The organism is Rubneribacter sp. (assembly GCF_965361815.1).
In genome coordinates this window covers 1-40,952 of sequence record NZ_CBDTNW010000088.1, presented here as the reverse complement: position 1 = coordinate 40,952, position 40,952 = coordinate 1, and the positions used below count along the sequence as shown (strand labels likewise).

Below are 40,952 nucleotides of genomic sequence, written 5' to 3'. Positions count from 1 at the left end.
TGCGGCGCGTGAACGTGGACTTCCCCGAGTGGATGATCGACGAGCTGGACCGCGAGGCCAAGCGCGTGGGCATCAACCGCCAGGCGGCCATCAAGACCTGGATCGCCGAGCGCATCGACCGCACGCGCGCCTCCCGCTCGGCGTAGGCGCGCACGAAACGGGTCTGGCGCCGCAGCGCGCCCGCTGCGGCTTCGTCGCAAGCCCGTCCGCAGAATTCTATGATTTCACCTGTTGGACACGAAAGCGGCCGATTGCGATGGTAGACTGGGCGCATTCTTCGACCGCACGGAAAGGAGCCACGGTGGCACTACCCGCAGCCGACTTGAGCAAGCAGCCTGACAACCGCACGACCATGGAGCTGGGGGCCGTGCTCCCCCTGACGGCCGAAGTGCGTGACGACCATCTGTTCGTGGGCGGCGTCGATATGGTGGAGCTGGCCCGCGAGCAGGGCACGGCGCTCTACGTCATGGACGAGTCCGACATGCGCACGCGCATGGAAACCTATCTGCGCGCCTTCCGCAGCTGCCATGAGAACTCTGACGTCGTCTACGCCAGCAAGGCGTTCCTCAACAAGGAGGCCGCGCGCATCGTGGACGCGGAGGGGTTGTGCCTGGACGTGTCGGGCGGCGGCGAGCTGGCGTGCGCGCTGGCGGCAGGATTTCCCGCCGAGCGCATTTTCATGCACGGCAACAACAAGACGCCGCAGGAGCTGCGCGAGGCCATAGGCGCGGGCGTGGGCCGCATCATCATCGACAGCCGCATCGAGCTGGGCCGCATCTCCCAGATTGCCGGCGAGCTGGGTGTCGAGCAGGCCATCTACATGCGCATCACGCCGGGCGTGGAGGCCGACACGCACCAGTACATCCGCACGGGCTGTGAGGACTCGAAGTTCGGTTTCACCATGCGTGACGACTTCGCGTACCGCTGCGTGCAAGATGTGCTGGCCGCGCCGAACGTGCGCCTGGCGGGCCTGCACTGCCACATCGGCTCGCAGATATTCGCGCTCCATTCGTATCCGGAGGCCGTCGAGGTGATGGTGGACCTTATGGCGCGCATCAGGCAGGGCTACGGCATAGAGCTGGGCGAGCTGGACATGGGCGGCGGCCTGGGCGTGGCGTACACGGCTGACGACAACCCCGCCTCCATAGACGAGTTCGCCGAAACCATCACGGCGGCGGTGCGCGCGGCGTGCGAGCGCCACGATATGCCCGCGCCGCGTTTGCTCGTGGAGCCGGGCCGCAGCCTGGTGGCGAGCGCGGGCGTGACGCTCTACACCGTGGGCATCATCAAGACGCTGCCGAACATCCGCAAGTACGTGGCGGTGGACGGCGGCATGTCCGACAACATCCGCACGGCGCTCTACCATGCCGATTACGAGCCGGTGGTTGCCAACAAGGCGGCGCAGCCGCGCACGGAGATCGTCACCATCGCGGGCAAGCACTGCGAAAGCGGCGACGCCGTGGTCATCGACATGCCCATGCAGCGGCCCGAGATCGGCGACATCGTGGCCGTGTTCGGCACGGGCGCGTACAATTACACCATGTCGAGCAACTACAACGGCCAACCGCGCCCGGCCGTCGTGTTCGTGAAAGACGGGCAGGCGCGCGTGACCACGCGGCGGGAAACGTACGACGACCTCATGGCGCGCGACGTGTAGGGCAGGCGCAGAATGCCGCGATAAAACGAACGAGGCCCGCGATGCGAGCAGGTGGGGGATCCTTGTCGCGCTTTCCCTTGGATGATAAAATTTGGATAAAATTTTATCAGACCAGGAGGCAGCGATGAATATAAGACCGGTTTCGGACTTGCGCAATCATTACAGCGACATCGAAGCATCCGTCAAAAGCGATGGCCCTGTGTTCTTGACGAAAAACGGTTATGGCTCCTTGGTGGTCATGAGCATTGAGCAGTTTGAGCACATTAACGGCACGGTTGATCGGGCGCTCGACGAGGCGGACAGGCAAGCGGCCACCACGACCTTGCGCTATACGCATGACGAGGTGTTTGGCTCGATACGGAAAGGGCTGCGGAGTGGGCGAGTTCAAGAAGCGCTATAGTCTTCGCTACCTGCCTCTTTTCTGGAGCGATCTCAACGCGGCCGTCACGTATGCTGCCGAAGATCTGGGCAATCCTGACGCTGCGGAACGTTTGCTCGATCAAGTTGAGGCAAGAATACTCGACCACTTGACGATGCCCTGTGCTGCGGCGGTGTATAAAGGGACCAAGGAGTGTTCTGTTCCGTACCACTGGTTTGAAGTTGGAAGCTACATGGTCTTTTATGTGGTGATCGACGATGTTGTTGAGGTGAGGCGGTTTCTTTACGGGGCGCGTGATTTAACGCGAATGCTGCCGTAGCCAGCAACCTGCCGCCGCGTTGCCGACGACGGGGAAGGAAAGCGAACATGACGGCGAAGCTCGGCTCGGTGGACGCCAGCATGGGCCGCGCTACGCGGGGGCCGTCAGAGGCTGCGCCTAACGAAGCGAGCGCACTTGCGTCCCCTGAAACGCCTCGGTATAGTGTCCGCATGGGAACTTCGCCCGACACCGCACGCGCCGACAGATCCTCGCCGGCCGCATTTACTTTGGCCGCAGTGTGCGGAGGCGCCCTGCTCTCATGGCTTGCCGTGCATACGAGCTCTTCCGCTCTGCTCTTCCTCTCCGACAGCCCTCCCCTCGCGTTCAACGACGCCGTGGTCGCCATCTCGTTGCTGACAGCCGCCGGCAGGATGGTCTCGGCGCTTTTCCACCGGCGCCTCGACGGCCTGCTTGCGAAACGAAGCGCGCTTGTGGCAACCGCGCTGATTGCGGCGACAGGGTCCCCCATCGCCGCGCTCTCCGGGTTCGCCTCCTCGTATCCGCAGGTGGTCGCGGTGTTCTTTCTGGGGATGGCGGTGTCCATGCTCTTCGGCGCCGTGGTGCTCATGTCGGCGTGGATCGGCCTGCTCTCCCGTCTGGACGAGGGCTCGGTCATGCTCGCCGTGTCGCTTGCCGGGTCCCTCTCGCCCATGTGCTTTTTCATGCTCATGCTGCTGCCACGGGCGGCGGTCCTCATCGCGGAGACCCTGCTGCCCCTGCTGGCGCTCGCCTGTCTGCTGATAGCCCGGGCGGGCCCATCGTCCAAGGCCGATGCACGGACCGTTCTGGAAAAACCGGAGATGTCCCGTCCCGCCCCGCGAAGGCGGACGGCCCTTTGGGTTGCGCTGCCTGTGGGCGTGCTCTACTTCGGCCTGGTGGGACAGGTGGTGCGGGCGACGGCGTGGGCGGGCGGTGCGGAGGCGTACCCGGGCACGTTCTCCGTTTACCACGAGGTGGGCCTGCTGCTGGCGGCGGTGGCCCTGTGCCTGTACGCCGCCTTTCTCCGCCAGACGGGCCGCCGACATCGGACGAGCATCCGCGACGTCGTCCCGTTCATGCTCATGGCGGCGGGGATGATGCTGCCCGCCCTTGTGGGACCGTCGCTCATGGTGCTGACGGACCTCGTCGTTGGCGTGGGCTTGGGCGCTCTGGAGATGCAGCTGTTCTTCTACGCGGCGCTTCTTGTACGCGAGCGGGGTTGGTCTCCGTTCTCCTCCCTCTGTTACGCCTACGTGCCGCTCGAGCTGGCGGCGGGCATAGGGGCGGCGGTCCTGCCGATAGGCAGCGGGCTTGTCGACCAGGGCGTCGTCAGCTGGGAGCAGATCTCCATCGTCTCCATCTTCGCGTTCTTCGTCGTCATCTTGGCCACGTTCCTGCCCTTCCTCCTCAACCAGGACAAGCTGTTCTGCGCGGCGGATGCCGCAGCTGGCCGGCGCGGACCCCTCGCAACCGCAGCGCGCACGGAGGCGTCGCTTGACCGCGCGTTCGAGCCTTACGGGCTGACGGCCCGCGAGCGCGAGGTCGCGGTGTTGCTGCTGAGGGGCAGGAGCCTTCCCTACATCCAAGAGGAGCTTCGCATCTCAAGCGGAACTGCCAAAACGCACTGCATGCACATCTACCAGAAGTGCGAGGTGCACAGCAAGCAGGAGCTCCTCGACCTGTTCGAACTCCCGGCTGACGAGGGATAGCGGCTCGCCCTTCTGAGCGGGGCGAAACGTCTTCCCAGGTCAGCTGCTCAACCATACGAATCGCCCGATCGCGGCGGCGCAAGATAAGCCGTTTCTTTCGATGCGCGGAGCCGTCGGCGCCGGTACCGTTTCCCTTGTCGTGCACAGACAAACGAAGGGAAGGGATGATCATGAGGACAACGTTGACGAGAAGATCTTTTTTGGCGGGCGCCGGTGTGGCGGGCGCCACCTTGGCGAGTGTGGCGCTCGCGGGATGCGCGGGCGGCGCGCCGAAAGCGGCCGAAGAAGGACAGGGCGCAGACGCCGCGCCCGCGTCCGACGCAGCCCCCGCCCCCATAGCGGACGCCGACATCGACGAGACGCGCGATGCGGAGGTCTGTATCGTGGGAGCCGGCGTGGCGGGAGTCGTTGCGGCCCTGTCCTGCGCCGAGGAGGGCCTGCAAGTGACGGTCATGCAGAAGAAGAGCGCCATCAGCACGCAGGGCACCGGCGCCTCCTGCGTCGGCAGTCGTCGGCAGAAGGAGCTGGGGCTGGAAACCGGCTCCTTCGAGGATCTCATGCGCCTCAAAGCCGCCGAGGAGGGCGGCCTGGTGAACTACGATTTGTTCAAGCTGTGGTACGACCGCTCCGGCGAGGCTTTGGACTGGGTGTGCGACCACGCTTCCGAAAACGGCGTGGACGCCGTGTTCGACCAGATAGCCAACTGGGAGGAGGCCGACGACTGGGTGAAGACCACCCAGATCTCCTCCATGTTCAGCGGAGAGGACGGGGTGGGAGCTTCCGCCCTGATAGAGGCGCTCTACCCCCTGACGCTGGACGCCGGCGTCCAGTACGTGTTCGACACCACGGCCCAGCAGCTGGTGCGCGGCGACGACGGGCGCGTCATTGCGGTGATAGGCCAGAAAAAAGACGGCGGCTACGTGAGGATCAACGCCTCGAAGGCCGTTATCATCTGCTCGGGCGGCTACGAGAACAACCCCGAGATGCGCCAGAAATACCTGCCGCACGCCATGCGGTTCGACAACATCTCGGACAACGACGGCGAGGGCATCCAGATGGGCCTGTGGGCGGGAGCCGCCGTCGACCCGGCGCCCCACGCCAGCAACATCCACTACAACGTGTCCGAAACCGACGCCTACGGATCAGCCATCCCCTGGTTGCGCGTGGGCGTGGAGGGCACCCGCCTTGGCAACGAGGACATCGCGTACGGGTTCCTGCCGTTTTTGGATCTGAAGTCGAAGGAGGCGTACTGCTTCCAGGTGTTCGACTCCGATTTCGACGCCTATTACGAGAAGATGCTCGTGAACGGCTGCGGCATCTTCCGCTCCTTTCCGCCTGCAGAGGCGGTGGGGGCCGCCACGCAGCTTGAAACCTCCGAGGACACGAGCGCTTGGAGCCCGTTGAAGAAGATCTACGAGAGCTGCGTGGAGCAGGGCACGGCCGTGAAGGCCGACACTTTGGAGGAGCTTGCCCAGAAGGCCGGCATAGATGCCGCCGGGTTGCAGGCCACCGTCAAGCGCTATAACGAGCTGTACGATTCCGGTGCGGACAGCGACTACGGCAAGAAGTTCTCCCGCATGCACGCCGTGCGCACGCCCCCGTTCTACGCCATTCGGCGGCAGGCGTACGTCTTGGGGACGCTCGGCGGGCTGGTCATCAACGAGAACATGCAGGTGATGGACACGCAAGGCGAGGTCATCCCTGGTCTGTTCGCCGCCGGCAACGCCTCGGGCGGACGGTTCTTCGGCACTCCCGTGCAGGGAATGGCCGTGCCGGCCTCCACCATCTCGCGCGCCCTCACGTGGGGCTACCTTGCGGGCAAGTACATCGCCGAGAACGAATAGCGCAACCGGGCGCCGTCTGCGTCCCGATGGCGGGGGCAGGCGGCGCGACGGCACCCCGGTGCGGCGGCTGCGGACGCACTGCGACAAGGCGCCGCAAGATGCGGCAGCGCCCGGAAAAAGGGCCGTCGTTTCATCTCGGCCTGAAGGCAGAAAGGAGGGCGGCCACGTGGTCGCCCTCCTTTTGATCGTGCAACTTCTGTTTACAGCACGCTGATGGCGTAGAACGCGTAGCGCGCAACGGCAACGGCCACCACGGCTAGGGCGAGCGCGGCCCATGAGGCGGTCGCCGTTTTGAGCTTGCCCTTCCATGCCAGGAAGTCAACCGCCGCTGCGGCAGCAGCCAGCACGGCGCCCGCGTAGAACGCGAAGGCATCGTGCCCTGCGGCGCCGAAATTGACGCCGGCGACGACAAGCGAGACGACGAGCAGTCCGTCGATCGCCATCGAGGCGCCGGCGTAGGGGGCTTCGGTTCGCCTTGCAGCGTGGAAAGCGGCGTACAGCGCGAAGCCCATGGCGAGGTCGCCGATGATGAAGAGCGGGAACGTGGAGAGGTCGGCCCACGCCGCGTTCGTCTTGCTGGTGAAGTAGGCGTTGGCCATCACGAACATCAGCCCGGCCGACGCCAGCGCCGCGCCCACCCGCAACACGAGCAGCGAAGTCTTGCGGACGAACGCGACGACGATGTCTGCCGCCAGGAAAACGCACAGCGCGATGGACCAGTACGCCTCCTGCGCGATCATGGCCGAAGGGTTCGACAGAGCCAGCCAGAACAGCTCGGGCCTTTGCAGGTGCCCGAGGACGCCGAGCAGCCCCGCGCCCAAAAGCGCCAGGCACACGAGGGGGAACAACCATGCGCGCTTTGCGTGGCCCTTGTGTCCGAACACTGCGGCGGCCACGCTCGCGCCTGCGGCGAGACCGCCGAGCGTCGTGAACACGAAAAGGGGGAATTCGGTGATCATGTCGGTATTCCTTGTTTCTCGGCCGCAGGGGCGAAACGCGCCCGCCCCTGCGGCATTCGGTTACAGGCTTGCGGGTCCGAACGACAATCGGTGTCGCTCCAATCCGTTTACGGGTGCAAACGATGATCGCCGCCCGCTCACAGATCCCGCGCCACCTCCACGGGGTCGTCCTGCCATGCGGCGATCTTCGGCGACAGGATGTAGACGGTGGAGGGCTTGAGGTTCGACGGATCGGGAAGGTAGTGCGCGTTGTCGCCCGCCGCCGCAACGGCCTTGGCCGCGTCCGATTCGGGGTCGTCCAAATCTCCGAAGAAGCGCGCGCCGGTGCAGCAGTCGGCCACGCAGACGGGCTTCCAGCCGGGCTCGTCGTGGTACTGGTAGCACAGCGAGCATTTCGTGACCGTGCCGCTGTCGGGGTTGAGCGTGCGCACGTTGTACGGGCAGCCCTGCATGCAGGCGCGGCAGCCGATGCACGTCTCCTCGTTGATGAGCACGATGCCCGTCTCCTCGTCGCGGTACGACGCGCCCGTGGGGCAGGCCTCTATGCAGCCGGGGTTTTCGCACTGCTGGCAGGCGATGGGCAGCCAGTACTGTTCGATATCGGGGAACGTGCCGGTGGGGCCCACCACGTTCACGCGGGTGTTGCGCACGCCGAGCGGCAGGTTGTTCTCGTATTTGCACGCGGTGATGCACGTGTCGCATCCGGTGCAGCGGTCAAGGTCGACGACGATGGCGTATCTCATCAGATCACATCCTTCGTGACGGGTTCCGATTGCAAGGTGGGCATGAACGGCTGGAACTCCCTGGCCTCGGTCCAGATGTTCGCGGGCTTTTCGCCCTTTTCTATCTTCACGGTGAATCCGCGGTTGGTGTAGGTGCCGATGGCGGGGTTGAACGGAGCGTCGCTCTTCGTGAGCACGTTGACGTTGCATTCGCGCCAGCCGGCGGTCTGGCTCGGTTGGGACTCGTCGAAGCATTCAGGGTTCCAGAAGCGCTCCATCCACACGCAGCGCGGGTTCACGCCTTCGGTGAGGTAGGCCCGCGCCGAGATGCTGCCGCGGCGGCTGGACACCTTCACCCAGTCCATGTGCGCGATGCCGTGCTCGGCGGCCGTTGCCGGGTTGATGCGGATCTCCGCAGTGGGGAACAGCTCACGGGCGAACGCCGAATGGCGCATCGTGCCATGATGGAAGTACGGCACGCGCCCGGAGGTGAGGACAAGCGGGAACTCCTCGTCAGAAAGGGGGCTTTCGGCCGGCTCCACGTAGGTGCAGATGGGGCTGTAGTCCTCGCAGGGATCCTGCGGCTCGGGGTAGGCGTACGGGTAGCCGGTTCGCGCCAGCTTGAGGTACAGCGAGGCGTAGGGCTCAAGCTTGCGCGACTCCGTGCCGAAGCCTGCGGGCAGCCCGTCATCGACGATCATCTCGTGTTGGTTGTACACGTAGTACTTGTCCTCGGGCGTGACCTTGGGAACGTAGGTGTCGATGTTGGCCTGCAGATCGTCCCAGCTTTCCGCGCCGAAGGTCTTGGCGCAGCTTGCTTTGACGGCCTCTTCGGTGGCTTCGCCGACATACGCGTTGGGGACGCCGGGCAGCGTGCCGCCCCACTTCTCCTTGCACCGCTCCAGGATCTGCGCAGTGGGAATGGAGTGAGACACCGTCTCGCCGATGTGGGTGCACTCGTTTTGCAGGAACACCATGTTGAGGTGCTTGTGGTCGGTCAGCGGCTCCTCGAGCCATTCGCGCGTGGGGAACACGAGGTCGGCCGCTTCCACATGAAACGAGGTGAGCATGGGGTATTGGCAGATGCAGTAGTCGATCTCGGAAATGGCGTCGTACCACGACGAGGCGTTGGCCAGCATGGCCAGCTTGTTGCCCGACACGTCGAACCACAGGCGCGGCTTGTAGGGCTCGCCGGTGGTGATGGCCTGCAGCACCGAGGGGATGTGCACCATGAACCAGGTGTGCAGGCCCTTGTGGGCGGTGGTGCCCAGGCCGTCTTTGTACATCTGGTTGACCATCTTCTGGATTTCGGGCATCTCCTGCGCGGCCTTCTCCATGCGCGCCTGGTTCGCGGCGTCCGACAGGCCCGGGATGGCGCAGCAGCCGTACTTGGTCATCGTCTGAGGGGCGTTTTGCGTCACGCGCGACGTGGGGATGCTCGCCGGACCTTTCTTGGTGAGTGACGCGCCGGGCTTGTTGATGTAACCCATGATGATGTCGAGGCCGATGGCGCCGATGGACGCTTCGGAGGACTGCGGGTGCTGGTCGGTGGCCACGCCGTGGTTGATGCCGCCGGTGGTGCCGTCGTCGTCGGCATGGGTGTACAGGCGGATAGCCGCCTCAATCTTGTCGGCCTCAAGCCAGCAGATCTCAGCCGTGTGCTCGAGCGTCCAAGGGTCGGCCTCGTCGGCGTATATCTTGCCTGCGGTGCGGTAGGTTTTGCCGTTCACCTCTCCCTCCCAGAACACCTCGGGATCGACCACGGCGTTTTCGGGAGCCGAGTACTCGAAAGGCGCCAGCGCGTTGGTCTTGAGGTCGAAGCAGACGTAGGCGGGCGTGTCGTCGGGGGTTGACTGCACGAAGTCGGGGAACAGCTCGTTGGCAAGCACCGGAAGTTTCGTGTCCGGATCGATGAGGAAGGGCAGGTTCGTCCAGTACTTCGTAAACTGTTCGTTGTACAGCTTGTTCTCGAAGATGTAGCGGAACCAGCACAGCATGAGCGCGGTGTCGGTGCCGGGACGGATGGGCAGCCACACGTCGGCCTTGGTGGCGTCGGGGCTGAAGTTCGGGTCGATGACGACGGTCTTCACGCCGTTCGCGCGCAGCTCGGCCATGCCGCGGCCGGATTGCGCCGTTTGCGAGACGGACGGCTGCGCGCCCCAGATCACGATCACCTCGGAGGCGTTGTCGTTGACCTTGAAGAACTCGGTGGACATGCTGTCGGCCACCGATTGCGACTGGTTGTCGCCCACCATGAACACGGTGGCGCAGATGCGCGGCATCAGGCACTGGGCCGCGCCCGGCTCGAAGATGTTGGGGGAACCCAGCGACACGCAGGTGGTTTTGATCTGGTTGGACGAGTAGGATCCGCCGCCGCCCGTGCTGCCGAAGAACGCGTAGGGACCGTATTTGTCGATGGTGTCGACGATATGGGTGGCCGCTTCCTCGATAGCCTCGTCCCAGGAGATGATCTCCCACTTGTTCTCGCCCCGCTCGCCCGCGCGACGCATGGGGTGCAGGATGCGCCGCGGGCTGTACATGGTCTGCAGCTGGTTGAGGCACTTGGGGCAGATGGAGCCACGCGTCTCGCCGCCGTCGGGATCCCCCATGAGCTTGACCACCACGCCGTTTTTCATGTAGGCGAGCACCGGGCAGTGGCCCAGGCAGCCGTGGCAGCAGGTTTTCTTCACCTCGTCGTACTCCACCTTCTTGTACTGCCCGCTGCCTGCTTCGCCCGTTGCCGGGCTTGGGGACGTCTCCGTCATGCAGCCGCTCATGCTCGCGCCGACGGCCGCAGCCGCGCCTGCGAGCAGCGCGCCCTGGACGAACGTGCGGCGTGTCAGGTTCGCTCTCGTCATAGCTCTCCTCCTTTTGATGCCGTAGGTAAAACGTGCAAGTGCAGTATGGCAACCGCGGCAGGAGGGCGAAACGCCCAAACTGAACCGAAGTTGGGGAATCGAATCCGGCGACCAACCCAATTTGCGTTGGTTCGGGATGGGTCGGCTGCGGAAAGCACGTAGCGTGCGTCTGGCCAACGAAGCCGAAAGATCGCAGAATGCCGGACGAGAGGCAAGCTTGTGCGGGCCTTGCGGGCAAGGACGTTCGGCGTGCGAGCGCAAGCGCAGATAGGAGGAGCCATGGACACGATACAGGACGAGGCGTTCGGAGCCGCGGTCGGCGAAGGCGCGCTCGAAAGTCTGGAGAAAACGGTCAACCGGCATCCGCTCAACCGGGAGATCCTCATCAAGACGCTCCGGTACTGCTACGAGGAGCGCGCCCTGCGCGATGTGGAGGAGAAAATCCAAACCTATCCTGAGTTCGCCCAGTGCACGCAAAACCCCTACCGGCTCGTGCGGTTTCTCGTCGATGCGGGCGGTTTGGACGAGGTGGAGCGGGCCGAGGACGGATCGGTCGTGCGTCCCGAGGACAAAGAAGGACTCACGGAGGACGAGGTGGACGATCTTGTGTGCGAGCTGGGCTATGTGACCACGGAGGCGGGCCGCACTTTCGCAGAGGCGAACTTGCCTGAGGCGCGCCTGCGCGCGCTTTTGGGGTTCGCTTTGGAGCGCAGGGGCGTCTACCTTGAGGTTCTTGAGTTCATCGCGCAGGCTCCGCGTTCGTATGCGGAGGTCAAGGAGCTTTTGGCGGGGCATCCTGTGCTCGAAGTGACCATTGACGGCATGCGGCAGACCATGCAGCCGAGCGTGTTCGTGGACAAGCTGGAGCGCGCCGGGGCGCTCGTGTGGGATCAGGGATGGAATCTGTCGGACGACGGACTTCGGTTTTTGAAGGAGCTGAGGGCCGCCGAGGAAGGAGGGGCGAGATGACGGACGAGCGCGAGGAGGCACGGGAGGCCGGCTGCGTCGATGAGCAGATTGCGGCTGCGTTGGAAGGACGACGGTCGTTTTACGATCTTTTGGCGGCGCTGTACTTCAGGCCGCTTTCGGCCGAGCAGGTAAAGCGATGCGCGGAATTCGACTGGGCGCGGTATGCCGAGGTGAACGAACGGTTCGCCGCCGGCGCCAACGATGTGCGGCGCTATTTGCGCAAGCGCAACACGGGCACGCGGCAGGAGTTGGCGGTCGATTTCACCGGGTCGTTCGGCGGCATGTCGGCGTGGGAGGGCCGGTGCGCCGTTCCCTATGAGTCGGTGTTCACCTCCGAGGATGGCCTTATGTACCAAGAGTCGTACCATGAGGTGCACACGCTGTTCAGGGAGTCGGGCGTGGCGCGGGCCGAAGGCTACGACTATCCTGACGACCATCTGTCGTTTATGTTCGAGTATCTGGGCGTGCTGTCCGGCCGCATGGAGGCCGGCGTGCGAGACGGTGCATGGGAGGAAGTGCTGAACTGGGCCGAAACGTCTGCCCGGTTCGTGGACGAGCATATCCTGACGTGGTTCGCCGACTTCGAGGAGGTGGCCTTGCAGCTTGTGAAGACAAGGTTCTACCGGGGGATCCTCGGCATCACCGAGGGGTTCTTGCGGTTTGATCGCGAGCTGCTCAACGACGTGGCCGACGTGGCGCGTTTGCGCGCGACCGAGCGTGCGGAGGTGGCGTGACATGGCCTTCCTCGCAACGCTCGCCTGCGGCTTCGTAGCGGTGATCGCGCTGCAAAAGCCCATCGCCAAGGCACCGCTTGCGTTCTACGCGCTGTCCGTGGCGGTGGTCGTGGCGTGCGTGGCCTCAACGATGCTTCCCATGCCCCGGTTCGTGTGGCAGGCTTTGTTTGTGCTGGAGCAGAAGTGCGTTTTGCCGCTTGCTCTGTTTGCCATCGTGATGTTCGCGGGGTGCTTCTCGAAGGAGTCGTTCGTGTCCCGCCGCATCAGGCCCATCCGCTCGGAATTGTCCATCATCGCATGGATCCTGTCGCTTGCGCATGTGGTGGTGTACGTGCAGGGATACGTGCCGCGCATCCTTGGCGGGGGCGTTCTGGCGGGCAACGTGGCGGTGTCGTTCGGCGTTGCCGTGGCGCTGCTCGCGCTTCTGCTTGTGCTGGGCGTGACGTCGTTTCAGGTGGTGAAGAAGCGCATGTCCACCGCGCTGTGGTCGAAGGTGCAGAAAGGCGCGTACGTGTTCTTCGGGCTGGCGTTCGCGCACGTGTCGCTCATGCTGGCGCCGTCGGCTGTGCAGGGCGGGCGGGCCGCTCAGGTGAGCATCGCGGTGTACGTGGCGGTGTTCGCGCTGTACGCGTGCTTGCGTGTGGCGCGCGCCCTCCGCGATCGCGGTGATCGGGAGAAAGCGGCCTGAGGCGTGCTCGCGTGTTCGAAAAACCTTGCGGTGGGGTTGCCGCCTTGGGGCGGGCTTGTCGCATGGCGGGAGCGCGGGGTGCGGCGTCCTGGGGCGGATGCGGCGTTTGGGGAAGTTGGCGCTATGGTATAGTCGGCCTTCGTCGGGGCGCGAGATCCGCTCGGACCCCTCGGTGCTGGCTGGATTCGATGAAGGGGGATCGCATGGGGAGGGGCACGTTCGAAGCCAAAGTGCTGGAGGCGCTGCCGATAGCGCCGTTTCTGGCGTTCGGCCTCATCGTGGCATGGTCTCAGATCCCTGGCAGCGGTAGCGTGCAGCTGCCGCGGGTGTGCGAGAGCGCTGCGGGCGTGTCGTTGGAGTCTTCGATCGAGGCGCTTGCCAACGGCATCGCCCTCATCGTGGCGGGGCTGGCCGCCCGGAAGCTCGGACGGCCCGTTTTGGAGCCGCGTCTGGTGTTCGCGGCGGGTGTCGTGGCTGCCGTCGGCTGCGCCGCTTTGCTGGTCGTCGAGCCGCTTGGGCTGCCCACCGCGCCGTCGTATGCGCTGACGGCGTTGGCGCATTGCGTGTGCGGGGCGTCCACCGCCGTCATCTTCCTCAAAGCAGGCGAGCTGTACGGCGGCCTGTCGGGTCGGGCCGCCATAACGAAGCTCGCATGGTCGCACGTCATGGCGGGTTTCGTCTTTTTCTTGGTGGTGGGGATGGGCGTGTGGGCGATTCCCGGCACGGAAAACACGCTGATCGGCGCCGTTGCGTATGTGGGGCTGCCGTTGGCGGCGGCCGCATGCGCGAACATGACCCCCTTGGAAACCAGCGATGCGCCGTACGTGGAAAGCGACAAGGGCGTTCCCTCGGTGTTCTGGAAGCTGATCGCCGTCATTTTCGTTTTGTGCTCCGTGATGATAGCGGTGAGCACCGCCACCTCGTCGCTGTATCCCAACGACGTGGTGGCCGAGGGGTCGCATGTAAGCAACTTCGTGCGTATCGCTTTGGCGTTTCTGCTGATATGGAGCGCCCTTTCTCTCGGCGCGGAGGACTTCGCGCTCGGGCGCGCCTACGTGGCCATCATGCTGTTCTCCATCGCGCTGGTCACCATGTCGCCGGTGATGGTGGAGGTGTCATCGGCGTGGGGATACCTCTCCAACGTGGTGATGCTGCTGTTTCGCATGCTGCATTGGGTCATCCTCAGCCTCATCGTGTGCCAGAAGCACCTCTCGCCGGTGCTCGTGTTCGGCTTGGGATGCGGCACGCAGACGCTTGGCAGGGCCATCGGCGGGTTCGCGGGGTACGCGCTAGCCGACGGCTTCGGCGATCCGTCGTTCCGCTTCGTCGTGTGCATCGCGCTCACGCTGGCCATCGTGTTCTGCGCGTTTCTCGTGTTCTCCGAGAAGGCGCTCGACGAGCTGTTCGCTCCTTCGAGCGCCTCCGAGATCACGCTCGTCGACCTGTTCGGCCCCGTGACGCATCCTGTGGTCGATCTGGAGGCCGAAGCCCCCGTCGCCAAGCGACGGTTTGCGGAATGCGTTGACAAGCTGTCTGAAAGGCACGGCCTGTCAAAGCGGGAGAAAGAGGTGTTCCGCTATTTGGCGATGGGCTACAACCCCAACATGATCGCGGAGAAGCTTCACATATCGTGGAACACCGTGCGGGGCCACTCGCGCAATGTGTACGCGAAGCTCGGCGTGCACACGAGGCAGGATCTTATGGAGCTGGTGGAAAGCGCGAAGGGCGCTGCCGAGTGATCGCAGGAGTCTCCCTGCGGCGGGCTGGGTTTTGCGCGCAGGGCGGGGCCTTCGAATCGGCGCCGCTGAGCGGTAGAGGTTCGCCGCTTTCTTTCCGTTGAGGGTCGCAGGGCGGGCGCGCTGCTCTACACTGGTGCGGACAGGAAGCGGCCGCCGCGCTGCCGGCGACGGGGAAGGGAAGCGAACATGACGGTAAAACTCGGTTTGGTGGGCACCGGCACGGTGGGCGGCGGGTGCATCGAGATCCTCAAGAAGCATCGTGAGGATTTTAAGCGCCACTACGGCGTTGACCTGGAGCTTGTGCGCGTGTGCTCGCGCAATCCCGAGCAGGCCCTCGCGCATGGCGTGGAGGACGTCTTCACGCAGGATTATCGCGACATCTTAGACGATCCGAGCATCGACATCGTCATCGAGCTCATCGGCGGCACCACCGTGGCGCGCGATGTGGTGGTGGGCGCGCTGCGCGCGGGCAAGAACGTGGTCACGGCCAACAAGGCGCTCATGGCCACGTACGGCGAAGAGGTCATGTCTGCTGCCGACGAGGCTGGCAAGGAGATTGCCTTCGAGGCTAGCGTGGGCGGCGGCATCCCCATCATCGACCCGATGAAGCACTCGCTCATCTCCAACGAGGTGTCCTCGGTGATGGGCATTGTGAACGGCACCACCAACTACATGCTCACCCGCATGGTGGAGGACGGCTTAAGCTACGACGACGCCCTGCGCGAGGCGCAGGAGAAGGGCTTCGCCGAGGCCGATCCCACCGCCGACGTGGACGGCTTCGACGCCGCCGCCAAGATCGCCATCCTCGCGTCCATCGCGTTCAATTCGCGCGTGACCTTAGACGACGTGCATACCGAAGGCATCCGCAACGTCACCACGATGGACTTGGACGCCGCGCGCGACATGGGCTACTGCGTGAAGCTGCTGGCGTTGGCGCATCGCACGGACGCGGGCATCGACGTGCGCGTGCACCCCACCATGCTGCCGCTGTCGCACCAGCTGGCCACGGTGAACGGCGTGTACAACGCCATCTACGTGACGGGCGACGCCGTGGGCGAGACCATGTTCTTCGGCGAGGGCGCGGGGTCGGGGCCGGCTGCGAGCGCCGTCATGGGCGATGTGCTGGAGGTGGCGCGCCACGTGACGCTGGGCGTGGGACCGCTTGTGGGCTGCACCTGCACCGATGACGTGCCCATCGTGCCGATGGAGGAGCTCAAGACCAAGTACTACATCCGCTTCAAGGTGGCCGACCGATCCGGCGTGCTGGCCGCCATGGCGGGCGTGTTCGCGAAGCACAACGTGAGCGTGTACTCGGTGGTGCAGCGCGGCAAGAAGGACGGCGGCTCGGTGGATCTGGTGTACGTCACGCACACGGCGCGCGAGAAGAGCGTGCGCGACGTGCTGGCCGAGATCGCCGAGCTTGACGACGTGCTGCGCGACGAGCCGAGCGTCATCCGCGTGGAGGACGAGTAGCGCTTCGGTTCGCCCTGCTTGCCGGCCCGGATGTTTCACGTGAAACATCCGGGCTTTTCACGTTTTGCGGGTTTCTCGTTTGCGAACCTCCGACGTTTCACGTGAGGTGCCGGAGGCTATCTTGCCGCCGAATGTCCGATCTGTCGAGTCTCGCTCAAATCAAGGCGTTGGCTTCAGGGGCGTCCTCTGTATGAACGGTGACGTATTCATATCCGTTGTCGGCAAGCATGGTGGCAACAAAGTTGCAATCTTTTATTGCTTTCGTTGCTTCTCCGATTGATATATCTGGTGTGGTTTCGTATCGTGCTGCGACGGCGTACAAGGTCAGGTCAATGGCCGCCTGGATGGCTGGTTGACTTGCTTTGAGCCACGCCTGTTCGATTGCTGTAGAAAGCAAATCACCGATGTCGTGGCTTTTCGGCGGAACCTGACCGTTTTCGGTAAACACAGCTTTTACCATCTTCTCTGCCGCTTGTTGACAGTGAAACGCTATGGCTTCGCTATGGTCTTGGATGCTAGCTTGGACAAGGGCGTTCACGGCGAGGGCGTCTTTGCTTGCGGCGTACATAAAGCCGGTGTAAATGGGGCTAGCCATACATCTTCACTCCTTCGCAAGCAACAACGTATTCTATGTTCGCCATATCGTGTTGGCGTTCATCGAAGCGTTTTGCCGAGCCAACGACGATATCCTTAGGCATTCCCATCCAGAGCAGTGCGTTGCCGATGCGGCCTGCGCGCGTGAAACGACTTTCCTTATCGTCGGGAACCACAACATAGAGATCAAGGTCACTACCAGGCGATTCTTCGCCACGTGCGTAAGATCCGAACACATAAATGGCAGTTGTGGGAACGGAGGACACGATGCTCTCAACAATCTTGTTGAGATAGTCGGTTGGCAAATGTATGCCTTTCTGCACAGAGAACCTCCCTTCGTTGCTTGATTTCTAGATTTTGATTATACCTTGCCTTTGAATCAGAAAGAAAGGATGCGGGGTCTTCCGCGTGATTCTGTGGCTGTCTTGTGGTGGGAATATTTCGGTTAGGTGACGGGCGGGCGGGATTGCTGAAAATAGTCTTATTTTATAACTAAATACACGAAGCGCCGTATCGAGGTGCTGTGCTGCGCTGCTACGCTGTGGTGCAGCAAGGCGGCACTTGCGCTGGAGCAGTGCAGCGAGCGGCACCGCCGTCCGCGCCACGGCGTGATGGCGAGGACGCAAAAACCAGAGAGGAAACATCATCGTGCGAGGATTTTTTCAGCGGCTCCAATATCAAATGGCCGCATGGATGCAGGGGCGCTACGGCATGGACGGGTTGTCGAACTTCCTGTTGGCAGTGGCCATCATTTTGCTTTTGGCATCCATTGTGCCCGGGTTGGATCTGCTGTTGTGGCTGGCGTTCATCGTGCTGGCTGTGTCCATGCTGAGGTCGTTCTCTAAAAACATTCCGGCCCGTGCAAAGGAAAACGAAACCTATGAGCGCCTGTCCGCCGGACCGAAGCGCACCTATGCATTGGCGAAAAAGGCATGGACCAATCGCAAAACCACGCGCTACTTCAAGTGCAAGGGCTGCGGTCAGGTGCTTTCGGTGCCGAAGGGCAAGGGCACGTTGCGCGTGGTGTGCCCCAAGTGCAAGACCGAAACCCGCAAAAAATCGTAGGAGCGCCAATGGAATTTGACGAGTTCAGACGCGAGTTGTTTGCGGCGGCTTACAGCATGCAAAAGGCGCTGCACGTGGTGCTCGCGCCCGCGTGTCAGCGTCATGGGCTCACTTTGCAGCAGTTCCACGTGCTGGTGGAGCTCTCGCACGCGCCAGGGCAGATGCCCAGCCGGGTGAGCGAGCGCACGGGCATCCTGCGCACGAACTTCTCCGGGCTGTGCCAGCGTCTTGAGGATCAGGGGTTGGTGGATCGCCGCCGCAGCCAGCAGGACGGACGCGCTTACGAGCTGAGCGTGACCCCTGCGGGAAGCGCGCTGCTCGAACAGGTGGACCAAGACGTTCGGCGTCGCTACAACGCAGTGGTCGAGCAAGAGCCGCAGGAGACGTTCGACGCTATCCTCGCCGGCGTCCGCGCGCTTGAAGTGCTGACCGCCAAGCTGGGGAGCTAGCATGTTCGGATACGTGATGCCGCGCACAGAGGAGCTGTCCTCGGAGGAACGCGACCGCTACCAGGCTTTGTACTGCGGGCTCTGCCGCGCTTTGGGGCGGCGGTTCGGGCAGCGCTGCCGCGTCTCGCTCACTTACGACATGGTGTTTTTGGCCATGATCTTGGGATCGCTCTACGAACCGCAGGAGGCGGCGGGCTGCAAGCGCTGCGCCCCCCATCCGCTCAAAGCGCATCGGTACGTGCGGTCTGAGTGCATCGACTACGCTGCGGACATGACCGTGGCGCTTGTCTACCACAAGTGCCTGGACGATTGGAACGACGACCGCAACGCGGCGGCGCGCGCCTATGCGCAGCTGATCGGTGCGCCGTACCGCGTTGTGCGCGAGCGGCATCCCCGTGCGTGTGCGGCCATCGAGGAGGGCCTGGCCGACATCGGGCGCATCGAGCGCGCCGCCGCAACGGGTCCTGCCGAAGGCGAACCCGTCCTCGATGAGGCCGCCAACCGCTTTGGCACCTTGCTCGGTGAAGTGTTTGCGTACCGCGATGACTTTTGGGCCGAGGGCCTGCGCACGGTGGGGGCGAAGCTGGGAAAGCTCGTGTACATTATGGATGCGGCGCTCGATGCGGACGACGACCGCGCGTCGGGAAGCTACAATCCTTTGGTGGCGTGCGGCGTTCGGCCCGAGGACGTGCGCGAGGACCTGCAGTTCCTGGCAGCCGACGCCGCTGCGGCATTCGAGCGGCTGCCGCTCGAGAGGGACCTGCGTCTTATGCGCAGCGTCCTGTACGCCGGCATATGGCAGAAATACTGCGCGAAGGAAGCGAAGAAGAAGGAAGGCAGGGAGTCAGGCCGTGGCTGAGAACCCTTACGACGTTCTGGGCGTGAGCCGGGACGCCTCGATGGACGAGGTCAAGAAGGCGTATCGGAAGAAGGCGCGCGAGAACCACCCCGACCTGAACCCGAACGACCCCGGCGCTGCCGACCGGATGAACAAGATCAACGAGGCGTACGACCGCATCACGAACCCGGAGAAATACGCGGCCCGCGATCGCCGTGCCGCTGCGGCCAGCGGCCAAGGTGCGGGATCGCCCTACGGCGGGCCGCGCAGCGCGGGCGGTGCAGGCTACGGGCAGGGCGGTCCGGGCGGCGGTTCGGGATACGGCGGCGGCTACGGCACCGAGGGTCCCTATGGGTGGTCGGGCGGCTTCGGCTTCGACTGGGACGACCTGTTCGGCTTCGGCGCTCAGGGTGCGGACGCGGGCGGTCCGGTGCATCCGGAGGCGTCGGCCTCCGACAGCCCCGTGGTGCGCGGAGCCGTGGACGCCATCAACGCAGGGCGGTTCCAGCAGGCGGTCGACATGCTCAACACCGTGACGAGCGACGGCCGCAACGCGCGCTGGTACTACTTGAGCGCGCTCGCCCACAATGGCGCGGGCAACTCGCTCATGGCGTTGGAGCAGATCAGGCGCGCGGTGCGTCTGGATCCCGACAATCCCGACTACCAGCGCGCCCAGCGCTGGTTCCAACAGGCGGGGCAGACTTACCAGCAGGAAGGCGCGGCGCGCGGTTTCAGCATGGGGATCGATCCTGTGGCCTTGTGCTTCGGCATCTGGTGCTGCGGCCCGACGGTCTGCCGGTTCTGCATTCCGCTCTAGCAGGCGGCGCGGTGCGCGATGGCAAGCGGACGCCTGGCGATGCGGCAAACGGCGCCCGACGGCAAGCAAGCGCCCGGTAGCAGGCAAGCGCACGACAACACGCGAGCATACGACGAAAGGAAACGAGCATGGCGGCAACGATAGGCATCGACCTGGGAACGACCAACAGCTGCGTGGCCACGGTGGAGGGCGGCCGGCCCGTCATCATCCCCAACGCGGAGGGGGAGCGCACCACGCCCAGCGTGGTGGCGTTCTCGAAGGACGGCGAGCGGCTCACGGGCGGCGTGGCGTGCCGCCAGGCGGCGGTGAACCCGGACCGCACCATCACGTCGGTGAAGCGGCACATGGGCAGCGACTGGCGCGCGAATATCGATGGGCGCGCGTTCACGCCGCAGGAGCTTTCGGCCATGATCCTGCGCAAGCTGCGCCGCGACGCCGAGGCGTTCCTCAACCAAGAGGTCACCGACGCCGTCATCACCGTGCCCGCGTACTTCAGCGACTCGCAGCGCCAGGCCACCAAGGATGCCGGCAAGATAGCCGGACTCAACGTGCTGCGCATCATCAATGAGCCCACGAGCGCCGCGTTGGCGTACGGCCTGGACAACGGCATGCCGCAGAAGGTGATGGTGTACGACCTGGGCGGCGGCACGTTCGACGTGTCCATCATAGAGATCGGCGACGACGTGATAGAGGTGCTGGCGACCTCCGGCGACAACCACCTGGGCGGCGACGACTTCGACGAGCGCGTGGCGAACCACCTCATAGACGCCTTTGCGCGCGAGCACGGCGTTGGCCTGCGCCGCAGCCCGCAGGCCCTCCAGCGCGTGCGCGAGGCGGCCGAGCAGGCGAAAAAAGAGCTCTCTTCCATGGACTCCACGCAGGTGAACCTGCCGTTCCTTGCGCAGGGTTCCCAAGGTCCGCTGCATCTTGACATGACGTTGACGCGCGCCACCTTCAACGACCTGACGCGCGATCTGGTGGAACGCACGACCGGCCCCGTGCAAACCGCGCTCAACGACGCGGGCATCGCGGCGTCCGAGCTGGGGTGCGTGCTCTTGGTGGGCGGCTCCACACGCATCCCGGCCGTGCAGGAGCACGTGCGCAAGCTCACGGGCAAGGAGCCCTCGGCCTCCATCAACCCCGACGAATGCGTGGCCACCGGCGCCGCCATCCAGGCCGCCACGCTCTCCGGCGCATCCACGGGCCTGGTGAAGGCGAACAGCCTGCTGCTGTTGGACGTGACGCCGCTCAGCCTTTCCATCGAAACGGTGGGCGGGGTGGCAACGCGCCTGGTGGAGCGCAACACCACGCTGCCGGTGCACTACTCGCAGGTGTTCAGCACGGCTGCGGCGTTCCAGACCAGCGTGGAGGTGCGCGTGCTGCAGGGCGAGCGCCCCATGGCCAAGGACAACAAGGCCATCGGCACGTTCCGGCTGAAGGGCATCAAGCGCGCTCCGGCCGGCGTGCCCCAGATAGAGGTGACGTTCGACATCGACGCCAACGGCATCCTCACCGTGTCGGCGAAAGATTTGGACACCGGCAAGCAGCAGTCCATCACCATCGACGACTCCGACCGCATGTCGGACGAGGAGGTGGAGCGCGCCATTCGCGACGCGGAGCTGTACGCGTCCCAAGACGAGGAGCGCCGCTCTGCCCTGGCTGCGCGCGAGGAGGCGCAGCGCCTGCTCAACGAGGTTGACCAAGCGCTGGCCGCAGCGGGCAAGCAGCTGGAGAAGGACGAGAAGAAGCGCGTCAAGGCCGACGCCGATGAGTTGCGCCGCCTGCTGGCGAAGCACCCCGGCGGCTTCGGCAAGAAGGCCCGCGAGGCGCAGGAGCAGGTGGAGGATGTGACGGGCATCAAAGCCGCAGCTGACAAACTGCGCGCTTCAAGCGAGCACGTGCGCGAGCTGGCCGCGCAGAGGTAAGGGTTCGGCCTGAGGGTTCAAGGGGTGTGTCCCACGCGGCCTGCTTGGGCAACACGGGGCGCACCGCCTGCACGGGCCGCAAATAACTCATAACTCGCCGACTTGGCATTTTTTCGACAAGCCTGTGAACTGGGGAAATGAATCATAACACCAGTTCATAGGCTTGTCTGTGTTGTCGAGTTATGAGTTCCAAGTTCCTCGGTTATGAGTTTTTTTCGCGCCCTATGCGGCGGCGGGTCGGCTATTAGGCCATTTCCTACTCCATGTCCTTCAGCAGTCCGTGGCGTTCGTAGCGGGTGACGCGCTCGATGGCGTTCTCCTCGTTCACGAACACCACGCGCGGGGGGTTCTGGTCGGCTTCCTCGGGCGTCATCTGGGCGTAGCACATGATGATGACCTTGTCGCCCACCTGCACCAGGCGCGCGGCGGCACCGTTGAGGCAGATCATCCCGCTGTTCGCCTCGCCGGCTATCACGTAGGTTTCGAAGCGCGCGCCGTTGTCCACGTCCACCACGTGCACCAGCTCGTACTCGCGGATGCCGGCCGCCTTCATGAGCGCCTCGTCCACGGTGATGCTGCCCACGTAGTCGAGCGCGGCCTGCTTGACCGTGGCGCGGTGGATCTTGCCTTTGAGCATGTTGAGCAGCATGCGCTAACCCTCCCAGATGAAGTTGTCGATGAGCCGGGTGGTGCCCACGTACACCGCCAGCGCCACCAGCACGGGGCCGTCCACGCGCCGCACTGGCTCGATGGAATCCCAGGTCACCATATCAACGTAGTCGATGCGCGCGAGTGGCTCCGCCTCTATCGTGCGTCGCATGGCCGCAAGCACGCGCTCGCCGTCGCGCTCGCCGCCCTCGATGAGCGCGCGCCCTTCGCGCACGGCGCGGCTCAGCACGAGCGCCGCTGTGCGCTCCTCAGGCGACAGGTAGGTGTTGCGCGAGCTTTTGGCCAGCCCGTCGTCCTCGCGCACGATGGGGCAGCCCACCACCTCAACGTCGATGTTCAGGTCGCGCACCATGCGGCGCACCACGGCCAGTTGCTGCGCATCCTTCTGTCCGAAGTAGGCGCGGTCGGCGCCCGCGATGTTCATGAGCTTGCACACCACCGTGCACACGCCGCGGAAGTGGGTGGGGCGGCTCTTGCCGCACAGCTGGCCGGTTAGTCCATCCATGTCCACGAACGTGCACGCGTCGCTCGCGTACATCTCGGACGGCTCGGGGTGAAACACCAGCGTCGCTCCCCGGCTTTCGGCCAGCGCGCAGTCGGCCCGGAAGTCACGCGGGTAGCTTTCGAAGTCCTCGTTCGGCCCGAACTGCGTGGGGTTGACGAACACGCTCACCACAACGCGGTCACACTCGGCGGCGGCGCGTTCGATGAGGCTCGCGTGCCCTTCGTGGAGAAACCCCATCGTGGGCACCAAGCCCACGATGAGCCCTTCACGCTTCCAGGCGCGTACGTGCTGCCGCACCTCGCTGACGGTGGTTGCTATCTGCATGGGGGAATGATCCTTTCTCGGGGCCGGTCCGCACGTGGCCCAGCGGTCCAACAGTTTTTAGTACAGCTTTTCCAGCACCTCGTCGGCGATGGCGTAGGTGTGCTCCTCGGCGGGGAAGGTGCCGGCGCCCACTTCGTCCACATAGGTGGCGAATGCCTCGCGCATGGCCTCGCCCACGTTGGCGTAGCGCTTCACGAACTTGGGGGTGAAGTCGCTGAACATGCCCAGCATGTCCTGGTAGACGAGGACTTGCCCGTCGCAGCCCGCCCCGGCGCCTATGCCGATGGTGGGAATGCTCACGGCTTCGGTCACCTTCGCGGCCAGCTTGGCGGGCACGCATTCCAGCACCACGGAGAACGCGCCGGCCGCTTCCAGCGCCTTCGCGTCCTCGATGAGCTTGCGCGCGGCGGCCTCGGTTTTGCCCTGTACTTTGAAGCCGCCGAACGCGTTGATAGACTGCGGCGTGAGGCCGAGGTGCCCCATGACGGGGATGCCCGCCTCCACGATGGCCTTCACTTGCGCCGCCACTTCGGCACCGCCCTCCAGCTTCACGGCCTGCGCGCGCCCCTCCTTCATGAGGCGGCCGGCGTTGACCACAGCGTCGTACACCGAGGTCTGATAGGACATGAACGGCATGTCCACCACCACAAGCGCGTTTTTCGCCCCGCGGGCGACGGCGCGGCCGTGGTGGATCATGTCCTCCATGGTCACCGATAACGTGTCCTCGTAGCCCAGCACCACGTTGCCCAGCGAGTCGCCCACCAAAATGGCGTGTATGCCAGCCTCGTCCTCCAGGCGGGCGGTGGAGTAGTCGTAGGCGGTCAGCATGGCGATGCGCTTCCCCTTGCGTTTCGCCTCGGCGAACGTCGAAACAGTGTGCTTCATAGAAGGCTCCTATCCTGTGGTGTCGTCGGCGTTTCTTCTTCGTCTGCGCTGCGCGCATCGAGCGTGCCGCGCGCATCCAACGCGCTGCGCAGGCGCTCTTTCAAAGGTTGATAGTCCCGGTCGGGGTGCTTGCGTGCGGCGATGTTCGCGCAGCACAGCGAAAGCCGGGCGTACAGGTTTCGTGCATCGGGGCCGAGTGCGGCCAGGTGGCGCTCGATGGTCCGCGTATCCAGCCGCTCTGCGGGGCCGGTGAGCGCCGCTTGGCACCCGCGTTCCACAACAGCGCGCGCATTGCCCATGATCAGCGACGATGCGGCACTGCGGGCTTCTTCGGGAGCAAACCCGCAGTCTTCCAGCAGGCGAAATCCCTCACCGTACAGGCCCACGGCCAGGTTGCTCAAAAACACGGCGGCTGCGTGGTAGCGGGTCTTGTCGGCGGGGTTGATGGCGCGGTGGCGGTTGCCGCACATGTCCAACAGCGCGGCCAGGCATTCGCGGGCGGCCGGGTCGCCTTCGACGGTGAAAAAGGCGTACGCCATGGCGTCGAGCGGACCGGTCTTGTCGCTGACGGCCAGCAGGGGGTGCGCGGAGCCCACGGAAGCGCCCGCCGCGCGCAGGGGTGCCAGCTCCTCGGCGGTCAGCGCGCCGCTGCAATGGCAGATGGTTGCGCCGGCCAGAGGCGCGCCGCTTGCGGCAAGCTCGTGTGCAACGGAGGCTATAACACTGTCAGGAGCGGTAATGAAGATAAGGTCGCTTTCGCGGACGAGTTCCGCAAGCGACGCGAACGCGCGCGAACCGGTGAGCTCGGCAGCTTCGACGGCAGAAGCGCGGGTACGGCTCGCATACCCCGACACGGGGATGCTGCGGGACAGGAAGTACCTGCCCAGCGTGGTTCCGACCTTGCCCGCTCCCACGAACCCTACGTGCCTTCGCGCGGTGCGTTCTGCAGGGCAGGGCGTGCCTTGGTTGGTCACGACGTGCCTTTCGCTTCGTTTCGTCGAGGCTGGATGCCCGACCGTCTCCGGGTCACCCGCACTCCTTGTGCAAGCATTCTAGGCCGCGCGGGGCGCGTTGCGCAACCCTCAAAATGCAGGAAATAGGAACTGAGTGCAAAGGGCAGGTTTTGTCGCAAAGTGAAGAACGGGGCGGTCGAAGCGGGGCCGCTGGCATCCTGTGGGTTCTCTTTGTTTATAATCGGAGGCAAAGATATTTTGAGCGCCTTTGTTCGAGGCGCCTTTTCAAAATATTTTCGCTGCTGCCGACCAAGCAGGGCGGTTGCGGGTTCTGCGTTGGGGAGAGGGTGCTGCTGGTGAGAGAGGGCGTTGCATCGGGAAGAGGGTCTGGGGCATTGCTTGCGTTGTTGGTTGTCGGATACGCCTCGCGATTGCTGTGGTTTTACTTGACAGGCTTTGGCTCCATCTTCTCACAATCGGGCTTATCTGGCGTGGGACCCATTGGTGGCGAGTCCATTTACTTTCTCACCGGAGTGGCAACGTTGGCCGTCATCGCCTTGAGGCCCCAGATTGTCTCAGACGGTTTGAGGTACTGGGTGGTTTTGACGGCCGTGTGCACGGTGTTTGGCGTGTTTCTCCTTGCGTTTGCCCAGGGGCAGGTGGATGCCGGCTCGCCTTGGGTTGCAGTGGCGGGATTGGTGCTGCTTGGTGTGGGATACGGCGGAAGCGAACCTGTGTGGGCTGAGGCATTCGGAAGGGTCTTGCCGCTGAGCCGAGCTGGAGCGTGCGTGGCGGCTGGATACGTCCTCTGCGGTGCGGCCTGTTTGGCTGCAGCTTCGTTTGCCGACGGTGCGCTGCTTGGCGCGTTGTCGTTGATCCTCCCAGCGTTTTCGACGGCGTGTTGGTTCGTGTTCGAGCGCTTCTCTGGCTGTGGCAAATCCGCGCGTCATGCGCTTCCGGCGAAGAACATGCGGTTTAGCTGGGTTGTTGTTGTGATGATGCTTCCGGTGGCGTTGCGTCTTGTCGGAGGAGGCGGCCTTTGGGGAAGTGCCGCATCGGTTTCGAGTTCGCCTCTGGACATTTCCGTTCCTTCGTTTGTGGCGGGGGCTGTTGCAGTTGCCGTGCTGGTGCGCGTTGGCGTCTCGTGGAAGGTTGGAACCTTTTCGTTTCGGAAGTATCGGGCTGCGCTGCTTCTTGCGGCAATGATGCTCCTTGCCGTCTCTGTCGTCGATTCCGTTGGTTCGCCAGGGCTTGCTTTTGTATCCGATGCCCTTGTGTGGGCGATGGAAGTGTTCTGCTCCATGCTCTGTCTTGTGCTCATGCTCGACGTGGCTCGTATTGCTGGCCGGCCCGAAGGGATTGTTTTTGGCATAGGATTCGGCCTTCAGTGGGCGCTGTGTTTCCTCTGGTCGCTGTTGGCCGGTCATGTTGATGGTATAACGGGAACCATTCCCACCGTCATGGCCTTTCTCATTGTGGGGGTGTTCGCCTTTTTGCCCGATCAGGCGCTTTTTTCCGTGAGTTCCCTCGCGTCGCGCCAAGACGATGCCGAGGGTTCGTTGGCCATTGCGGCGGCGGCCTTCGGCCTCACCCCTCGCGAGACGGAGGTCTTGGGGATTCTCGCCCAGGGTCGGAACCTGAGGTATGTGGGCGAGAAACTGCACATTTCGGAGAGCACGGTGAAAACTCACACCCAGAACATCTATCGGAAGGTGGGGGTGGGCAATCGCCAGGAGCTTTTGGATGCTCTGCAGGCCGAGAGGGATCAATAGCGCCGTCTTTTGCGCCTCATCCGTTAGGGAGGATATTCGCTCGACCTGCGCATATCCTCCCATGCAGCCGTTTTCTTCCTTCCGGGGTTTCGCAAAACTTCTCACAGGGACACCGCGAGGCGGTGTCGGTTCGTATCCTGAACGGAGGGAGTGTGCTGATGTCGAACGAAACGATACAAAAACAAACAGGGGTAAATCCGAAGGCCGGAGCGAAGGCAGGGGTCTCCCGGCGGGATTTCCTGAAGGCTACGGTTGCGGCTGGGACCGGGTTGGCTGCTGTGGGGGCTTTGGGCGGGTGCGCGCCGTCTGGGGGAGGGTCTTCAAACAGCCAGGAGTGGGATCGCGAGGTGGAGGTGGTGTTCGTTGGCGCGGGCGGATCGGCCTGGGGCGCCATCGCGGCGAAGGATGCGGGCGCGGAGTCGGTGCTTATTGTTGAGAAGTCGGGCATGTTCGGGGGCACCAGCTCGCTTTCCGCGGGCGGGTTCTGGATTCCGGCGAATAACGTTGAGGAGAAGCTGGGCATCAAGGACAGCAGGGACGACGCCGTGGAATACCTTTCCCACGTGTCAGGAGGCAAATCGACCCCCGAACTTCAAGAGGCGTACATCGACGGCGCGAACGCCTTCTTGGAGTGGACCCAGAGTCTGGGGTTTGAATGGGAGCCCATCGCCATCGGCGCGCTTCCGTTTCCCGATTATTACAACTACCCCGGCTGTTCCTCGGGCGGTGCACGATCACTTTATATAGACGATGTGGCCTCGTGGAAAAACATCAAAGGTGAGGATGTTGAGTCGGTTGGCTTCATGCGTGCGGCCCCTACGTGGAATCTCGTGCGTCACCTCTGCGAGGAGCGGGGTGTGGACATCATGTACAACGCGGAGGCAACAAAACTCATTCGCAATGATGAAGGCGTAGTCGAAGGTGTTGTGGTTGCGAATGGCAAGTCGGAGGAGCGTATTAAGGCCACCAAAGCGGTGTTTTTAGGAACCGGCGGGTTCGATCACAATAAAGAGATGCGGGAATCCTACATCAAGATTCCTCTTGCCAACACCATGCTCGTGGACACGTGCACAGGCGATGGACACAGGATGGGTATGGAGATAGGGGCCGACCTGTCGAACATGTCAAGTTTCTATGGAAACAGCTGCTTTGTGCCGCTGGGTATGGAAATCGACAACATCATGACCGACAAGATGGACCAGTATGTTGATGGCAGTTCGTATCGGTCGAAGCCTGGCGCTATCGTGGTGAACAAAAAAGGTAAGCGGTTTGGGAACGAGAGCGCCTCGTATCCGCTGTTCGCCCGGTCGTTTGAGGAGTTTGACACCGGAACGGGCGAATGGAGCAACATCCCTGCGTTTTTCATCTGCGATTCTACGTATTTGGAGCACTACCTCATGCCGGGTGTGAGCGAGATGGGCGCTGTTCCGGACTGGATGGAGAAAGCCGATACGCTTGAGGAGCTAGCGGACATTCTCGGTATCAACGCCGAAGGGCTTCTGAGCGAGGTGGCGGAGTTTAACAAAAACGCTGCTGAGGGAGTGGACCCGGTGTTCCATCGCGGAGAATGGGCGTTTGACACCAATACAGGAGGTGACGGAGGGACGGGGCGAGCCGACTTGAAGAACCTCGCGCTTGCCCCCGTTGAGGTGGGCCCGTTCTATGGGTGCCCTCAGTATCCGGGAAGTTTGGGAACGTCCGGCGGGCTTAAGATCAACGAACATGCGCAGGTTATCGACGTGCATGGTGAGGTCATTCCCCATCTGTATGCGGGAGGATGCTGTGCGGCTTCGCCGTTTGGCTGGGGATACCCCGGTGGTGGCGGCCCTGTCGGATGCGGCGGCGTGATGAGCTTTGTGGCTGTTGAGCATATGTTCGAAACCACCTTGTAGCGTTTGGGGTCATAGCGTCTGGGGGCGGCTTGCCGCTGCCGGGCAAGCGTCGGGGCCGCAGGTTCGCGCGGTCCCGACACCTTTTGTCGTGTTGCTTAGGGTGTGCAGATGTTTGCAGGCTGGCGAATACGCTGCGCAAAGGTTATGGTCGGGGGGGGGCGTCATTCTGCGTTGTTGCCTCGCACCGTTCTGCTCGGTTCGGGTGCGCTTCTCTTTTCTTGCTGCGCATGTTGGTATGATGCTGGAAAATAGCGACGCTCGAGGCGGCAAGCGAAGGAGAGAGCCATGGCGCAAGCGGCGAGGAAATGCCCGGTGGGCGTGCAAGTGTTCAAGGACATTCGGAACCGGAACCTGATGTATGTGGACAAGACCCGCTATATCTATGGCCTGGCACATTTGGGCGGCAGGTATGTGCTCCTCTCACGTCCGCAGCGTTTCGGCAAGACCTTGCTCGTATTGTGCGGGATGGGTTGCTTGGCAACAGGTTTCTTTCCTCCTTTCTGCTAAACCGCCGCCGACCCGGCCCGTGCCCACGCTGGTTTAACGCAGAGTCTCCCTCTTGGTGGCGAGAAATGGCCGAAGTCGGAAGATTTCTGCGAGTCCATGACGTTTTGCTCGGGCACCGGCTCTCTGCGATCAGGTGGTTTCTCGATAAGGGATCTCTCGTCGTTGAACAAATCTCTGCGAACCTTCCGACTTCGGTCATTTCTCGCCACTGAGAAGCGTCCTTTCCGCTAAACCGTCGCTGGCGCGGTCCAGGCCGGCCCGCCGCGCGAAGTTCCACAGGCACCTCGGAAAGTCTCGTCCGGCAGGTGCGTTGGGCGGGCCTTCTGAGGCGCCCGATCAGGAGGGCAGTAACGAAGTGCCGGAGGTATGCGGCTTGGGGGTAGTCCGGGAAGAGCTCCGCACGACGGTTGAACGCCGTCGACGAATAATTGAGCCAATTGAGCCGGACACGCTTTGCCCTATAACCCGAGGAGGTGCCACATGGTCGAGATCAACGCTGGCCGTACCATTGAGTTGAGTCGAGTTGGGTGCGGCAAGGTGGATCGAGGCCGCTTGCTTTTCCGTTGATTGTCGCACGACAGACTGGTATCGTGTGAACGGTAGGAAAACGCATCAAAGTTGCTGGCAAGGGCGGGCGCGTGGTTTTCAGCGAGCTGATAGTCGCATATCTGTTTCTGGGCGGTTCTGCGGCCGGGGCTTTTTTGGTGCTGGCGGCGGCCGACTTGGTGCGCGCTTCGCGAATGCGTCGTGCTGCTGCGATGACGGGCGCGCCGAGCGCGGGTGCTCCGAGCGCGGGCGCGCACTCCGGTCGTGCAGGCCAAGCGCGACTGCGGCGCGCACACAGCCAAGGGCGCGGGCTTCGCCGCATTGCATACGTGCTGGTGGCGGCGACGCTCGCGTTGGGCGGGGTGCTGCTGTGCGTGGACCTGGGGCGTCCCGATGCGTTCTTCCTGCTGTTTTTGCACCCGACGCCCACGTACCTGACGGTGGGATCGTTCTCGCTGCTGGTGCTGTTGGCGTGCAGCATGTGCGCGGCGGCCGAGTCGGTGTTCGAACTGCCGTCTGCGTTCGGTGCGGTGGCGCTTGCGTGCAAAGCGCTGGGGTGCGTGGCGGCGGCGGTGCTCATGGTGTACACGGGTTTGCTGCTGCAGGGCATTCAGACGGTGGCGCTGTGGGCCTCGCCGTGGCTGCCGGCGCTGTTCGCGCTTTCGGCCTTGTCATGCGGGTTGGCGCTGCTGCTGGGAAGCGCGTGCTTCGCGGGCGGCGACTCGGTGAGCATTGCCTGGTGCCGCGTGCTGCCAAGGGCCGACCTGGCGGTGGTGGCGCTTGAGGCGCTGGTTGCGAGCGCCTACGTGCTGACAAGCGGTTCAGGTGCGGCGGCTTCGCAGCTTCAGACCCTGGTGGCGGGGGAGTGCGCACCGCTGTTTTTGGGCGGGTTCGCGGCGTGCGGCCTGGCGGTGCCGTTTGCGCTGGAGTGCGCGGCGTTGCGCTTTGGCGCGCGGCCCGGGCTGCTGCTGGCAACGGCGATGCTGATGCTGGTCGGCGGGTTCTGTTTGAGGCTTGCTATTGTGGCAAGCGGCATGCACATGGCGGCGTAGGATCAAGGAGCAATGGAAACGCCTTCGTTTGAAATAGAGAAAGACTCCAACCTGCCCTACTGGGTGCAGTTGAAGGAGCGCTTCGTGTACCTGATCAACTCGGGTTACTACCAGCCGGGCGATCAGCTTCCCACGGTGCGCAAATTCGCCGCCGACCTGCGCATCGCCTACAACACGGTGAGCAAGGCGTACATGGCGCTTGAACGCGACGGCTTCATCACCACGTCGCGCGGTCGCGGCGCGTTCGTGTGCGAACCGCCGGGGGAGGATGGGCCGCAGGGGCTGGACCTGCACATCGAGGAGTTCGTACGGGGGTGCCTTGAGCGTGGCATGGACTATGACGACATATCCCGGCAGGTCAACAAAACCATCGACGCAATAAGGAGAAGCGATGAGGGCTAAGGGCGCGCGCACGGCGCAAACGGGTTCGTTCGGCGGCGGGGCGGACCGGACGGCATTCGCTAACGAGGGGCCGTATCGCCGCTCGGAGATGGAGTTCGGCGTGGCGGCCGACGCGTACCGCTCCGCGCCCGACAAGCGCGCCACCCGCAACGGCGCCATCCTGCTGACGGGGCTGATCGCCATTGTGGCGTTCCTTGCCGCGCTGGCGGTGGGGTGGCTTGCGGCCGGCGAGGCGAACCTGGTGGTGGTGCTGGTGGCCGCAGCGTTGGGTGTGCTTGCGTTGGCGTCTGCGCGCGTGTCGCTGGAATGGGAGCGCTACGTGGTCATGCGCCTGGGGCGTTTCAACCGGCTTGCGGGGCCGGGGCTGTTCTTCATCGTGCCGTTCGTGGAGTTCTGCACGCTGCGCATCGACCAGCGCACCCAGGTCACGCCGTTCGGCGCCGAGGAGACCCTCACGGCCGATTTGGTGCCCCTTGATGTGGACGCCGTGCTGTACTGGATGATCTGGGACCCCGAGAAAGCCTGCTCGGAGGTGGAGGACTGCTACTTCGCCGTGGCGCTTGCCGCGCAGACCACGTTGCGCGACGCCATAGGCCGCGCGTCGGTGGCCGACGTGGTCATGCGTCGCCATTCGCTGGACAAGCAGCTGGAGGAGGCCATAGAGGAGAAGGTGTCGGCTTGGGGCATCACGGTGCTTTCGGTGGAGGTGCGCGACATCATCATGCCCAAGGAGCTGCAGACGGTCATGTCCCTGGAAGCGCAGGCCGAAAGCCGCAAGAACGCGCGCCTTACGCTCATGGAGGCCGAGCGTGACGTAGCCGCCATCTTGGACGAGGTGGCCGAAACGTACCGCGACAACGACCTTGCGCTCGAGCTGCGCCGCATGCACCTCACCTACGAGGGGGCGTCGGACAGCCAAGCCGCCATGGTGGTGCCAAGCGCTTACACCGAAGGGTTCGCGGGCGGCGATAAAAGCACGGGGTGATGCCCGCAAGCGCAAGAAGAAAGGCCGCTAACGCCAGCGAGCACCGCCGCGAATCCCCGGTCAGAACTCACCTTCCTGAGCGTTTCTGAGGGCCTCTGTGATTTCGGGCCGGCTGCAAAGCCCGCGCGTGATGGCATAAAGAGCAAGCTGCGTTCGGTTGTGAAGCGCCGTTTTCGTAAGCAGTGTGCGAATATGGCCTTTCACGGTGTTTTGGGAAATGCGAAGCCGAGCGCTGATCTCGCCGTTCTCGTATCCAAGGCCGACAAGTTGCAGCACCTCGATTTCTCGGTCGGTGAGGGCTATCTCGTGGCTTTCGGGTGCAGCGCCAACCTTTGCAACAAGCAGGTCGTCGAACCGCGCGGAGTCGGCGTGCTCGATTCTGCTGCTCCGAGCGGCTTCGCACACCTCGTTGACGATGGCCGTATAGGCTTCCAAATGCCCTTGGAGGCACGTTCGGTAGGCATCGAGGACAATCTCGATGGCCTGGAGCTGCTGAGCGGGATCGTCGGCAAAGGCGTTGCGGACAAGCGGCACAAGGAGATGCACGAACACGAGGGTTCCATGGAGAGACGCCTCGATGCCGCGGTATCCTCCGCAGACCCACGATGTCGCCATGTCGATGGTCCACTTCGACTCTTCTATGTCTTTTCCACGATACAGGTCGGCAAGATGATTGAGCCCGTATTCCAGCCACGCGCGGCACTCGCTCCGTGACATCTCGGAAAACGCGCGCGTCTCGTCAATCGTTGTATGGAACCAGATCAGCTCGTCGGTCAGAAAATCGAGGTTCGCCGTCTGCGTTTCAATGATTTTGTCGATAATCTCATCGGTTGCGATGCTGCGTGCCTTCAAGGCGCCCCCCCCTCCTCTCGGCTGGTGCATGCCGTCCAACACCATGTGCGCCCCTTGCCCCATACCTTGGTATCGGCTTGACCCACCCGCTTTTGCCGGCCGTGCTATTCGTCCGGACGTTCCGGACGAATAGGCTGAAATCTTACCATACAACTCGCTACCGCTCGAATTCGGGCGCGGTTTCAAAAGGACGAGGGAAGAGTCCAGTCATCGAGAGGAACGGAGGAGCAATGACCGGCGAAATGGGGAAAGGACGCTTTGGCGGCGGGATAAGCAGACGAGCTTTCATGGGGGCGACCACGGCGACGTTGGTCGGTCTGACCTTGAGCGGCTGCAGCCCTCGCACCAAGGATGAGGACTCTTTGCCGGACGCGGGGCAGGAAAGCGCGGGCGCGGCAGAGGAAGAGGGCGTGTGGATTCCCGCTGCGTGCTGGCTTAACTGCGGCGGTAAATGCTACAACGCCGCCTACGTGGTCGATGGCAAGGTGGTCCGTCAGAAAACCGACGACACCCACGAGGACAGCTTCGAGATGCCCCAGCAGCGCAGTTGCCCCCGCGGGCGGTCGCTGCGCCACATGGTCTATGCGCCGGACCGCATCCGCTATCCCATGAAGAGGAAGCACTGGAGCGTCGAGGAGCCTCACGGGGAGTTGCGCGGCAAAGATGAGTGGGAGCGCATAAGCTGGGACGATGCCCTAGACTATGTTGCTGCAGCGCTTAAGAGCGCCATCGCGAAGGACGGTAACCGCTCCATTGTCTATCCCGGTTGGGCCTTTCAGGCGAACTATGCCGATTGGTTGCGAGCCATCGGCGGCTTCACCGAAATAAACGACACGTCTTCTTGGGGCGCCTACAATCGCACCGGCAAGGTGGTGGGCGCTGCTCCCACCGACGGCGGCGATCGCTACGATCTCCAAAACAGCGACTTCGTCATCCTCTACGGTTGCAACCCCGCATGGTCCTCTGCCGGGCAGCCCAATTACTATTACTATGCGGCCAAGGAGGCCGGAGCCCAGTTCGTGTTCGTTGGCCCCTCCTACAACGAGAGCGCCGATTTGCTTGACGCACGTTGGATCCGGGTGCGTCCGGGCACCGACGGGGCGTTTATGCTCGCCGTCGCTTACGAGATGCTCAAGTTGGACGAAGAGCAGGGCAACGTGATCGACTGGGATTTCCTGAACCGCTACACTGTTGGCTTCGATGCCGATCACATGCCCGCCGACGCCGCGCTCGACGAGAACTTCAAGGACTACGTTTTGGGCGCCTACGACGATCTGCCGAAGACGGCAGAGTGGGCCACCGAGATCTGCGGTACGCCGGTTGAGGACATCAGGTGGTACGCGCAGACCATGGCGATGACGAACAAGGTGAGCGCCCTGCACAGCATGGCTTACGCCCGATGCAACGATGCCGACGACATGCCCCAGCTGTTCATGACCATCGGAGCCATGGGCGGCCACTATGGTCAACCAGGCCAATGCACGGCCTGCTGTCAGGCCACCAGGGCTGGAAACGGCGGTCCCAGCCTGGTCAAAGGAGGTTCCACGGGGCTTGCGCAGAATCAGAATCCCGTTAGCGACGTGATCGACGCGCCCGATCTGTGGCAAGCCGTCCTCGATGGAAAGTACCAGTACAACGATGGAGCCATGAGCGATCCGAGCACCGTGGAGGTGCGCGACCTGAACGTTCGCGTCATCTACAACCTCTGGCGCAACTCCCTCCAGACCATCCAGGGCATAAAGACCGGCATAGAGGCCTTCCGCGCGGTGGATTGCGTCATCACCCAAGACTACGCCTTCAACATGACGGCCCAGTACTCCGACATCTTGCTCCCCTGCACCACGAAATGGGAGATGGACACGTTCTACTTCTATTTGACCAACAACACCGGGCGCGATTACGTGCTCTTTCCCTCCAAGGTGATCGATCCCTTGTGGGAGGCGAAGCCCGATCGCTGGATTGGCAGCGAGATGCTCAAGCGCTTCGACCTCGATCCCGCCGAAACCTATCCTTTCGGCGAGGAGCAGGGCTATCTCAACTTCATCGCGAGCACGACGGTTGTCAACGAAGAGGGCACCGACTACGAACCCTTGGTGACCATCACCCAAGAGGACATCGACGCGCTTGGCCTTGAAGGCACGCCCCAAGAGGGCCGCATCCCCTACGCCGAACTCATGGAGAAGGGCATCTACCAGGTGCCGCGCTCGAAGGACGACAACCTGGGCAACGTCTTCCTGGCAGCCTTTCGCGAGGATCCCGACAACAACCCCCTGAGCACGAACAGCGGCAAGCTTGAGATATACTGCCAGGCTAAAGCCGACGGCGTGAACGCCATGGGGCGCAGCACCATCAAGCCCTACCCCACTTATCGCCCGGCGCTCCATGGTTACGAGGAGTCATTCAGCGATTGGGAGAGCAAGACAAAGGGCGACTATCCCTTCCAGATGTACAACCCCCACTATCTTCGCCGTGCGCACACCGGTTTCGACAACGTCTCACAGTTGCGCGAGGTTCTGCCCAATCCTGTCTTCCTCAACGCGAGCGATGCGGCCGAGAAGGGTATTGCCGACGGGGATGCCGTGCGCATTTTCAACGATTACGGACAGTGCCTGCGCCATGCGTCCCTGACCGAGCGCCTCATGCCTGGCTGTGTTGCCCTTCCGCATGGCACATGGTCGGATCTGACCGCAGACGAGACTCTGGACTCTTCGGGTTCCGATAACTGGATGCTTGCGCCCGATACGAGCGGCGCGGGAATCTCGGGGTACAACACGAATCTGGTGAACTACGAGAAGTGGACGGAGGGCAACCTCGCCGATGACTGCGAGCGCGTCTTCGGGCCGGCTGGCGGCATCGAATAGAAAGAGGGGAAGAACCATGACGCTTGGATTTTACTTCGACGGCACCTCGTGCCTAGGGTGCAAGACTTGCTCCATTGCCTGCAAAGACCTCAACGACTTGCCTGTGGGAGTGCAGTTTCGCCGCGTGTTCGACTACGAGGCGGGCGTCTTTCCTACGGCCCGGGGCTGGCATTACTCCATGGCCTGCAACCATTGCGAGAAGCCCGCGTGCGTGGCATCGTGTCCGACGGGCGCTATGCACCAATCTGAGGACGGAACCATCCTGCATGACGACGAAGCCTGCATTGGATGCCAGAGCTGCGTTTCGAACTGCCCGTATGGCGTGCCTCAGTATCGCGAGGACCTTTCCATCGTGCAGAAATGCGACGCCTGCGCCCAAAGGCGCGCCGATGGGAAGAACCCCGTTTGCGTAGATGCCTGCTCCATGCGCGCCTTGGACTTCGGAGACTTGGACGAGCTCTCGCAGAAATACGGAGAGGGCCTTGTGAGCGAGCTTCCGTTTCTTCCCTCTGCAAGCACCACCAACCCCTCGATTCTCGTGAAGCCCAAGGAGGCGTCGCTTGCGCAAGACTGGAGCGAAAAGAGGCAGTAGGCGTTCCGGGGCTTTTGCCGCGCTCCTTCCAAAGGGGCGCTGAGCTTGTCGCATCCGAAACCAAAGAGAGGGGCTGCAATCGCGTGGATTGCAGCCCCCTTGCATGTCAGGGGCTTATATCGGATGCGCGTTGAGATATATGCGGGTGAGACGAGGTGCGAAGGACGGGCAGGGGTTGCGGGACGCGCGTTGCGGGGGAGGGGCGCAGGGTGCGCGGCGTGGGAGTATGGCGCGCAGGACAGGACAACGACTGTGAGCGCTTGGCGCGGCGTTGCGCAAAGCGCCCTGATCGGGTTGATAGCATGTCAAGGGAGAGGATCCGTACGGGAAAGGAATCTGCCGCCATGCTTGCCGAGGTTGTCGTCCATGGGTTCGCGTTCGTCATGAGAATAGCGTTTTTCCTGATGGGAGTGCTTTCGTTGCTTTGGGGCGCGCGACGGTCCTCCAGGGCGTCCGTGTCGGTGCCCCTTGCTCTTGCGGCATCGCTTTGCTTGATGCTGTCGTCGATCGCCGCTCGTGAAGGAGGGGACGCATTCGTTCTTGCGGGCACGTTCGTCCTGATCGCCGTTGCCGCTTTCGCCGCGCAGCGGGCGTGCGTCTTAGGCGGGTTCGATGCGCGCATCGCCGCTTCGGCGGCCTTGCTTCTGACGGTGGGGATGGTCGTGGCGTGCGACATCTCCGATTTCGGAGGGGGCGCCTCCCCTGAGAAGTTCGCGTTGACCGTTGCCCTGGGCTTGGTCTTGGCGGCCCTTCTCGCCCGCGTGGTTGCGCGCTGGGGTGTCGGGTGGCTGGCGGCGGCGTACAGACCGCTTATGGTTGTCGCCCTCGTGCTGTTCGCTCTTCCTTTCGCGCCGCTGATTGGCGTGTCGATTGGCGGTGCGCGGAACTGGGTTGGGCTGGGGTCCCCGCTGTTTCAGCCGAGCGAGTTCGGAAAGGTGGTGCTCGCGCTTGGCCTCGCGGGATTCTGCGCGGCGAACAGAACCCGGCTGGGGGAGCGCAATCGCCGAGCCGTCGTGCCGCTGCTGGCCGTTTTGGCGGCGTCTTTGCTCAGTGTTGCGGCCCAAAAGGATCTCGGTGCTGCGCTCGTCCTGTTCGCGATGGCGGGGCTGGTTGTGTGTACGTCGGCGGGAAGGCATCGGGTTGGGTACGCGCTGGCGTTTGCGGGCGCGTTTGCCTCGCTCGCGCTTGCCAGCCTCGCGTTTCCTCATGTGCAGGATCGCGTGGCGCTTTGGCTTGATCCGACGGCCGATCCTTTGCGGGAAGGGTATCAGTTCGCGTCGGCCATGGCCGCCATCGCAAACGGTGGGTTGCTCGGCACGGGGCTTGGTTTCGGTTGGAAATTCGCGAGCGTTCCGGTGGCGCAGTCCGACTATGTTTTGTGCGCGGTTGTCGAGGAGCTGGGGTTGGTCGGGTTCGCCGTGGTCGCGCTTGCGTACACGTCGATCGCCCGTTGGGCGGCGCGGCTGGGCGGCGCGTTCGAAAGGGGGACATTCGAGCGCGCCGCTGCGACGGCCCTGGGCGGCCTTGTGGTTGTCGGGGCGTTCGTGAACATGGCAGGCGTGCTCAACCTCATACCCATGACGGGGGTGGTGCTTCCGTTTGTTTCGAGCGGCGGGTCGGCCATGCTTGCCTCTGTCGCCTCGCTGGGAATTTTGACGGCTGTCGCCTCCAGGGCGAAAGCGGCGCCTGGCGCGATGCTGACGAAGGCCCCGGCATGTCCGGTGAGCCTTGCTGCGGCCCTGCCGTTTGCGCTCGTCGTTTCGTTCGCGTTCGGTTGCGTCGTGCAGGTGGGGGACGGGGGTTTGCGCGTAGCGGGCGAAACGGCGCGCGCCGTGGTTCGCGGGTCCATTGTCACCGTCGACGGCGTCGTTTTGGCCGAAGGGGGCATGCGGGCCGACGACCAGGATCGGCTCTATCCCGAAAAGGAGCTGGCATCCCATGTGGTAGGCGCGATCGACGGTTATCCCGGCTTCGAGCATGCGTCTGCCCGCTTCGAGACGCTGCTGTCGGGCGCGGACTGCTACGGGGCGCTCGAGCCGGCGGCGGAGCTGCTGGCTCTCGCGTACCGAGGGAGCGACGTGACGCTCACCATCGACTCCGACATCCAGAGGGCTGCCGAGGACGCGTTGGCGGAAAGCCCGGGGGCGCTGTTGGCGATGGATGCCGAAACGGGCCGCATCGCTGCGCTCGCGTCTTCGGATCCGCTTGACCTTTCGGAGGGGGTGGATGCGGGCGGGTCGTTTTTGAACCGTGCCACCCAGTCGCTCGTGGCGCCAGGCTCGACGTTCGAGCTCGTGTCTTTGGCGGGCGCTCCGGACCGGGGGCTTGTTGACGAAGCGGGCTGTGCGTCGGCGGCTCGGCTCGGCTCGGGCGCGCGTCGCGCGCAGACGGGGTCGCTGCTCGGATCGCCCGACCTTCGGGACGCTGCGGAGGCTTTTGGGTTCGACAAAGACGTTCCGTGCGATCTGCCCTTGGCCTCATCGACGGTGGGAAGCGGGGGCGAAACCCTCTCCGCAACGGCGCTTGCGTCGGACCGTTTGGGTACAAAAGACGGTCCGAGCGCAACGTTGCTTCAAATGGCCCTGGTCATGGCGGGTATCGCCAACGAGGGAACAGTCATGCGGCCGCAGATCGACCAAGAGGCCGAACCGGCCCCGCTTTTCCAGGCCATGAGCGCAGAGGCGGCCCAGCAAGCGCTCTGCGCGCTCTCTTCGGACAACGGGGCAGAAAGCGGGGCCGCGCAGGGCTCGTATCCGCTGCGCGGGAGGGCGAGCGCTGCGAATCGGTCGGAGGGCAGGGATGTCTCGTGGTATGTTGGCGCGCTGTCGTGCGATGACGGGCGTGAGATGATTGTCGCCTGCATTGTCGAGGAAAAGAGCGCCAACGGGTCTTCGGCGACGCCGAAGGCGCTTGAGCTTGCCGAGGCGTTGCGCGGGGACCCCGTTGCGCAAAGGTAGGTTTCGCAGGGTTTACCATTGGTTTCGGAAGGCGGAACGAATGCGAAGGAGGAATCATGCTCGACCAAACAAGACGCACCGCGTTTCCGCTGAGGGTGGTTCGCAGGTACTTGGAGGCGCGGCCTTTGAGCCGAGGCGACCTTGAAGCGGCGCTGGTCCCGGTCGCCCGCGTGGAGCTTGACAAGTCGAAGCCGGCCAATTGCTGGACGGTTCTTCTGCCCGTTTGGCGGGATGCCCCGGGCGCGGCGCAGGATTTGGAGCGCGTGGCCAACGAGGCTTTCGACATCCTTGTGGGGTTGGGTATCTGGATGGGCGACAGACGGTTGGTCGTCGCGAAGCGCGACGCCTCGGTGGGGGTGGGATGCGTTCGCGTCAAGGCCGAGCTGCTGCCGGATGCCGACGTGCCGTTGCGCTGCGAGGCGGCGTTCGAACGGGGATGGGGCGTGGTTCTGGGCACATGCCGAGCTTACGCGCCGCTCGTGCTCGAGGTTGATTGGAGCGACCTCCCGGTGACCGTTGCCGATCATGCGACGGTGGGCCGCGTGCCGGGGTCAGGCCGCATCTGGTGCCCATCGGATGTGGTGGGAAGGGACCACGGTGAGTTCTTCCATTGCGAGGGCAGCTGGTTTTTCCGCGACTTCGATTCGACCAACGGCTCGCGCGTGGACGGCCGTCCCGTTCGGGATGCCTCCATGCCGCTGACCGTTGGCTCGACCGTTCTCCTTGCGGAAAGCGCCAGAATAATCGTTCGAGAGATGTAAGGAGGCTCATTATGCCCAACCCTGTCTTTCTGTCAAAGCTTAAATCGCTCTTCGGCGGTGCTGAGGGGCAAGATTGCATCGAGCAAGCTACCATCGCCCTGCAGCCGGACGACGTAGACGCCGCCGTCACCGAGGCTATACGGCGTCACGGCCGCGTTGTGGGCGGCGTGGTGGACGTGCCTCTCTCGTACGAGGTGTTCGTGTCTCCGGAGGACTACGACGATTACTTCGGCCTGCGCAAGGATATGTTGCGTCGCCACCTTGCCGACGTTGTTCGTCGTTATGCCGAGGACGTGGGAGGCATGCTCGAAGGCGAGCCGAGCTTCTCGTTTCAGGTGGACGGCTCGCTTGAAGGGGAATGCCGCGTGAAGTGCTCCTATCGCAACGTGGCGCGCGATTACGGCACGACGCCGGTGTATCGCGTGGATCCTGGCGAGCATCTGACGCCGCGCCCCCGTTTCGAGGCCGACGGGGTTGACGATGCCGATGGAGGCGCTTGCGAAGAGGCCCCATCGACGGGCGGCGCGTCCGATGTCGTGGGCGGTTCGGGCGGCGACGGGGAGTCCGCCCCGCTCGAACCGCTGCCCGCCTCCATCAGGTTGGGCGAGATCGTGCATGAGCTGGAGCCCGGCATCGTGGTTGGCGTTTTGGGGGGGAGGGCGCGTGCCCCCCCCCCCGACTTGGGGATGGGTACAGGAGAGAAAAAAAGTGCGCGCAAAA

General features: G+C 63.7%; 37 protein-coding genes. 27 read left to right on the top strand and 10 right to left on the bottom strand.

Going from position 1 to position 40,952, the window contains the following annotated elements:
- The first annotated feature begins 8 nt into the window (after nucleotides 1–8).
- The 6 genes from brnA (at nucleotide 9) to ACWKY3_RS06605 (ending at nucleotide 5,887) form a co-directional block, all read left to right on the top strand.
- Nucleotides 9–146, top strand: coding sequence for a type II toxin-antitoxin system BrnA family antitoxin (gene brnA / locus ACWKY3_RS06630; RefSeq protein WP_449315640.1), 138 nt, complete (start codon nucleotides 9–11; stop codon nucleotides 144–146).
- A gap of 155 nt (nucleotides 147–301) precedes the next feature.
- Nucleotides 302–1,657, top strand: coding sequence for a diaminopimelate decarboxylase (lysA, locus tag ACWKY3_RS06625; RefSeq protein WP_449315639.1), 1,356 nt, complete (start codon nucleotides 302–304; stop codon nucleotides 1,655–1,657).
- A gap of 91 nt (nucleotides 1,658–1,748) precedes the next feature.
- The gene (locus ACWKY3_RS06620) at nucleotides 1,749–2,057 is read left to right on the top strand and encodes a type II toxin-antitoxin system prevent-host-death family antitoxin (protein WP_449315638.1); all 309 of its coding nucleotides are present in this window, start codon (nucleotides 1,749–1,751) and stop codon (nucleotides 2,055–2,057) included.
- Nucleotides 2,032–2,355 (top strand): type II toxin-antitoxin system RelE/ParE family toxin, encoded by a 324-nt coding sequence (locus ACWKY3_RS06615; RefSeq protein ID WP_449315637.1) that lies wholly within the window; start codon nucleotides 2,032–2,034, stop codon nucleotides 2,353–2,355. Before ACWKY3_RS06620 ends, ACWKY3_RS06615 begins: the two co-directional genes overlap by 26 nt.
- Nucleotides 2,356–2,402: 47 nt before the next feature.
- A complete protein-coding gene (locus tag ACWKY3_RS06610) occupies nucleotides 2,403–4,043 on the top strand; it encodes a response regulator transcription factor (protein WP_449315636.1) in 1,641 nt (546 codons plus the stop codon).
- A 170-nt stretch (nucleotides 4,044–4,213) separates the two neighbouring features.
- A complete protein-coding gene (locus tag ACWKY3_RS06605; RefSeq protein ID WP_449315635.1) occupies nucleotides 4,214–5,887 on the top strand; it encodes an FAD-dependent oxidoreductase in 1,674 nt (557 codons plus the stop codon).
- A gap of 200 nt (nucleotides 5,888–6,087) precedes the next feature.
- Here ACWKY3_RS06605 and ACWKY3_RS06600 read toward each other — a convergent pair whose 3' ends face one another.
- The 3 genes from ACWKY3_RS06600 to ACWKY3_RS06590 form a co-directional block, all read right to left on the bottom strand.
- Nucleotides 6,088–6,846 (bottom strand): DmsC/YnfH family molybdoenzyme membrane anchor subunit, encoded by a 759-nt coding sequence (locus ACWKY3_RS06600; RefSeq protein ID WP_449315634.1) that lies wholly within the window; start codon nucleotides 6,844–6,846, stop codon nucleotides 6,088–6,090.
- Between the two features lie 137 nt (nucleotides 6,847–6,983).
- Nucleotides 6,984–7,589, bottom strand: coding sequence for a 4Fe-4S dicluster domain-containing protein (locus tag ACWKY3_RS06595; RefSeq protein ID WP_449315633.1), 606 nt, complete (start codon nucleotides 7,587–7,589; stop codon nucleotides 6,984–6,986).
- Nucleotides 7,589–10,426, bottom strand: a complete 2,838-nt coding sequence (locus tag ACWKY3_RS06590) for a molybdopterin-containing oxidoreductase family protein (RefSeq protein ID WP_449315632.1) — start codon at nucleotides 10,424–10,426, stop codon at nucleotides 7,589–7,591. The genes ACWKY3_RS06595 and ACWKY3_RS06590 overlap by 1 nt, the downstream gene beginning before the upstream one ends.
- 279 nt (nucleotides 10,427–10,705) lie before the next feature.
- Here ACWKY3_RS06590 and ACWKY3_RS06585 point away from each other — a divergent pair, with 279 nt between their 5' ends.
- The 5 genes from ACWKY3_RS06585 to ACWKY3_RS06565 all read left to right on the top strand — a co-directional run bounded on the left by ACWKY3_RS06585 (nucleotide 10,706) and on the right by ACWKY3_RS06565 (nucleotide 16,029).
- Complete coding sequence (locus tag ACWKY3_RS06585; RefSeq protein WP_449315631.1) at nucleotides 10,706–11,395, top strand: hypothetical protein; 690 nt, start codon at nucleotides 10,706–10,708, stop codon at nucleotides 11,393–11,395.
- Nucleotides 11,392–12,129 (top strand): TorD/DmsD family molecular chaperone, encoded by a 738-nt coding sequence (locus ACWKY3_RS06580; RefSeq protein WP_449315630.1) that lies wholly within the window; start codon nucleotides 11,392–11,394, stop codon nucleotides 12,127–12,129. The genes ACWKY3_RS06585 and ACWKY3_RS06580 overlap by 4 nt, the downstream gene beginning before the upstream one ends.
- Before the next feature lies 1 nt (nucleotide 12,130).
- Nucleotides 12,131–12,817 carry a ferric reductase-like transmembrane domain-containing protein gene (locus ACWKY3_RS06575; RefSeq protein ID WP_449315629.1) on the top strand — a complete coding sequence of 229 codons (687 nt, stop codon included), beginning with the start codon at nucleotides 12,131–12,133 and terminating at the stop codon, nucleotides 12,815–12,817.
- Nucleotides 12,818–13,020: 203 nt separating this feature from the next.
- Nucleotides 13,021–14,556, top strand: coding sequence for a helix-turn-helix transcriptional regulator (locus ACWKY3_RS06570; protein ID WP_449315628.1), 1,536 nt, complete (start codon nucleotides 13,021–13,023; stop codon nucleotides 14,554–14,556).
- A gap of 186 nt (nucleotides 14,557–14,742) precedes the next feature.
- Complete coding sequence (locus ACWKY3_RS06565; protein ID WP_449315627.1) at nucleotides 14,743–16,029, top strand: homoserine dehydrogenase; 1,287 nt, start codon at nucleotides 14,743–14,745, stop codon at nucleotides 16,027–16,029.
- 154 nt (nucleotides 16,030–16,183) lie between these two features.
- On the opposite strand, the gene ACWKY3_RS06560 is transcribed toward ACWKY3_RS06565, so the two are convergent.
- Together ACWKY3_RS06560 and ACWKY3_RS06555 are read right to left on the bottom strand one after the other, a co-directional pair.
- Nucleotides 16,184–16,624 carry a HEPN domain-containing protein gene (locus ACWKY3_RS06560; RefSeq protein ID WP_449315626.1) on the bottom strand — a complete coding sequence of 147 codons (441 nt, stop codon included), beginning with the start codon at nucleotides 16,622–16,624 and terminating at the stop codon, nucleotides 16,184–16,186.
- Entirely contained in the window at nucleotides 16,617–16,946 is a 330-nt protein-coding gene (locus ACWKY3_RS06555) for a nucleotidyltransferase domain-containing protein (protein WP_449315625.1), read from the bottom strand. The genes ACWKY3_RS06560 and ACWKY3_RS06555 overlap by 8 nt, the downstream gene beginning before the upstream one ends.
- A gap of 325 nt (nucleotides 16,947–17,271) precedes the next feature.
- Here ACWKY3_RS06555 and ACWKY3_RS06550 point away from each other — a divergent pair, with 325 nt between their 5' ends.
- The 5 genes from ACWKY3_RS06550 to dnaK all read left to right on the top strand — a co-directional run bounded on the left by ACWKY3_RS06550 (nucleotide 17,272) and on the right by dnaK (nucleotide 21,717).
- The gene (locus tag ACWKY3_RS06550) at nucleotides 17,272–17,688 is read left to right on the top strand and encodes a hypothetical protein (RefSeq protein ID WP_449315624.1); all 417 of its coding nucleotides are present in this window, start codon (nucleotides 17,272–17,274) and stop codon (nucleotides 17,686–17,688) included.
- A gap of 8 nt (nucleotides 17,689–17,696) precedes the next feature.
- Nucleotides 17,697–18,137 (top strand): MarR family winged helix-turn-helix transcriptional regulator, encoded by a 441-nt coding sequence (locus ACWKY3_RS06545; protein ID WP_449315623.1) that lies wholly within the window; start codon nucleotides 17,697–17,699, stop codon nucleotides 18,135–18,137.
- A 1-nt stretch (nucleotide 18,138) separates the two neighbouring features.
- Nucleotides 18,139–18,996, top strand: coding sequence for a DUF5685 family protein (locus tag ACWKY3_RS06540; RefSeq protein WP_449315622.1), 858 nt, complete (start codon nucleotides 18,139–18,141; stop codon nucleotides 18,994–18,996).
- Nucleotides 18,989–19,792: a J domain-containing protein gene (locus tag ACWKY3_RS06535; protein WP_449315621.1), complete on the top strand. Its 804-nt coding sequence runs from the start codon at nucleotides 18,989–18,991 to the stop codon at nucleotides 19,790–19,792. Before ACWKY3_RS06540 ends, ACWKY3_RS06535 begins: the two co-directional genes overlap by 8 nt.
- Before the next feature lie 128 nt (nucleotides 19,793–19,920).
- On the top strand, nucleotides 19,921–21,717 hold the full coding sequence (gene dnaK, locus ACWKY3_RS06530) for a molecular chaperone DnaK (RefSeq protein WP_449315620.1): 1,797 nt from the start codon (nucleotides 19,921–19,923) through the stop codon (nucleotides 21,715–21,717).
- Nucleotides 21,718–21,973: 256 nt separating this feature from the next.
- Here dnaK and panD read toward each other — a convergent pair whose 3' ends face one another.
- Genes panD through ACWKY3_RS06510 form a run of 4 tightly spaced genes read right to left on the bottom strand, consistent with a single transcriptional unit; the run spans nucleotide 21,974 to nucleotide 25,074 of the window.
- Nucleotides 21,974–22,366 (bottom strand): aspartate 1-decarboxylase, encoded by a 393-nt coding sequence (gene panD, locus ACWKY3_RS06525; RefSeq protein ID WP_449315619.1) that lies wholly within the window; start codon nucleotides 22,364–22,366, stop codon nucleotides 21,974–21,976.
- A gap of 3 nt (nucleotides 22,367–22,369) precedes the next feature.
- The gene (gene panC / locus ACWKY3_RS06520) at nucleotides 22,370–23,215 is read right to left on the bottom strand and encodes a pantoate--beta-alanine ligase (protein WP_449315618.1); all 846 of its coding nucleotides are present in this window, start codon (nucleotides 23,213–23,215) and stop codon (nucleotides 22,370–22,372) included.
- A gap of 57 nt (nucleotides 23,216–23,272) precedes the next feature.
- Nucleotides 23,273–24,100: a 3-methyl-2-oxobutanoate hydroxymethyltransferase gene (gene panB, locus ACWKY3_RS06515; RefSeq protein WP_449315617.1), complete on the bottom strand. Its 828-nt coding sequence runs from the start codon at nucleotides 24,098–24,100 to the stop codon at nucleotides 23,273–23,275.
- Nucleotides 24,097–25,074: a Rossmann-like and DUF2520 domain-containing protein gene (locus ACWKY3_RS06510; RefSeq protein ID WP_449315616.1), complete on the bottom strand. Its 978-nt coding sequence runs from the start codon at nucleotides 25,072–25,074 to the stop codon at nucleotides 24,097–24,099. Before ACWKY3_RS06510 ends, panB begins: the two co-directional genes overlap by 4 nt.
- A gap of 335 nt (nucleotides 25,075–25,409) precedes the next feature.
- Between ACWKY3_RS06510 and ACWKY3_RS06505 the strand changes: the two genes are divergently transcribed.
- From ACWKY3_RS06505 to ACWKY3_RS06480, 6 genes are all read left to right on the top strand, one after another.
- Nucleotides 25,410–26,825: a response regulator transcription factor gene (locus ACWKY3_RS06505; RefSeq protein ID WP_449315615.1), complete on the top strand. Its 1,416-nt coding sequence runs from the start codon at nucleotides 25,410–25,412 to the stop codon at nucleotides 26,823–26,825.
- Between the two features lie 158 nt (nucleotides 26,826–26,983).
- Nucleotides 26,984–28,717: an FAD-binding protein gene (locus ACWKY3_RS06500; protein WP_449315614.1), complete on the top strand. Its 1,734-nt coding sequence runs from the start codon at nucleotides 26,984–26,986 to the stop codon at nucleotides 28,715–28,717.
- 285 nt (nucleotides 28,718–29,002) lie between these two features.
- Nucleotides 29,003–29,224, top strand: a complete 222-nt coding sequence (locus ACWKY3_RS06495) for an AAA family ATPase (RefSeq protein WP_449315613.1) — start codon at nucleotides 29,003–29,005, stop codon at nucleotides 29,222–29,224.
- A 638-nt stretch (nucleotides 29,225–29,862) separates the two neighbouring features.
- On the top strand, nucleotides 29,863–30,822 hold the full coding sequence (gene nrfD / locus ACWKY3_RS06490; protein WP_449315612.1) for an NrfD/PsrC family molybdoenzyme membrane anchor subunit: 960 nt from the start codon (nucleotides 29,863–29,865) through the stop codon (nucleotides 30,820–30,822).
- A 12-nt stretch (nucleotides 30,823–30,834) separates the two neighbouring features.
- Nucleotides 30,835–31,224: a GntR family transcriptional regulator gene (locus ACWKY3_RS06485; RefSeq protein ID WP_449315611.1), complete on the top strand. Its 390-nt coding sequence runs from the start codon at nucleotides 30,835–30,837 to the stop codon at nucleotides 31,222–31,224.
- A complete protein-coding gene (locus ACWKY3_RS06480) occupies nucleotides 31,214–32,209 on the top strand; it encodes a slipin family protein (protein WP_449315610.1) in 996 nt (331 codons plus the stop codon). Before ACWKY3_RS06485 ends, ACWKY3_RS06480 begins: the two co-directional genes overlap by 11 nt.
- A 60-nt stretch (nucleotides 32,210–32,269) precedes the next feature.
- Here ACWKY3_RS06480 and ACWKY3_RS06475 read toward each other — a convergent pair whose 3' ends face one another.
- Nucleotides 32,270–33,106: a response regulator transcription factor gene (locus ACWKY3_RS06475; protein ID WP_449315609.1), complete on the bottom strand. Its 837-nt coding sequence runs from the start codon at nucleotides 33,104–33,106 to the stop codon at nucleotides 32,270–32,272.
- A gap of 242 nt (nucleotides 33,107–33,348) precedes the next feature.
- On the opposite strand from ACWKY3_RS06475, the gene ACWKY3_RS06470 reads away from it, so the two are divergent.
- From ACWKY3_RS06470 to ACWKY3_RS06450, 5 genes are all read left to right on the top strand, one after another.
- Entirely contained in the window at nucleotides 33,349–35,922 is a 2,574-nt protein-coding gene (locus ACWKY3_RS06470; protein ID WP_449315608.1) for a molybdopterin-dependent oxidoreductase, read from the top strand.
- 16 nt (nucleotides 35,923–35,938) lie between these two features.
- Nucleotides 35,939–36,514, top strand: a complete 576-nt coding sequence (locus ACWKY3_RS06465) for a 4Fe-4S dicluster domain-containing protein (RefSeq protein WP_449315607.1) — start codon at nucleotides 35,939–35,941, stop codon at nucleotides 36,512–36,514.
- A 344-nt stretch (nucleotides 36,515–36,858) separates the two neighbouring features.
- Nucleotides 36,859–39,471: an FtsW/RodA/SpoVE family cell cycle protein gene (locus ACWKY3_RS06460; RefSeq protein WP_449315606.1), complete on the top strand. Its 2,613-nt coding sequence runs from the start codon at nucleotides 36,859–36,861 to the stop codon at nucleotides 39,469–39,471.
- 56 nt (nucleotides 39,472–39,527) lie between these two features.
- Entirely contained in the window at nucleotides 39,528–40,232 is a 705-nt protein-coding gene (locus tag ACWKY3_RS06455; protein ID WP_449315605.1) for an FHA domain-containing protein, read from the top strand.
- A gap of 11 nt (nucleotides 40,233–40,243) precedes the next feature.
- The coding region (locus ACWKY3_RS06450; RefSeq protein ID WP_449315604.1) for an FhaA domain-containing protein at nucleotides 40,244–40,952 on the top strand (709 nt) is incomplete at its 3' end.

Bases quoted from the DNA above. Each gene is read 5' to 3' on its own strand.
- ACWKY3_RS06600 (WP_449315634.1), bottom strand. From the start codon at position 6,846: ATGATCACCGAATTCCCCCTTTTCGTGTTCACGACGCTCGGCGGTCTC.
- ACWKY3_RS06575 (WP_449315629.1), top strand. From the start codon at position 12,131: ATGGCCTTCCTCGCAACGCTCGCCTGCGGCTTCGTAGCGGTGATCGCG.
- ACWKY3_RS06500 (WP_449315614.1), top strand. From the start codon at position 26,984: ATGTCGAACGAAACGATACAAAAACAAACAGGGGTAAATCCGAAGGCC.
- ACWKY3_RS06590 (WP_449315632.1), bottom strand. From the start codon at position 10,426: ATGACGAGAGCGAACCTGACACGCCGCACGTTCGTCCAGGGCGCGCTG.
- panC (WP_449315618.1), bottom strand. From the start codon at position 23,215: ATGCAGATAGCAACCACCGTCAGCGAGGTGCGGCAGCACGTACGCGCC.
- ACWKY3_RS06475 (WP_449315609.1), bottom strand. From the start codon at position 33,106: ATGGTGTTGGACGGCATGCACCAGCCGAGAGGAGGGGGGGGCGCCTTG.
- ACWKY3_RS06610 (WP_449315636.1), top strand. From the start codon at position 2,403: ATGACGGCGAAGCTCGGCTCGGTGGACGCCAGCATGGGCCGCGCTACG.
- ACWKY3_RS06485 (WP_449315611.1), top strand. From the start codon at position 30,835: ATGGAAACGCCTTCGTTTGAAATAGAGAAAGACTCCAACCTGCCCTAC.
- panB (WP_449315617.1), bottom strand. From the start codon at position 24,100: ATGAAGCACACTGTTTCGACGTTCGCCGAGGCGAAACGCAAGGGGAAG.
- ACWKY3_RS06460 (WP_449315606.1), top strand. From the start codon at position 36,859: ATGCTTGCCGAGGTTGTCGTCCATGGGTTCGCGTTCGTCATGAGAATA.
- ACWKY3_RS06455 (WP_449315605.1), top strand. From the start codon at position 39,528: ATGCTCGACCAAACAAGACGCACCGCGTTTCCGCTGAGGGTGGTTCGC.
- dnaK (WP_449315620.1), top strand. From the start codon at position 19,921: ATGGCGGCAACGATAGGCATCGACCTGGGAACGACCAACAGCTGCGTG.
- ACWKY3_RS06540 (WP_449315622.1), top strand. From the start codon at position 18,139: ATGTTCGGATACGTGATGCCGCGCACAGAGGAGCTGTCCTCGGAGGAA.
- ACWKY3_RS06585 (WP_449315631.1), top strand. From the start codon at position 10,706: ATGGACACGATACAGGACGAGGCGTTCGGAGCCGCGGTCGGCGAAGGC.
- ACWKY3_RS06470 (WP_449315608.1), top strand. From the start codon at position 33,349: ATGGGGGCGACCACGGCGACGTTGGTCGGTCTGACCTTGAGCGGCTGC.
- ACWKY3_RS06565 (WP_449315627.1), top strand. From the start codon at position 14,743: ATGACGGTAAAACTCGGTTTGGTGGGCACCGGCACGGTGGGCGGCGGG.
- ACWKY3_RS06595 (WP_449315633.1), bottom strand. From the start codon at position 7,589: ATGAGATACGCCATCGTCGTCGACCTTGACCGCTGCACCGGATGCGAC.
- ACWKY3_RS06465 (WP_449315607.1), top strand. From the start codon at position 35,939: ATGACGCTTGGATTTTACTTCGACGGCACCTCGTGCCTAGGGTGCAAG.
- ACWKY3_RS06605 (WP_449315635.1), top strand. From the start codon at position 4,214: ATGAGGACAACGTTGACGAGAAGATCTTTTTTGGCGGGCGCCGGTGTG.
- ACWKY3_RS06480 (WP_449315610.1), top strand. From the start codon at position 31,214: ATGAGGGCTAAGGGCGCGCGCACGGCGCAAACGGGTTCGTTCGGCGGC.
- panD (WP_449315619.1), bottom strand. From the start codon at position 22,366: ATGCTGCTCAACATGCTCAAAGGCAAGATCCACCGCGCCACGGTCAAG.
- ACWKY3_RS06570 (WP_449315628.1), top strand. From the start codon at position 13,021: ATGGGGAGGGGCACGTTCGAAGCCAAAGTGCTGGAGGCGCTGCCGATA.
- ACWKY3_RS06545 (WP_449315623.1), top strand. From the start codon at position 17,697: ATGGAATTTGACGAGTTCAGACGCGAGTTGTTTGCGGCGGCTTACAGC.
- ACWKY3_RS06580 (WP_449315630.1), top strand. From the start codon at position 11,392: ATGACGGACGAGCGCGAGGAGGCACGGGAGGCCGGCTGCGTCGATGAG.
- ACWKY3_RS06495 (WP_449315613.1), top strand. From the start codon at position 29,003: ATGGCGCAAGCGGCGAGGAAATGCCCGGTGGGCGTGCAAGTGTTCAAG.
- ACWKY3_RS06560 (WP_449315626.1), bottom strand. From the start codon at position 16,624: ATGGCTAGCCCCATTTACACCGGCTTTATGTACGCCGCAAGCAAAGAC.